General features: G+C 54.8%; 48 protein-coding genes, 1 pseudogene and 1 other annotated feature (2 of these 50 cut by a window edge). Of the genes and pseudogenes, 30 read left to right on the plus strand and 19 right to left on the minus strand.

Annotation, left to right across the window (positions count from 1 at the left end):
* A pseudogene (gene creD, locus DFO56_RS09330) lies at positions 1-342 on the plus strand (cell envelope integrity protein CreD); it begins 1031 nt to the left of the window's first position.
* Positions 343-383: 41 nt separating this feature from the next.
* On the opposite strand, the gene arcA reads toward creD, so the two are convergent.
* Positions 384-1100: a two-component system response regulator ArcA gene (arcA, locus tag DFO56_RS09335; protein WP_003856501.1), complete on the minus strand. Its 717-nt coding sequence runs from the start codon at positions 1098-1100 to the stop codon at positions 384-386.
* Positions 1101-1194: 94 nt separating this feature from the next.
* Here arcA and yjjY point away from each other — a divergent pair, with 94 nt between their 5' ends.
* The 6 genes from yjjY (at position 1195) to thrC (ending at position 7463) form a co-directional block, all read left to right on the plus strand.
* Positions 1195-1335, plus strand: a complete 141-nt coding sequence (gene yjjY, locus DFO56_RS09340) for a protein YjjY (protein ID WP_086870418.1) — start codon at positions 1195-1197, stop codon at positions 1333-1335.
* A gap of 398 nt (positions 1336-1733) precedes the next feature.
* On the plus strand, positions 1734-2420 hold the full coding sequence (locus tag DFO56_RS09345; RefSeq protein WP_045510026.1) for a tRNA/rRNA methyltransferase: 687 nt from the start codon (positions 1734-1736) through the stop codon (positions 2418-2420).
* A gap of 211 nt (positions 2421-2631) precedes the next feature.
* On the plus strand, positions 2632-2700 hold the full coding sequence (gene thrL / locus DFO56_RS09350) for a thr operon leader peptide (protein WP_110093700.1): 69 nt from the start codon (positions 2632-2634) through the stop codon (positions 2698-2700).
* Positions 2639-2756, plus strand: a sequence feature (Thr leader region). Its footprint overlaps the gene before it by 62 nt.
* 23 nt (positions 2757-2779) lie before the next feature.
* Complete coding sequence (gene thrA / locus DFO56_RS09355; RefSeq protein ID WP_045510023.1) at positions 2780-5242, plus strand: bifunctional aspartate kinase/homoserine dehydrogenase I; 2463 nt, start codon at positions 2780-2782, stop codon at positions 5240-5242.
* Position 5243: 1 nt separating this feature from the next.
* Entirely contained in the window at positions 5244-6173 is a 930-nt protein-coding gene (thrB, locus tag DFO56_RS09360) for a homoserine kinase (protein ID WP_045510020.1), read from the plus strand.
* A gap of 3 nt (positions 6174-6176) precedes the next feature.
* On the plus strand, positions 6177-7463 hold the full coding sequence (gene thrC / locus DFO56_RS09365) for a threonine synthase (protein ID WP_020456488.1): 1287 nt from the start codon (positions 6177-6179) through the stop codon (positions 7461-7463).
* A 42-nt stretch (positions 7464-7505) separates the two neighbouring features.
* On the opposite strand, the gene yaaA is transcribed toward thrC, so the two are convergent.
* Together yaaA and DFO56_RS09375 are read right to left on the minus strand one after the other, a co-directional pair.
* Positions 7506-8279, minus strand: coding sequence for a peroxide stress protein YaaA (gene yaaA, locus DFO56_RS09370; RefSeq protein WP_045510017.1), 774 nt, complete (start codon positions 8277-8279; stop codon positions 7506-7508).
* 80 nt (positions 8280-8359) lie between these two features.
* On the minus strand, positions 8360-9790 hold the full coding sequence (locus tag DFO56_RS09375; protein WP_045510013.1) for a sodium:alanine symporter family protein: 1431 nt from the start codon (positions 9788-9790) through the stop codon (positions 8360-8362).
* Positions 9791-10090: 300 nt separating this feature from the next.
* Between DFO56_RS09375 and tal the strand changes: the two genes are divergently transcribed.
* The 3 genes from tal to DFO56_RS09390 all read left to right on the plus strand — a co-directional run bounded on the left by tal (position 10091) and on the right by DFO56_RS09390 (position 13173).
* Positions 10091-11044, plus strand: coding sequence for a transaldolase (tal, locus tag DFO56_RS09380; protein ID WP_017457867.1), 954 nt, complete (start codon positions 10091-10093; stop codon positions 11042-11044).
* A 107-nt stretch (positions 11045-11151) separates the two neighbouring features.
* A complete protein-coding gene (gene mog / locus DFO56_RS09385; protein ID WP_045510010.1) occupies positions 11152-11739 on the plus strand; it encodes a molybdopterin adenylyltransferase in 588 nt (195 codons plus the stop codon).
* Positions 11740-11865: 126 nt separating this feature from the next.
* Positions 11866-13173: an MFS transporter gene (locus DFO56_RS09390; protein WP_045510007.1), complete on the plus strand. Its 1308-nt coding sequence runs from the start codon at positions 11866-11868 to the stop codon at positions 13171-13173.
* A gap of 42 nt (positions 13174-13215) precedes the next feature.
* Here DFO56_RS09390 and satP read toward each other — a convergent pair whose 3' ends face one another.
* Positions 13216-13782 carry an acetate uptake transporter gene (satP, locus tag DFO56_RS09395; RefSeq protein ID WP_020456493.1) on the minus strand — a complete coding sequence of 189 codons (567 nt, stop codon included), beginning with the start codon at positions 13780-13782 and terminating at the stop codon, positions 13216-13218.
* Positions 13783-14077: 295 nt separating this feature from the next.
* Here satP and dnaK point away from each other — a divergent pair, with 295 nt between their 5' ends.
* The 4 genes from dnaK to nhaR all read left to right on the plus strand — a co-directional run bounded on the left by dnaK (position 14078) and on the right by nhaR (position 19472).
* Positions 14078-15991, plus strand: coding sequence for a molecular chaperone DnaK (gene dnaK, locus DFO56_RS09400; protein WP_045510005.1), 1914 nt, complete (start codon positions 14078-14080; stop codon positions 15989-15991).
* 85 nt (positions 15992-16076) lie between these two features.
* A complete protein-coding gene (gene dnaJ / locus DFO56_RS09405; protein ID WP_017457872.1) occupies positions 16077-17222 on the plus strand; it encodes a molecular chaperone DnaJ in 1146 nt (381 codons plus the stop codon).
* Positions 17223-17387: 165 nt separating this feature from the next.
* Positions 17388-18551, plus strand: a complete 1164-nt coding sequence (gene nhaA, locus DFO56_RS09410; RefSeq protein WP_020456495.1) for a Na+/H+ antiporter NhaA — start codon at positions 17388-17390, stop codon at positions 18549-18551.
* A gap of 21 nt (positions 18552-18572) precedes the next feature.
* The gene (gene nhaR / locus DFO56_RS09415; protein ID WP_045510002.1) at positions 18573-19472 is read left to right on the plus strand and encodes a transcriptional activator NhaR; all 900 of its coding nucleotides are present in this window, start codon (positions 18573-18575) and stop codon (positions 19470-19472) included.
* Positions 19473-19519: 47 nt separating this feature from the next.
* Here the strand turns inward: nhaR and rpsT are convergent, their stop codons facing one another.
* Complete coding sequence (rpsT, locus tag DFO56_RS09420; protein WP_003856458.1) at positions 19520-19783, minus strand: 30S ribosomal protein S20; 264 nt, start codon at positions 19781-19783, stop codon at positions 19520-19522.
* A gap of 326 nt (positions 19784-20109) precedes the next feature.
* Here rpsT and ribF point away from each other — a divergent pair, with 326 nt between their 5' ends.
* From ribF to folA, 13 genes are all read left to right on the plus strand, one after another.
* Positions 20110-21051: a bifunctional riboflavin kinase/FAD synthetase gene (ribF, locus tag DFO56_RS09430; protein WP_020456497.1), complete on the plus strand. Its 942-nt coding sequence runs from the start codon at positions 20110-20112 to the stop codon at positions 21049-21051.
* Positions 21052-21096: 45 nt separating this feature from the next.
* Entirely contained in the window at positions 21097-23913 is a 2817-nt protein-coding gene (ileS, locus tag DFO56_RS09435; RefSeq protein ID WP_045509997.1) for an isoleucine--tRNA ligase, read from the plus strand.
* A complete protein-coding gene (lspA, locus tag DFO56_RS09440) occupies positions 23913-24413 on the plus strand; it encodes a signal peptidase II (RefSeq protein ID WP_020456499.1) in 501 nt (166 codons plus the stop codon). Before ileS ends, lspA begins: the two co-directional genes overlap by 1 nt.
* 73 nt (positions 24414-24486) lie before the next feature.
* Positions 24487-24957, plus strand: a complete 471-nt coding sequence (gene fkpB / locus DFO56_RS09445) for an FKBP-type peptidyl-prolyl cis-trans isomerase (protein WP_020456500.1) — start codon at positions 24487-24489, stop codon at positions 24955-24957.
* Positions 24938-25888 (plus strand): 4-hydroxy-3-methylbut-2-enyl diphosphate reductase, encoded by a 951-nt coding sequence (ispH, locus tag DFO56_RS09450; RefSeq protein ID WP_045509993.1) that lies wholly within the window; start codon positions 24938-24940, stop codon positions 25886-25888. Before fkpB ends, ispH begins: the two co-directional genes overlap by 20 nt.
* 73 nt (positions 25889-25961) lie before the next feature.
* Positions 25962-26876: a ribonucleoside hydrolase RihC gene (rihC, locus tag DFO56_RS09455; RefSeq protein ID WP_045510246.1), complete on the plus strand. Its 915-nt coding sequence runs from the start codon at positions 25962-25964 to the stop codon at positions 26874-26876.
* Between the two features lie 136 nt (positions 26877-27012).
* Positions 27013-27834 (plus strand): 4-hydroxy-tetrahydrodipicolinate reductase, encoded by an 822-nt coding sequence (dapB, locus tag DFO56_RS09460; RefSeq protein ID WP_020456503.1) that lies wholly within the window; start codon positions 27013-27015, stop codon positions 27832-27834.
* 454 nt (positions 27835-28288) lie between these two features.
* Complete coding sequence (gene carA, locus DFO56_RS09470) at positions 28289-29437, plus strand: glutamine-hydrolyzing carbamoyl-phosphate synthase small subunit (protein WP_044489559.1); 1149 nt, start codon at positions 28289-28291, stop codon at positions 29435-29437.
* Between the two features lie 16 nt (positions 29438-29453).
* Positions 29454-32678 (plus strand): carbamoyl-phosphate synthase large subunit, encoded by a 3225-nt coding sequence (carB, locus tag DFO56_RS09475; RefSeq protein WP_045509990.1) that lies wholly within the window; start codon positions 29454-29456, stop codon positions 32676-32678.
* Between the two features lie 141 nt (positions 32679-32819).
* Positions 32820-33053: a YgdI/YgdR family lipoprotein gene (locus tag DFO56_RS09480; RefSeq protein ID WP_020456507.1), complete on the plus strand. Its 234-nt coding sequence runs from the start codon at positions 32820-32822 to the stop codon at positions 33051-33053.
* A 132-nt stretch (positions 33054-33185) separates the two neighbouring features.
* Entirely contained in the window at positions 33186-33716 is a 531-nt protein-coding gene (gene kefF / locus DFO56_RS09485) for a glutathione-regulated potassium-efflux system oxidoreductase KefF (protein WP_045509987.1), read from the plus strand.
* Complete coding sequence (kefC, locus tag DFO56_RS09490) at positions 33709-35571, plus strand: glutathione-regulated potassium-efflux system protein KefC (protein WP_045509984.1); 1863 nt, start codon at positions 33709-33711, stop codon at positions 35569-35571. The genes kefF and kefC overlap by 8 nt, the downstream gene beginning before the upstream one ends.
* A gap of 179 nt (positions 35572-35750) precedes the next feature.
* Positions 35751-36230 (plus strand): type 3 dihydrofolate reductase, encoded by a 480-nt coding sequence (folA, locus tag DFO56_RS09500; RefSeq protein WP_020456510.1) that lies wholly within the window; start codon positions 35751-35753, stop codon positions 36228-36230.
* Between the two features lie 78 nt (positions 36231-36308).
* Here folA and apaH read toward each other — a convergent pair whose 3' ends face one another.
* From apaH to lptD, 6 genes are read right to left on the minus strand one after another with little or no spacing between them, the layout of a single operon-like run.
* The gene (gene apaH, locus DFO56_RS09505; protein ID WP_045509981.1) at positions 36309-37157 is read right to left on the minus strand and encodes a bis(5'-nucleosyl)-tetraphosphatase (symmetrical) ApaH; all 849 of its coding nucleotides are present in this window, start codon (positions 37155-37157) and stop codon (positions 36309-36311) included.
* 4 nt (positions 37158-37161) lie between these two features.
* On the minus strand, positions 37162-37539 hold the full coding sequence (gene apaG / locus DFO56_RS09510; protein WP_017457892.1) for a Co2+/Mg2+ efflux protein ApaG: 378 nt from the start codon (positions 37537-37539) through the stop codon (positions 37162-37164).
* A 3-nt stretch (positions 37540-37542) separates the two neighbouring features.
* Positions 37543-38364 (minus strand): 16S rRNA (adenine(1518)-N(6)/adenine(1519)-N(6))-dimethyltransferase RsmA, encoded by an 822-nt coding sequence (gene rsmA, locus DFO56_RS09515; RefSeq protein WP_020456512.1) that lies wholly within the window; start codon positions 38362-38364, stop codon positions 37543-37545.
* Positions 38361-39347 (minus strand): 4-hydroxythreonine-4-phosphate dehydrogenase PdxA, encoded by a 987-nt coding sequence (gene pdxA, locus DFO56_RS09520; protein WP_045509975.1) that lies wholly within the window; start codon positions 39345-39347, stop codon positions 38361-38363. Before pdxA ends, rsmA begins: the two co-directional genes overlap by 4 nt.
* Complete coding sequence (gene surA, locus DFO56_RS09525; RefSeq protein WP_020456514.1) at positions 39347-40633, minus strand: peptidylprolyl isomerase SurA; 1287 nt, start codon at positions 40631-40633, stop codon at positions 39347-39349. Before surA ends, pdxA begins: the two co-directional genes overlap by 1 nt.
* Before the next feature lie 53 nt (positions 40634-40686).
* The gene (lptD, locus tag DFO56_RS09530) at positions 40687-43083 is read right to left on the minus strand and encodes an LPS assembly protein LptD (RefSeq protein WP_045509972.1); all 2397 of its coding nucleotides are present in this window, start codon (positions 43081-43083) and stop codon (positions 40687-40689) included.
* 196 nt (positions 43084-43279) lie between these two features.
* Here lptD and djlA point away from each other — a divergent pair, with 196 nt between their 5' ends.
* Positions 43280-44101 (plus strand): co-chaperone DjlA, encoded by an 822-nt coding sequence (djlA, locus tag DFO56_RS09535; RefSeq protein ID WP_020456517.1) that lies wholly within the window; start codon positions 43280-43282, stop codon positions 44099-44101.
* A gap of 40 nt (positions 44102-44141) precedes the next feature.
* Here the strand turns inward: djlA and rluA are convergent, their stop codons facing one another.
* The 6 genes from rluA to araB form a co-directional block, all read right to left on the minus strand.
* Positions 44142-44801, minus strand: a complete 660-nt coding sequence (gene rluA, locus DFO56_RS09540) for a bifunctional tRNA pseudouridine(32) synthase/23S rRNA pseudouridine(746) synthase RluA (RefSeq protein WP_020456518.1) — start codon at positions 44799-44801, stop codon at positions 44142-44144.
* A 10-nt stretch (positions 44802-44811) separates the two neighbouring features.
* Complete coding sequence (gene rapA / locus DFO56_RS09545; protein ID WP_045509968.1) at positions 44812-47718, minus strand: RNA polymerase-associated protein RapA; 2907 nt, start codon at positions 47716-47718, stop codon at positions 44812-44814.
* A 225-nt stretch (positions 47719-47943) separates the two neighbouring features.
* The gene (gene polB / locus DFO56_RS09550) at positions 47944-50301 is read right to left on the minus strand and encodes a DNA polymerase II (RefSeq protein WP_045509965.1); all 2358 of its coding nucleotides are present in this window, start codon (positions 50299-50301) and stop codon (positions 47944-47946) included.
* A gap of 73 nt (positions 50302-50374) precedes the next feature.
* Positions 50375-51070 carry an L-ribulose-5-phosphate 4-epimerase gene (gene araD / locus DFO56_RS09555; RefSeq protein ID WP_020456521.1) on the minus strand — a complete coding sequence of 232 codons (696 nt, stop codon included), beginning with the start codon at positions 51068-51070 and terminating at the stop codon, positions 50375-50377.
* A gap of 49 nt (positions 51071-51119) precedes the next feature.
* The gene (araA, locus tag DFO56_RS09560; RefSeq protein ID WP_045509960.1) at positions 51120-52622 is read right to left on the minus strand and encodes an L-arabinose isomerase; all 1503 of its coding nucleotides are present in this window, start codon (positions 52620-52622) and stop codon (positions 51120-51122) included.
* A gap of 10 nt (positions 52623-52632) precedes the next feature.
* Positions 52633-54324 (minus strand): ribulokinase, encoded by a 1692-nt coding sequence (gene araB / locus DFO56_RS09565; RefSeq protein WP_045509957.1) that lies wholly within the window; start codon positions 54322-54324, stop codon positions 52633-52635.
* Positions 54325-54661: 337 nt separating this feature from the next.
* Between araB and araC the strand changes: the two genes are divergently transcribed.
* The gene (araC, locus tag DFO56_RS09570) at positions 54662-55507 is read left to right on the plus strand and encodes an arabinose operon transcriptional regulator AraC (protein WP_045509955.1); all 846 of its coding nucleotides are present in this window, start codon (positions 54662-54664) and stop codon (positions 55505-55507) included.
* Positions 55508-55634: 127 nt separating this feature from the next.
* Positions 55635-56405, plus strand: coding sequence for a DedA family protein (locus tag DFO56_RS09575; RefSeq protein WP_045509952.1), 771 nt, complete (start codon positions 55635-55637; stop codon positions 56403-56405).
* Here the strand turns inward: DFO56_RS09575 and thiQ are convergent.
* Both thiQ and thiP read right to left on the minus strand, forming a co-directional pair.
* Positions 56399-57100 (minus strand): thiamine ABC transporter ATP-binding protein ThiQ, encoded by a 702-nt coding sequence (gene thiQ, locus DFO56_RS09580; protein ID WP_045509951.1) that lies wholly within the window; start codon positions 57098-57100, stop codon positions 56399-56401. The genes DFO56_RS09575 and thiQ overlap by 7 nt on opposite strands.
* Positions 57084-57671: the final stretch of a thiamine/thiamine pyrophosphate ABC transporter permease ThiP gene (thiP, locus tag DFO56_RS09585; protein WP_045509949.1), read on the minus strand. 1023 nt of this gene lie beyond the right edge of the window; 588 of the gene's 1611 nt are visible here — the last part of the coding sequence; its start codon lies off the right edge, out of view; its stop codon occupies positions 57084-57086. Before thiP ends, thiQ begins: the two co-directional genes overlap by 17 nt.

Consider the following 57671-nt stretch of genomic DNA (forward strand, 5'->3'; position numbering starts at 1 on the left):
TACCTGGTGCTGCTGGCGCTTTCTGAACATACCGGCTTCAACATTGCCTGGGGGGTTGCCAGCCTGCTCGGTGCACTGCTGAACGGTGTCTATTTACAGGGCGTATTGAAAAGCTGGCGTGCGGGTTTGTCGTTTAGTATCGCGCTGTTAGTGCTTGATGCGGTGATGTGGAGCCTGTTGAACTCCGAAGATAATGCGCTGTTGCTCGGCACCGGTGTTCTGTTTATCGCCTTGAGCGCTGTGATGATGCTGACGCGCAAGATCGACTGGTATGCGCTTTCTGGTTCGGTGAAGAAAATACCGCAATCAGTGCGTGACGAAGAATTACGCATCTGGAAATAAAAAAGCGGCGCTTTGCGCCGCTTTTTTATCATTATTCTGGCTTATTCCTGCAAATCACCGCAGAAGCGGTAACCTTCACCGTGAATGGTGGCGATGATTTCCGGGGTATCCGGTGTCGATTCGAAATGTTTACGAATACGGCGGATAGTCACATCGACCGTACGATCGTGTGGCTTCAGTTCACGGCCGGTCATTTTTTTCAGCAACTCCGCACGAGACTGGATTTTGCCTGGATTTTCGCAGAAGTGCAGCATCGCGCGGAATTCGCTGCGCGGCAGCTTATACTGCTCGCCGTTCGGGCTAATCAGTGAACGGCTATTGATATCCAGTTCCCAGCCGTTGAATTTGTAGCTGTCAACGCTGCGGCGTTCTTCGCTGACCGTGCCCAGATTCATGGTACGGGACAACAGGTTGCGCGCGCGAATAGTCAGTTCGCGTGGGTTAAACGGTTTGGTGATGTAGTCGTCGGCACCAATTTCAAGGCCCAGAATCTTATCGACTTCGTTATCACGGCCCGTCAGGAACATCAGCGCGACATTCGCCTGCTCACGTAATTCACGCGCCAGCAAAAGACCGTTTTTACCCGGCAGATTGATATCCATGATCACCAGGTTGATATCATTTTCAGAAAGGATTTGATGCATTTCAGCGCCATCTGTCGCTTCAAAGACATCGTAGCCTTCTGCTTCGAAAATGCTTTTTAACGTGTTGCGTGTTACCAACTCGTCTTCAACAATAAGAATGTGCGGGGTCTGCATGTTTGCTACCTAAATTGCCAACTAAATCGAAACAGGAAGTACAAAAGTCCCTGACCAGCCTGGTGCATGTCGAAAATTAACATGACGGCGTAACATGACTAAAGTACGTAATTGCGTTCTTGATGCACTTTCCATCAACGTCAACAACATCATTAGCTTGGTCGTGGGCACTTTCCCTCTGAACCCGACAGTGTCAAAAACGGCTGTCATCCTAACCATTTTAACAGCAACATAACAGGCTAAGACGTAAATGACACCCAATAAAACTACGCTTCGTTGACATATATCAAGTTCAATTGTAGCACGTTAACAGTTTGGAGAAATCTTGATAGCCAAATGCTAGCGTTTCTTACAATTTTTCAATAAACCAACTAGTTGCGCATATTAATTGATAAACAGGGCGAATCCAATACAAGTGGGAAATTCTGTATTAAAATGCCATGAATAAACATAGGGATAAGTCCCTTCTGTTAACATCTTAGCAGGTAATATCGCTGATAAATAGTTTAGCTTTTTTTAACCGTAGACAAGGGCTAAATCAGTGATTTGTGTTACATAATTGTAAATTCGCACCGCGTAGTATGATGACAAAGGTCACATTTCCCCGTGGTCTCAGGAAGAAGAGAAAGTAAAATGCAATTGGCTGTTGTTCTTGTGTCCCCCGCGCGAGCGGAAAATGTCGGTGCCGCTGCCCGCGCTATGAAGACCATGGGGTTTAGTGATTTGCGTATCGTTGATAGCGAGGCGCACTTGCAAGAAGGCGCGCGCCGCGTGGCGCACGGCTCGGGCGATATCCTTGATAATATTAAAACTTATGCAACCCTTGCCGATGCGCTGGTGGATATCCCCTTTACCATCGCCACCACGGCGCGCAGCCGGGCGAAATTCCATTACTACGCGACACCAGCGGAACTGGTTCCCTTGTTACAAGAGAAAAGCACATGGTTGAGTAGTGCTGCGCTGGTGTTTGGCCGTGAGGATTCCGGGCTTACCAATGAAGAGCTGGCGTTGGCAGATATTTTAACGGGTGTTCCGATGGTAGCGGATTATCCTTCACTTAATCTCGGCCAGGCGGTGATGGTTTTCTGCTATCAATTAGCATCTTTAATACAACATACTCCGAAAGAGGCAGCCCCGGTTGACGGTAATCAGTTGCAGGCGCTGCGTTTGCGAACTCGCGGATTACTGGAAAAATTAGGCGTGGCGGATGACATTAAAATGGCCGACTGGCTCGATCAGCGTCTTGGTCTGCTGGAACAACGTGACACTGCAATGTTGCATCGTTTGCTGCACGATATCGAAAAAAAACTCGCCGAGTAAATCGCTGACATAACGTTTTTTTATAGTTAAAGTCACTGCGATATATGACGAGAATGATCCTAATAGGTTGAAAGTGACGTCTGTTCCAGCGCAGCCGGGAATAACGGCAAAAGGGCGAAAAATAAAAATAAATTGACTTGAGCAGGCAGATACTTTAACCAATATAGGCATACAGCACAGACAGATAATGATTACAGAGCACACAACATCCATGAAACGCATCAGCACCATTACCACAATTACAACCATCACCATTACCACAGGTAACGGTGCGGGCTGACGCGTACAGGAAACACAGAAAAAAGCCCGCACCTGAACAGTGCGGGCTTTTTTTTCGACCGGAGATTAAGGGGTAAACCATGCGAGTGTTGAAGTTCGGCGGTACATCAGTGGCAAATGCGGAGCGTTTTCTGCGTGTTGCCGATATCCTGGAAAGTAATGCCAGGCAGGGGCAGGTGGCCACCGTGCTTTCTGCCCCGGCGAAAATTACTAACCATCTGGTGGCAATGATCGAAAAAACGATCGGCGGCCAGGATGCGATTCCGAACATTAGCGACGCCGAGCGTATCTTCGCCGACCTGCTGCAAGGGCTGGCAGATGCGCAACCGGGCTTTCCCCTCGCACAATTAAAAGCTTTTGTTGAACAAGAGTTCGCGCAGATCAAACACGTTCTGCATGGTATCAGCCTGCTCGGCCAGTGCCCGGACAGCATTAACGCGGCGTTAATTTGCCGTGGTGAGAAACTCTCCATCGCCATCATGGCGGGGTTACTGGAAGCGCGCGGTCATAAAGTCAGCGTTATCGATCCGGTTGAGAAATTGCTCGCGGTCGGCCATTACCTTGAATCAACGGTCGATATCGCTGAATCTACTCGCCGTATCGCCGCCAGCCGTATTCCTGCGGATCATATGGTGCTGATGGCTGGTTTCACCGCCGGGAATGAAAAGGGTGAACTGGTGGTGCTTGGGCGTAACGGTTCCGACTATTCTGCTGCCGTACTCGCGGCCTGTCTGCGCGCAGATTGTTGTGAGATCTGGACCGATGTCGACGGCGTTTATACTTGCGACCCGCGCCAGGTGCCAGACGCCAGGTTGCTCAAGTCGATGTCGTACCAGGAAGCCATGGAGCTTTCCTACTTCGGCGCCAAAGTTCTTCACCCCCGTACCATCACCCCCATCGCACAGTTTCAAATTCCTTGCCTGATCAAAAACACCGGAAACCCGCAAGCACCGGGTACGCTGATTGGCGCGACCTCTGATGAAGATGGTCTGCCGGTAAAAGGCATTTCGAATCTGAATAACATGGCGATGTTCAGCGTCTCCGGTCCGGGGATGAAGGGCATGGTCGGCATGGCGGCACGTGTGTTTGCCGCGATGTCGCGCAACGGCATTTCCGTTGTGTTGATCACCCAGTCGTCCTCGGAATACAGCATCAGCTTCTGTGTGCCGCAATCCGATTGCGCCCGTGCCCAGCGTGCCATGAGTGAAGAGTTCTATCTCGAATTGAAAGAAGGCCTGCTGGAACCGCTGGCGGTAATGGAACGTCTGGCGATCATCTCTGTTGTCGGCGACGGTATGCGCACATTGCGCGGGATTTCGGCGAAGTTTTTTGCGGCGCTGGCGCGCGCAAATATTAATATTGTGGCGATTGCTCAGGGCTCCTCCGAACGCTCAATCTCCGTAGTCGTTAGCAACGACGATGCCACCACTGGCGTGCGCGTCACGCACCAGATGCTGTTTAACACCGACCAGGTGATCGAGGTGTTTGTGATTGGCGTCGGCGGTGTCGGCGGTGCGCTGCTGGAACAGCTTAAGCGCCAGCAAACATGGCTGAAAAACAAACATATTGATCTGCGTGTTTGTGGTGTGGCGAACTCGAAAGCGCTGCTGACTAATGTTCACGGCCTGAATCTGGATAACTGGCAAGCGGAAATGGCACAAGCCAAAGAGCCGTTTAACCTGGGCCGCCTGATTCGCCTGGTGAAAGAGTATCACCTGTTGAACCCGGTGATTGTTGACTGTACTTCCAGCCAGGCGGTGGCCGATCAGTATGCGGATTTCCTGCGAGAAGGTTTCCACGTTGTGACGCCGAACAAAAAAGCCAACACCTCATCGCTGGATTATTACCACCAGTTGCGTCGCGCGGCGGAAAAATCGCGGCGTAAATTCCTGTACGACACTAACGTTGGTGCGGGCTTGCCGGTGATTGAAAACCTGCAAAACCTGCTGAACGCCGGGGACGAGCTGCAGCATTTCTCCGGTATTCTTTCCGGTTCCTTGTCGTTTATTTTCGGCAAGCTGGATGAAGGAGTGAGCCTGTCGGCGGCTACGAATCTTGCCCGTGAAATGGGCTATACCGAGCCGGATCCGCGGGATGATCTCTCCGGTATGGATGTGGCGCGTAAGCTGCTGATTCTGGCGCGCGAAACCGGTCGTGAACTGGAGTTGTCGGATATCGTCATCGAGCCGGTGTTGCCGGCGAGTTTTGACGATTCAGGCGATGTTGAGAGTTTTATGGCGCGTCTGCCGGAGCTGGATGATGATTTTGCCGCACGAGTCGCAAAAGCGCGCGATGAAGGTAAGGTGCTGCGTTATGTCGGCAACATTGAAGAAGATGGCACTTGCCGGGTGAAAATCGCGGCTGTTGATGGCAACGATCCGCTGTTCAAAGTGAAAAACGGCGAGAACGCGCTGGCGTTCTACAGCCACTATTACCAGCCGTTACCGCTGGTGCTGCGCGGATATGGCGCGGGTAATGATGTGACGGCAGCGGGCGTGTTCGCCGACCTGCTGCGCACCCTGTCCTGGAAGTTAGGAGTCTGAGATGGTGAAGGTGTATGCTCCGGCCTCCAGTGCCAATATGAGCGTGGGTTTTGATGTGCTTGGCGCGGCGGTTACGCCTGTGGATGGCACATTGTTGGGCGATAATGTCAGTGTGGAAGCAGCCGATCATTTCAGCCTGAAGAATGTGGGCCGCTTCGCCAGTAAATTACCGACTGAGCCGAAAGAAAATATCGTTTATCAGTGCTGGGAACTGTTTTGTCAGGAGATCGGCAAGCAGGTTCCCGTCGCGATGACGCTGGAAAAAAACATGCCGATAGGCTCGGGGCTTGGCTCCAGCGCTTGTTCGGTGGTCGCGGCGCTGGTCGCCATGAATGAGTTCTGCGGTAAGCCGCTGAACGAAACACGCATGCTGGCGCTGATGGGCGAGCTGGAAGGGCGTATTTCCGGTAGCGTGCATTACGATAACGTCGCGCCTTGCTACCTCGGCGGCATGCAATTGATGATCGAGGAAAGCGGCATTATCAGCCAGCAGGTGCCAGGCTTTGATGAGTGGCTGTGGGTTTTGGCGTATCCAGGCATTAAAGTCTCGACAGCCGAAGCGCGCGCGATCCTGCCAGCGCAATATCGCCGCCAGGATTGCATTGCTCATGGTCGCCACCTGGCGGGCTTTATCCATGCTTGCTACAGCCGTCAGCCTGCGCTGGCAGCAAAATTAATGAAAGATGTGATTGCCGAACCGTACCGCATGAAATTGCTGCCGGGGTTTGGGGAAGCACGTAAAGCAGTGGCGGATATTGGCGCGCTGGCCTGCGGGATCTCGGGTTCCGGACCAACGCTGTTTGCCTTGTGCGACAAGCCGGATACCGCTCAGCGCGTTGCCGACTGGCTCGGCAAGCACTATCTGCAAAATCAGGAAGGCTTCGTTCATATTTGCCGGCTGGACACGGCGGGCGCTCGCGTAGTGGGATAACCAATGAAACTTTACAACTTAAAAGATCATAACGAACAGGTCAGCTTTGCGCAGGCCGTCACCCAGGGGCTTGGCAAAAATCAGGGGCTGTTCTTCCCGCACGATCTGCCGGAATTTAACCTGACCGAGGTCGATGAGATGCTGGCGCAGGATTTCGTCACCCGCAGTGCGAAAATCCTTGCGGCGTTTATTGGCGATGAAATTCCTGAGGATGCGCTGGAAGCCCGCGTGCGTGCCGCGTTTGCTTTCCCTGCGCCGGTAAAACCGGTGGAGAGCGACGTTGGCTGCCTGGAGCTTTTCCACGGACCTACGCTGGCATTTAAAGATTTCGGCGGGCGTTTTATGGCGCAGATGCTGAGTGCTATTAGCGGCGACAAACCGGTGACCATTCTGACGGCGACGTCTGGCGATACGGGCGCTGCGGTGGCACATGCCTTCTACGGAATGAAGAACGTGCGTGTGGTGATCCTTTATCCGCAGGGCAAAATCAGCCCGCTGCAGGAAAAACTGTTCTGTACATTGGGCGGCAATATCGAAACTGTCGCTATCGATGCGGATTTCGATGCCTGCCAGGCACTGGTTAAACAGGCATTCGATGATGAAGAGCTGAAAACGGCACTGGGCTTGAACTCGGCAAACTCGATCAACATCAGCCGTCTGCTGGCACAGATTTGTTATTACTTTGAAGCGGTTGCACAACTGCCGCAGGAAGCACGCAATCAACTGGTGGTTTCCGTGCCGAGCGGTAACTTCGGTGATCTGACCGCCGGTTTGCTGGCGAAATCTCTGGGGCTGCCGATCAAGCGTTTTATCGCCGCCACCAACGCCAATGACACGGTTCCGCGCTTCCTGAAAGAGGGGCAATGGCAACCTAAAGCGACGCAGGCGACATTGTCGAACGCGATGGACGTGAGCCAGCCGAATAACTGGCCGCGTGTTGAAGAGTTGTTCCGTCGTAAGATCTGGCGCTTAAACGAGCTGGGTTATGCAGCGGTGGATGACGAAACCACGAAAGCCACGATCCGCGAGCTGAAAGGCAAGGGCTACATTTCTGAACCGCATGCTGCCATCGCTTACCGTGCGCTGCGCGATCAACTGCAACCGGGCGAGTACGGCCTGTTCCTCGGTACCGCGCATCCGGCGAAGTTCAAAGAGAGTGTTGAGGAGATTCTGGGAGAAACCCTGCCGCTGCCAAAAGAGCTGGCCGATCGCGCCGACTTACCACTGCTTTCGCATCAGTTGCCTGCGGATTTCTCCGCCCTGCGTCAGTTGATGATGAGCAAAGCGTAATGTCTCTGTTTCCCCTGCCTGCTGGCAGGGGAAACATAACGCTTACTGCTCGTGACGCTTAAACACCATTTCGTCCTGCGCGGACGCTTCTTCATCAAAGAAATACCCTTCGCTATCAAACCCCGCTAACTGCTCCGGTTTCGTCAAACGCTGCTCAATGATGTAGCGGCTCATCAACCCACGCGCTTTTTTGGCGTAGAAGCTGATGACCTTAAACTTGCCATTCTTCTCATCAAGGAACACAGGTTTGATTACCCTGGCTTTCAGTTTCTGGGTTTTGACCGAGCGGAAATATTCGTCAGAGGCCAGGTTGATAACAATATCGTCGCCCTGGGCGGCAATGGCGTCGTTGAGTTTGTGGGTAATGATATCGCCCCAGAATTGATACAGATCCTTACCTTTGGCGTTCTCCAGCCGGATGCCCATCTCCAGCCGGTAAGGTTGCATCAGATCCAGCGGGCGCAGCACGCCGTATAACCCGGAAAGCATGCGCAGATGCTGCTGCGCAAAGTCGAAATCCGCCTCGCTGAAGGTTTTCGCCTGCAGACCGGTGTAGACGTCGCCTTTGAAGGCCAGAATCGCCTGGCGCGCATTTTCCGGGGTGAAATCAGGCTGCCAGTCGTGAAAGCGGGTCGCGTTAAGATCGGCGAGCTTATCGCTGATGCCCATCAGCGCTTTGATTTGCGGCGCAGAAAGTTTTCGCGCGGTCTTAATCAATTGCTGGGCGTGATCCAGCAGTTCCGGCTGGGTGAAGCGCGTGGTCGCCAGCGGGCTTTGGTAATCGAGTGTTTTAGCAGGTGAAATCAAAATCAGCATACTCAGTCCTTGCTGTGCGAGAAATTTCCGCTGACTTTAGCAAAAAAACCAACAGACTTGATCGATAGTTGCGATTAGCGCTACGAACGGGGAATGTCATCCCAGCTCCCCGGCGCCAGCTGGCGTTTGATCTCCGGGTAGCGCTTCGGATCAAAGACCGGCATGACGCCAAGTTTACGCTGGCGCTGGTAATCACGCGCCAGCAGTCTCACTACTGGCGAAAGCAACAGGATCGCGGTCAGGTTGGTAATAGCCATCAACGCCATCATCACGTCGGCGACGTGCCAGATTAGCGGCAGGCTGAAAAACGAGCCCATTAGCACCATCAGCAAAACAGCTGTGCGCAGTAACCAGATATTCCTTGCGCTATTACGGCGCAAAAAGATCAGGTTGTTTTCCGCGTAGGTGTAGTTCGCCACAATCGACGTAAATGCAAACAGCGCCACGATGGCGGCAACGAACCCCGCGCCCCAGCTTCCTGTCAGTGACACCATCGCCTGCTGCATCAATTGTGTTCCGCCGATCGCGCCTGTAGCTGGCGCATTTCCCGCGAGCAGCAGAATAAACGCGCTGGCGGTACAGACCAGAAAGGTATCGGTTACGACGCCAATCATCTGCACAAAACCTTGTGCGACAGGATGTGGAGGCCATGATGCCGCAGTAGCGGCGGCGTTGGGGGACGATCCCATACCCGCTTCATTAGCGAGCATGCTACGTTGAAAACCGCTGGTGATGGCCTGGCTAAGGGTGTAAGCCATGGTTCCGGTTGCCGCTTCCTGCCAGCCAAAAGCGCTTTTGACAATGTTCACAAGAACCGCAGGCAGCAGATTGGCATGCCACAGGCTGACGCCAAAACTCACGACAATCCAGGCCAGCGCCATTACCGGCACCATCCACTGCATCAAGCGCGCAACGTTGTTAAGCCCTTTGAGCATGAACAGAAAAGCACACGCAGCAAGCACGATCCCACTGATAAACCCGGGCACGTTCCACGCATAACGCGCGGCTTGTGCCATCGCCGTGGATTGAATGGTGTTAAACACCAGACCGTAGGTGAGCAGCAAAAAGATGGAGAACAGCACGCCCATCCAGCGCATGCCCAGCCCGCGTTCCATATACCATGCCGGGCCGCCGCGCAGCTGCTGATTGTCATCACGCTCTTTGTACAATTGCGCCAGCGAACATTCGGCAAAGCTAATGACCATGCCAATGATGGCGGAAACCCACATCCAGAAAATCGCTCCTGGGCCGCCGGTGGTCAGTGCAAACGCCACGCCCGCCAGGTTACCGCTGCCGAGCCTTGTCGCAAGGCTCAGGCATAATGCCTGATACGACGAGAGCGCACCAGGCTGTGCAACTCGGCTGCTTTTCAGACTTTGGCCAAAATCGCGAATGAAACGGAAGGGGACAAACCGGCTGCGGAACGCAAACCAGATACCTGCCGCCGCCAGCAGGTAAACCATCAATGAACCCCAAAGGATTTCACTGATGAATGAGAAAAATTCAGGCATTAACATTCCTCTTGTTGATGCCGGGGGGGGGGGGCCTGGGGCGTGGCTACAGGAGTGTATGCATCACTTCGCAGGCAATTAATTAAGTGAGTTTACCATACAATTTTCAGAGCATTGTCTGCGGTTGCGCTGGCAAGGCGTCGTGTTATCATCATGGGCAGACCGGTTACATCCCCCTAACAAGTATACTCGTCATACTTCTCGTTGAGGTGCGCTGGCTGCGTTAATGCGCCAGGCGCAGCAACGCGTCGTCGGTCTTAGCGTGGAGTATTAGGGTATCGTTTAAAGAGAAATATTATCATGACGGATAAATTGACCTCCCTGCGTCAGTACACCACAGTCGTGGCTGATACCGGAGATATCGCGGCAATGAAGCTGTACCAGCCGCAGGATGCAACAACTAACCCTTCTCTGATTCTTGGGGCTGCCCAAATCCCTGAATACCGCAAACTGATTGACGACGCCGTGACCTGGGCGCGTAGCCAGAGCAGCGATCGTGCGCAGCAGGTTGTTGATGCAACAGACCGACTGGCAGTGAATATCGGTCTGGAAATCCTCAAACTGATCCCTGGCCGTATCTCCACCGAAGTGGATGCGCGTCTCTCTTACGACACCGACGCGTCCATCGCGAAAGCAAAACGCCTGATCAAAATGTACAACGATGCGGGTATCAGCAACGATCGTATCCTGATCAAACTGGCGTCCACCTGGCAGGGCATCCGCGCTGCAGAACAGCTGGAAAAAGAGGGTATCAACTGTAACCTGACGCTGCTGTTCTCCTTTGCACAGGCGCGCGCATGTGCTGAAGCGGGCGTGTTCCTGATCTCTCCGTTCGTTGGCCGTATTCTCGACTGGTACAAAGCCAATACCGACAAGAAAGAGTACGCACCGGCAGAAGATCCGGGTGTGGTTTCCGTTACGGAGATCTACCAGTACTACAAACAGCACGGCTATGAAACCGTGGTGATGGGCGCAAGCTTCCGTAACACCGGCGAAATTATTGAACTGGCGGGCTGCGACCGTCTGACCATCGCGCCGGCACTGCTGAAAGAGCTGTCTGAAAGCGCGGGCACCATTGAACGCAAACTCGCTTACACCGGCGAAGTGAAAGCGCGTCCTGAGCGCATCACCGAAGCGGAATTCCTGTGGCAGCACAACCAGGATCCGATGGCGGTTGATAAACTGGCGGACGGTATCCGTAAGTTTGCCGTTGACCAGGAAAAACTGGAAAAAATGATCGGCGATCTGCTGTAATCATCAGGCGTGGCCGGGTTCCCGGTCACGCTTCTTCTCTCTGCTCTGTTTGCCTTTCCCCTCAGCGTGTATCATTTCGTTAAATTGTTTTTTTGCACGGAATGAATATGGACACACTACGCATTGGTTTAGTTTCGGTTTCCGATCGCGCCTCCAGCGGCGTTTATCAGGACAAAGGTTTGCCCGCACTGGAAGCGTGGCTGGCGAGCGCCCTGACAACCCCTTTTCAGATTGAAACTCGTCTGATCCCGGATGAGCAAAGCATTATCGAACAAACCCTGTGCGAGCTGGTGGATGAAATGAGTTGCCATCTGGTGCTGACCACTGGCGGAACCGGGCCTGCGCGCCGCGATGTAACGCCGGATGCGACGCTGGCGGTAGCCGATCGCGAAATGCCCGGGTTTGGCGAACAGATGCGGCAAATCAGCCTCAATTTTGTGCCGACCGCGATCCTTTCCCGCCAGGTCGGTGTGATCCGCAAGCAGGCGCTGATCCTCAATTTGCCCGGTCAGCCGAAATCCATAAAAGAGACGCTGGAAGGGCTTAAAGATGAAGATGGTACAGTGAAAGTGCCAGGTATTTTTGCCAGTGTACCGTATTGTGTACAGTTGCTGGACGGGCCATACGTCGAGACAGATCCGCAAGTTGTAGCATCTTTTAGGCCTAAGAGCGCAACGCGTGAAATATTATCCTAAAAATGATTCTTTTCTGAGATAAGCAGTGCCGTCTATGGAGTGTTAATTTATTTACGGTATAGTAATTTTTAATTTACAGGATCCGTAATAATTAAATTAACACTTCCTCTTTACAAACGGTTCGCTATGTCAACTTATACACGCCCTCTGAACAGACAAGACTATAAAACGCTGACGCTGGCCGCGCTGGGTGGCGCGCTGGAGTTTTATGATTTCATCATTTTCGTCTTCTTTGCCGCCGTTGTCGGTGAGCTCTTTTTCCCTGCTGATATCCCGGAATGGCTGCGCCAGGTGCAGACCTTTGGCATTTTTGCCGCAGGTTACTTGGCTCGTCCGCTCGGCGGCATTGTGATGGCGCACTTTGGCGATTTGGTCGGGCGCAAGAAGATGTTTACGCTCAGTATCCTGCTAATGGCGCTGCCGACGCTGGCGATTGGTTTGCTGCCGACCTATGCCTCGATGGGCATTGTTGCGCCGTTGCTGCTGCTGTTAATGCGTGTGCTGCAAGGCGCGGCGATTGGTGGTGAAGTGCCTGGCGCCTGGGTTTTTGTGGCCGAACATGTTCCGGCTCGCCGCATTGGTATTGCCTGTGGGACGTTAACCGCGGGGCTGACGGTAGGCATTTTGCTCGGCTCTGTAGTCGCCACGCTGGTAAACACCAGCATGACGCAGCAAGCTATTCACGATGGCGGCTGGCGTATTCCGTTCCTGTTGGGCGGGGCGTTTGGTCTGGTGGCTATGTACTTGCGTCGCTGGTTACAGGAAACGCCGATTTTCCTTGAGCTCCAGCAGCGAAAAGCGTTGGCGCAGGAATTGCCGGTCAAATCTGTGGTAATGAAACATAAAAAAGCGGTGGTGGTTTCGATGCTGCTGACCTGGCTGTTGTCCGCTGGGATTGTGGTGGTGATCCTGATGTCGCCGGTTTGGCTACAAAAACAGTATGGTTTCGCGCCAGCGCTGACGTTGCAGGCGAACAGTATCGCCACTGTGATGCTCTGCTTGGGTTGTCTTGCTGCCGGACTGCTGGTGGACAAATTTGGTGCCAGTCGTACTTTTATTGTTGGCAGCATTCTGCTGGCCTGTTCCAGCTGGTTTTTCTATCACCTGGTCGGCAGCCATCCTGAGCAGCTGTTTCTTTTGTATGGCGTGGTGGGGCTGTGCGTTGGCGTGGTGGGCGCGGTGCCCTACGTAATGGTGCGTGCCTTCCCGGCAGAGGTGCGTTTCACCGGTATTTCATTCTCTTATAACGTGTCGTATGCCATTTTCGGTGGACTGACGCCGATTGCCGTTACGATGCTGATGGGCGTTTCGCCGATGGCTCCCGCATGGTATGTGCTGGCGCTGTCGCTGCTTGGCCTGGGGTTGGGGATTTTGCTGCGTCAGGATCTTCATCACCAGGATAACGTGACTGAAGGCGCGATACAGCAATCATAAAAAACGGAGCCAAATGGCTCCGTTTTGTTTTATCCATAGAAATTAGTGCTTCTCGCCAATTGGCAGCACAGTGCGTTCGAACTGTTCGTTCAGCACTTCGCCCATCGCCAGATAGATTGCGCTGGCACCACATACCAGACCGATCCAGCCTGCAACGTGAACAATGCCTTCGTTATCAGCCAGGTGGCCAATTGCCAGCAGCGCGAACAGCACCGTCAGACTCAGGAAGACGAATTGCAGTGCGCGTGCGCCTTTCAGCGTGCCGAAGAACATAAACAGTGTGAATACGCCCCAGATGCCTAAATAAACGCCCAGGAAATGGCCGTTGGTTGCTTCTGCCAGCCCCATTTTCGGGAACAGCAGAATCGCTACCAGCGTCAACCAGAAAGAGCCGTAGGAGGTGAACGCAGTTAAACCGAAGGTGTTGCCTTTTTTATACTCAAGCAGACCGGCAAAAATTTGTGCGATACCACCATAGAAAATGCCCATCGCCAGGATAATGACATCCATCGGGAACAAACCAATATTGTGCAGGTTAAGCAGAATAGTGGTCATGCCGAAGCCCATTAAGCCCAGCGGAGCCGGATTAGCCAACTTAGTGTTGCCCATAATTCCTCAAAATAAATCAATATGAAAAGGGAAAATGAAAGCCCCGCGTCGGTATTGAGGAGGCGGGGCGCGGCATCATAAATAGCGCCATTGAACCTGTCTATGATCTGAACAGGTGTAAATTAAAAAATTTTTTACCGCTCCCCCTTGATGCGCGAGCTTGCGACCCCATCTTGTAGTCAACCGCAGTGTGTGAGCCTGAAAAAAAACAATACAGGGTAGTTGAAACCGCACGTTTCGCCCTTATTACAGGTTCACAACCACATGATGACGAATTTTTAGTGGAGACGTTTAGATGGGTAAAATTATTGGTATCGACCTTGGGACAACCAACTCTTGTGTAGCCATTATGGATGGCGCTCAGGCTCGTGTGCTGGAGAACGCCGAAGGCGATCGCACCACGCCTTCTATTATCGCTTATACACAGGATGGCGAAACTCTGGTAGGTCAGCCGGCTAAACGTCAGGCAGTGACGAACCCGCAAAACACTTTGTTTGCGATCAAACGCCTGATTGGCCGTCGCTTCCAGGACGAGGAAGTCCAGCGTGACGAATCTATCATGCCGTACAAAATCATCGCAGCCGACAACGGCGATGCGTGGATTGATGTAAAAGGCACCAAAATGGCACCGCCGCAGATTTCTGCGGAAGTGCTGAAAAAAATGAAGAAAACCGCTGAAGATTACCTGGGTGAACCGGTAACTGAAGCTGTTATCACCGTTCCGGCTTACTTTAACGATGCGCAGCGTCAGGCAACCAAAGACGCAGGCCGTATCGCAGGTCTGGAAGTTAAACGTATTATCAACGAACCGACAGCGGCAGCGCTGGCGTACGGTCTGGATAAAGAAACCGGCAACCGTACTATCGCGGTATATGACCTGGGTGGCGGTACTTTCGATATCTCTATCATCGAAATCGATGAAGTTGATGGCGAAAAAACCTTCGAAGTTCTGGCAACCAACGGTGATACCCACCTGGGTGGTGAAGACTTCGACAGCCGTCTGATCAACTACCTGGTAGAAGAGTTCAAGAAAGATCAGGGTATCGATCTGCGTAACGATCCGCTGGCGATGCAGCGTCTGAAAGAAGCGGCAGAAAAAGCGAAAATTGAGCTCTCTTCCGCGCAGCAGACTGACGTGAACCTGCCGTATATCACTGCAGATGCGACTGGTCCGAAACACATGAACATCAAAGTGACTCGCGCGAAACTGGAAAGCCTGGTTGAAGACCTGGTTAACCGTTCCATCGAGCCGCTGAAAGTTGCGCTGCAGGATGCGGGTCTGTCCGTATCTGACATCAACGACGTGATCCTGGTCGGTGGCCAGACGCGTATGCCGATGGTGCAGAAAAAAGTGGCCGAGTTCTTCGGTAAAGAGCCGCGTAAAGACGTTAACCCGGACGAAGCCGTTGCTATCGGTGCTGCGGTGCAGGGCGGTGTTCTGACTGGTGAAGTGAAAGACGTTCTGCTGCTGGACGTTACCCCGCTGTCGCTGGGTATCGAAACCATGGGCGGCGTGATGACTGCGCTGATCAACAAAAACACCACTATCCCGACCAAGCACAGCCAGGTGTTCTCTACTGCGGAAGACAACCAGTCTGCGGTAACCATCCATGTGCTGCAGGGTGAGCGTAAACGTGCGTCTGATAACAAATCGCTGGGTCAGTTCAACCTCGATGGTATCAACCCGGCACCGCGCGGTATGCCGCAGATTGAAGTTACCTTCGACATCGACGCCGATGGTATTTTGCACGTGTCTGCAAAAGACAAAAATACCAACCGCGAGCAGAAGATCACCATCAAGGCTTCTTCTGGTCTGAACGAAGATGAAATCCAGAAAATGGTACGCGATGCTGAAGCAAACGCTGAAGCTGACCGTAAATTTGAAGAACTGGTGCAGACCCGTAACCAGGCAGACCATCTGCTGCACAGCACCCGTAAGCAGGTTGAAGAAGCAGGCGATAAACTGCCGGCGGAAGACAAAACTGCTATCGACGCTGCGCTGAGCGAGCTGGAAACGGCGCTGAAAGGCGAAGACAAGGCTGACATCGAAGCGAAAATGCAGACGCTGGCGCAGGCTTCCCAGAAACTGCTGGAAATCGCACAGCAACAGCACGCGCAACAGCAGGCGGGCGCTGATGCTTCTGCGAACAACGCGAAAGACGACGATGTTGTTGACGCCGAGTTTGAAGAAGTAAAAGACAAAAAATAATCGCCCTGATGCAGGGTAGATAACCAGCACGGGCGTCGGGGTTTTCTCCACGCCCGTGCTCGTATGTTAAGGGGCAGATAAACCGATGGCGAAGCAAGACTATTACGAGATTTTAGGCGTTCCGAAAACAGCGGAAGAGCGTGAAATCAAAAAGGCGTACAAACGCCTGGCCATGAAATATCACCCGGACCGCAACCAGGGCGATAAAGAGGCCGAAGCCAAATTCAAAGAAATTAAAGAAGCCTACGAAGTCCTGACCGATGCCCAAAAACGTGCGGCTTACGATCAGTACGGCCATGCGGCGTTTGAACAAGGCGGCATGGGCGGTGGTGGGTTCGGCGGCGGCGGTTTTGGCGGCGGCGCGGACTTCAGCGATATTTTCGGCGACGTGTTTGGCGATATTTTCGGCGGTGGCCGTGGTCGTCAGCGCGCGGCGCGCGGCGCGGATTTGCGCTACAACATGGATTTGACGCTGGAAGAAGCCGTTCGCGGCGTCACGAAAGAGATCCGTATTCCTACACTTGAAGAGTGTGACGTGTGCCACGGCAGCGGCGCGAAAGCGGGTACGCAGCCGCAGACCTGTCCGACCTGTCACGGTTCTGGCCAGGTACAGATGCGCCAGGGCTTTTTTGCCGTGCAGCAGACCTGTCCGCACTGTCAGGGGCGGGGTACGCTGATTAAAGATCCATGCAACAAATGTCACGGTCATGGCCGCGTCGAAAAATCCAAAACCCTGTCCGTTAAAATCCCGGCAGGCGTGGATACCGGTGATCGCATTCGTCTGAGTGGTGAAGGCGAAGCGGGTGAACACGGTGCACCAGCAGGTGATCTGTACGTTCAGGTGCAAGTAAAACAGCACCCAATCTTTGAACGTGAAGGCAACAACTTGTACTGCGAAGTGCCGATCAACTTTGCCATGGCGGCGCTGGGCGGTGAAATCGAAGTGCCGACGCTGGATGGTCGCGTGAAGCTGAAAGTACCGACCGAAACCCAGACGGGCAAACTGTTCCGTATGCGCGGCAAAGGGGTGAAATCCGTTCGCGGCGGCGCACAGGGCGATTTGCTGTGTCGTGTGGTTGTAGAAACGCCGGTCGGCCTTAACGACAAGCAGAAACAGCTGCTGAAAGATCTGCAGGATAGTTTTGGCGGCCCGACAGGCGAAAATAATAGCCCGCGTTCCAAGAGCTTCTTCGACGGCGTGAAGAAATTCTTTGACGATTTAACCCGTTAAGCCTTCTTCATGATGCGTTATCAGGCCCGGCTTCTGCCGGGCTTTTTTTATCCGCTTTTCAATTGCTCGGAAAAAGAGAGTCTATCAGCAACAATAATCTGATTTTGTCGAGGATTAGAGCGGAGTAAGATAGCCGCCACGACGTTACAGGGATCGGAGAACAAGATGAAATTATTGCAACGCTTCTTTAGCAGCGATGCCTCGGGTGGCATTGTGCTGATCATTGCGGCGGCGCTGGCGATGCTCTGCGCCAACCTCGGTGCTACGCAGGATTTATACAGCTCTTTTCTGCAAACACCTGTTGAGCTGAAAGTCGGCTCGCTGGAGATCAAAAAAGATATGCTGCTGTGGATCAACGATGCGTTGATGGCAATCTTTTTCCTGATGGTCGGTCTGGAGGTGAAATATGAACTGGTTCAGGGCACGCTCGCCAGCCGCCAGCAGGCTGTATTCCCGGTAATTGCTGCACTCGGCGGCATGGTGGCTCCGGCGCTGATCTTTTTGCTGTTTAACCACGATAACCCCCTGGCGAGCCATGGTTGGGCCATTCCAACCGCAACCGATATCGCCTTTGCTCTCGGGGTGCTGGCGTTATTAGGCAACCGGGTTCCGCCCGTGCTGAAAGTGTTTTTGATGGCGCTGGCGATCATTGATGATCTGGGCGCGATTATTATTATCGCGTTGTTCTATACCAGCGACCTCTCAACACTGGCGCTGGGCGTTGCCGCTGGCGCGATTGTTGTCCTTGCTATCATGAATGCGTTGAATATCCGACGTATTGGCCTTTACATGCTGGTCGGCGTTGTCTTGTGGACAGCGGTGCTGAAATCCGGTGTGCATGCGACTCTCGCGGGTGTGGTTGTCGGTTTCTTTGTCCCACTGCGTGAAGAAAAAGGTGTCTCTCCGCTCCATCAACTTGTGGACGCGATTAACCCGTGGGTTGGCTGGCTGATCCTGCCGTTGTTCGCGTTTGCGAACGCGGGTGTTTCATTACATGGAATGTCGCTGTCCGGGCTGGGAGATGTGTTGCCGTTGGGCATTATTGCCGGTCTTGTTATTGGCAAACCGCTTGGGATCTCGCTGTTTTGCTGGCTGGCGCTGCGTTTGAAGCTGGCGAGGTTACCGCAAGGCGCAGTGTTCAAACAGATTATGGCGGTCGGCGTGCTGTGCGGTATCGGCTTTACCATGTCGATATTTATCTCCTCGCTGGCCTTTGGCGACGCGCATGCGGAGATGGTTGCCTGGAGCAAGCTTGGGATCCTGACGGGTTCGATTCTCTCTGCGGTAACCGGTTATTGTCTGCTGCGTACACGCATTATTCGTACCTGACGGCGAGCAGGACAAAGGGCGATGTCGTACATAAATTACAATCATCTCTATTACTTCTGGCATGTCTATCGGGAAGGCTCCGTCGTTGGTGCGGCGGAGGCGCTCTTCCTGACGCCACAAACTATCACCGGGCAGATCAAAGCGCTCGAAGATCGCTTACAGGGCAAGCTTTTCAAGCGTAAAGGAAGAGGACTGGAACCCACCGAATTGGGCGCGCTGGTTTTCCGTTACGCCGACAAAATGTTTACCCTGAGCCAGGAGATGCTCGACATCATTAACTACCGCAAAGAGTCGAACCTGCTGTTTGATGTCGGCGTTGCCGATGCGCTCTCGAAAAGGCTGGTAAGCGGTATTCTCGATGCGGTTGTACAGGAGGGGGAACAGATCCACTTACGCTGTTTTGAATCCACCCATGAACTGCTGCTGGAACAGTTGAGCCAGCATCAGCTTGATATGATTATCTCCGACTGTCCTATCGATTCCACGCAGCAGGAAGGGCTGTTTTCAGTAAAAATTGGCGAGTGTAGCGTCAGTTTCTGGTGCAGTGATTCGACGCTCAAAAAACCGTTTCCGGCTTGCCTGGAAGAAAGACGCCTGTTAATACCTGGTCGACGTTCAATGCTTGGTCGTAAGCTGCTGAACTGGTTTAACGCGCAGGGATTGCAGGTAGAAATATTGGGTGAGTTTGATGATGCGGCGCTGATGAAAGCCTTTGGTGCGGCGCATAACGCCATTTTTGTTGCACCGACGTTATATGCGGATGACTTCTATGCTGACGATCGCATGGTAGAAATCGGTCGGGTGGAAAACGTGATGGAGGAGTACCACGCCATTTTTGCAGAACGGATGATTCAGCATCCGGCGGTACAACGCATCTGCAATCGGGATTACGCCGCGCTTTTTACGCCAGGGCAGAAATAAAAAAACCCGCCGAAGCGGGTTTTTTCACAAAGCCAACAACGTAGCGATTAAGCCAGTTTGTTGATCTGCGCGGTCAGGTTAGCCTTATGACGCGCTGCTTTGTTTTTGTGGATCAGACCTTTAGCGGCCTGACGATCCACGATCGGTTGCATTTCGTTAAATGCATTCTGCGCAGCGGCTTTGTCGCCAGCTTCAATTGCTGCGTATACTTTCTTGATGAAAGTACGCATCATTGAACGGCGGCTAGCGTTGTGCTTGCGAGCCTTTTCAGACTGAACGGCGCGCTTCTTAGCTGATTTGATATTAGCCAAGGTCCAACTCCCAAATATGATCTATATGGACAATTCAAAGGCCGGGGAATATGCCCTTTTCGCCTTCTTTTGTCAATGGATTTGTGCAAATAAGCGCCGTTAAAGTACAACGCTCGTTACGTATTGATGGCGCAGGATTCTAACAGCTTGCGTGCCGCGAATACAGCTTTTCCGCCAGAAAAATCGTTATCTAAGGCAGATTTTCATGGCACAGGTAGACAGCCTGATGAAATCCTTCCCCTTTCTGCGTTGTTAAGGCAATCGTCGGTTAACGTCGCCCGCTGTACAAGGTATAATCCGACGATTTTCACTGTTTTGAGCCAGACATGAAGCTGATACGCGGCATACATAATCTCAGCCAGGCACCGCATGGGTGTGTGCTGACTATTGGTAATTTCGATGGTGTGCATCGTGGCCATCAGGCGCTATTACAAGGGCTTGGCGCTGAAGGGCGTGCCCGTGGCCTGCCGGTGGTCGTGATGATTTTTGAGCCGCAGCCGCTGGAATTGTTCGCCGGGGAAAAAGCCCCTGCGCGGCTGACCCGCCTGCGCGAAAAGCTGCGCTTGCTGGCCGATTGCGGTGTGGACTACGTACTCTGCGTGCGCTTCGATCGCCGTTTTGCGGCGCTCACCGCACAAACGTTTGTCAGCGATTTGCTGGTTGAACGCCTTGGAGTGAAATTCCTCGCAGTCGGCGATGATTTCCGTTTTGGCGCTGGTCGCCAGGGGGATTTCTTGTTATTACAGAAGGCCGGTGAAAAGTACGGTTTCAGCGTCACCAGCACGCAAACTTTCTGCCAGGGCGGCGTGCGTGTTAGCAGCACGGCAGTGCGTCAGGCGCTGGCGGAAGATAACCTGGAACTGGCTGCCAATTTACTGGGTCACCCTTTTACCATTTCCGGGCGCGTTGTGCACGGTGATGAACTGGGGCGCACCATTGGTTTCCCGACGGCGAATTTACCGCTGCGCCGTCAGGTCTCCCCGGTCAAAGGGGTGTATGCGGTCGAAGTGGCTGGACTGGGCGATGCTGTCCTTCCCGGCGTTGCCAATATTGGCACTCGCCCAACGGTCGCGGGTGTGCGCCAGCAGCTGGAAGTGCATTTGCTTGACGTTGTAATGGACCTCTACGGGCGCCATATAGATGTAGTACTGCGTAAAAAATTACGCAACGAACAGCGATTTGCCTCGCTTGACGAACTGAAAGCGCAAATCGCCCGAGATGAGGTAGCGGCCCGCGACTTTTTTGGGCTATCTAAACCGGCTTCTTAAGGCCTGGTGGTATTAATCAAACCGAAATACGGAACCGAGAATCTGATGAGTGACTATAAATCTACCCTGAATTTGCCGGAAACAGGGTTCCCGATGCGCGGCGATCTCGCCAAGCGCGAACCGGGAATGCTGGCGCGTTGGACTGATGATGACCTGTACGGCATCATCCGTGCGGCGAAAAAAGGCAAAAAAACCTTCATTCTGCATGATGGCCCTCCATATGCGAATGGCAGCATTCATATTGGTCACTCGGTTAACAAAATTCTCAAAGACATTATTGTGAAGTCCAAAGGACTCGCAGGATTTGACTCGCCTTATGTTCCGGGGTGGGATTGCCACGGTCTGCCGATCGAGCTGAAAGTAGAGCAGGAATATGGCAAACCGGGTGAGAAGTTTACCGCAGCCGAATTCCGCGCTAAATGCCGCGAGTACGCCGCCACGCAGGTTGATGGCCAGCGTAAAGACTTTATCCGCCTTGGCGTATTGGGCGACTGGTCGCACCCTTACCTGACCATGGATTTCAAAACCGAAGCCAATATCATTCGCGCGCTCGGTAAAATCATCGGCAACGGTCATCTGCTGAAAGGTGCCAAACCGGTGCACTGGTGCGTCGACTGCCGTTCCGCACTGGCGGAAGCGGAAGTGGAGTACTACGACAAAACCTCCCCGTCTATTGATGTCGCGTTCCACGCGGTCGACCAGGACGCAGTGAAAGCTAAATTTGGTGCCGCTACCGTTAATGGTCCAATCTCGCTGGTTATCTGGACCACCACGCCATGGACGCTGCCTGCGAACCGCGCAATTTCTCTTTCTCCGGAGTTTGACTATGCGCTGGTGCAGATTGACTGTCAGGCGCTGATCCTGGCGAAAGATCTGGTCGATAGTGTGATGAAACGCATCGGCGTTGCTGATTATTCGGTGCTGGGTACGGTAAAAGGTTCCGAACTGGAACTGATGCGCTTTAAGCACCCGTTCCTCGACTTCGACGTTCCGGCGATCCTTGGCGATCACGTCACGCTGGAAGCCGGTACCGGCGCGGTGCATACCGCAGGTGGTCACGGCCCGGATGACTATACCATTAGCCTGAAATACGGTCTGGAAATCGCCAACCCGGTTGGCCCGGATGGTACATATCTGCCGGGGACTTATCCGACGCTGGATGGCGTTAACGTCTTTAAAGCGAACGATCTCATCGTGGCGCTGCTGACTGAAAAAGGCGCGCTGCTGCACGTTGAAAAAATGCAGCACAGCTACCCGTGCTGCTGGCGTCACAAGTCGCCGATCATCTTCCGCGCGACGCCGCAGTGGTTCGTTAGCATGGATCAGAAAGGGCTGCGCGCGCAGTCGCTGAGTGAAATCAAAAGCGTGCAGTGGATCCCGGACTGGGGCCAGGCGCGTATCGAATCGATGGTTGCTAACCGCCCGGACTGGTGTATTTCTCGCCAGCGCACCTGGGGTGTGCCGATGTCGCTGTTCGTGCATAAAGATACCGAAGAGCTGCACCCGCGCACGCTGGAATTGATTGAAGCAGTCGCCAAACGCGTTGAAGTTGACGGTATTCAGGCATGGTGGGATCTCGACCCGCGCGACATCATGGGTGACGATGCCGACAACTATGTGAAAGTGCCGGATACGCTGGACGTCTGGTTTGACTCCGGCTCAACCCACGCCTCTGTTGTCGATGTGCGCCCGGAATTCGCCGGCCATGCAGCAGATATGTATCTGGAAGGTTCGGATCAGCATCGCGGCTGGTTTATGTCCTCGCTGATGATCTCCACAGCGATGAAAGGCAAAGCGCCGTACAGGCAGGTGTTAACGCACGGCTTCACCGTTGATGGTCAGGGACGCAAAATGTCCAAATCCATCGGCAACACCGTTTCACCACAGGAAGTGATGAACAAACTCGGCGCGGATATTCTGCGTCTGTGGGTGGCCTCTACTGACTATACCGGTGAGATGGCGGTTTCCGATGAGATCCTGAAACGTGCTGCCGACAGCTATCGCCGTATCCGTAACACCGCGCGCTTCCTGCTGGCGAACCTGAACGGTTTCGATCCGGCAAAAGACATGGTGAAACCGGAAGAGATGGTGGTGCTGGATCGCTGGGCCGTTGGCTGCGCGAAAGCGGCACAAGAAGACATCGTTAAAGCCTACGAATCCTATGACTTCCATGAAGTGGTACAGCGCCTGATGCGCTTCTGCTCTATCGAAATGGGTTCGTTCTATCTCGACATCATCAAAGACCGCCAGTACACCGCGAAAGCGGACAGCGTGGCGCGCCGTAGCTGCCAGACCGCGCTGTATCACATCTGTGAAGCACTGGTGCGCTGGATGGCGCCGATCATGTCTTTCACCGCTGATGAGATCTGGGGTTATCTGCCAGGTTCCCGCGAGAAATATGTGTTCACCGGTGAATGGTATGAAGGTTTGTTTGGCCTGGCTGACAGCGAAGCGATGAATGATGCCTTCTGGGATGAGCTGCTGAAAGTGCGTGGCGAAGTGAACAAGGTTATCGAGCAGGCGCGCGCCGACAAGAAAGTTGGTGGGTCGCTGGAAGCGGCGGTGACGCTGTTTGCCGAGCCGGAACTGGCAGCGAAGCTGACGGCGTTGGGCACGGAATTGCGATTTGTCCTGTTGACCTCCGGCGCAAAAGTTGCGGATTATGCCAGCGCTTCTGCGGATGCACAGCAGAGCGAGCTGCTCAAAGGGCTGAAAGTCGCATTGAGCAAAGCCGAAGGTGAGAAATGCCCGCGCTGCTGGCATTACACCACCGATGTCGGTCAGGTGGCGGAACACGCAGATATTTGCGGACGCTGTGTAAGCAACGTCGCCGGTGACGGCGAAAAACGTAAGTTTGCCTGATGAGTAAATCGATCTCTTCAACAGGGCTGCGCTGGCTGTGGCTGGTGGTGGTCGTGCTGATTATCGATCTGGGCAGCAAATACCTGATCCTCCAGAATTTTGCTCTGGGGGATACGGTGTCGCTGTTCCCGTCGCTTAATTTGCACTACGCGCGTAATTATGGCGCGGCATTCAGTTTTCTGGCGGACAGCGGCGGCTGGCAGCGCTGGTTCTTCGCGGGTATCGCTATCGGTATCTGCGTGGTGCTGGCGGTGCTGATGTATCGCGCTAAGGCCTCGCAAAAACTGAACAATATCGCCTATGCGCTGATTATTGGCGGCGCGCTGGGTAATCTGTTTGATCGTCTGTGGCATGGCTTTGTCGTCGATATGATCGATTTTTATATGGGCGACTGGCATTTTGCTACCTTTAACCTTGCCGATACCGCAATTTGTATTGGCGCGGCGCTGATTGTGCTGGAAGGTTTCCTGCCCTCAACGGTCGCGAAGAAACAAGCATAAGCCAACCGCTTTGTAGGCCCGGTAAGCTAAGGCTGCCGGGCAATACAATACGAAAACATAAAGAGCAACCTGCATGTCTAAATCCGTACAGAGCGATAGCGCGGTGCTGGTGCACTTCACGCTTAAGCTCGAAGATGGCTCTCTTGCCGAGTCAACCCGCAACAATGGCAAACCGGCGCTGTTTCGCCTTGGCGACGGTTCACTCTCCGAAGGACTGGAACAACATCTGCTTGGCCTGAAAGCCGGGGAGAAAAAAGTCTTTTCTCTGGAGCCAGACGCCGCATTCGGCACGCCGAGCCCGGATCTGATTCAGTACTTCTCGCGCCGTGAATTTATGGATGCCGGTGAGCCGGAAGTCGGTGCGATTATGCTCTTTACCGCAATGGACGGCAGCGAAATGCCGGGCGTGATCCGTGAAGTCAACGGTGATTCGATTACCGTCGATTTCAACCATCCGCTGGCGGGCAGAACGGTTCATTTTGATATCGACGTGCTGGAAGTTGATCCGGCACTGGAGGAAACAAATGCAGATCCTGTTGGCTAACCCGCGCGGTTTTTGCGCCGGCGTTGACCGCGCTATCAGCATTGTTGAAAACGCGCTGGCTCTCTACGGCGCACCGATTTATGTGCGCCATGAAGTGGTGCATAACCGCTATGTTGTCGATAGCCTGCGTGAACGTGGCGCAATCTTTATTGAGCAAATCAGCGAAGTGCCGGATGGCGCGATCCTGATTTTCTCCGCCCACGGCGTCTCTCAGGCGGTGCGTAACGAAGCGAAAAGCCGCGATTTGACTGTCTTTGACGCTACCTGCCCGCTGGTCACCAAAGTGCATATGGAAGTGGCACGCGCCAGCCGTCGTGGCGAAGAAGCGATTCTGATTGGTCACGCCGGTCACCCGGAAGTAGAAGGCACCATGGGCCAGTACAGCAACCCGAAAGGGGGAATGTACCTGGTTGAATCGCCGGAAGATGTCGACACGCTGGATATCAAAGACGCGGGTAAACTGTCGTTTATGACGCAAACCACGCTCTCCGTGGACGATACGTCAGATGTGATTGACGCGCTGCGCGCGCGCTTCCCGCAGATTGTCGGCCCGCGCAAAGACGATATTTGCTACGCCACTACCAACCGGCAGGAAGCTGTGCGTGCGCTGGCGGAGCAGGCGGAAGTGGTGCTGGTGGTCGGTTCGAAAAACTCCTCTAACTCTAACCGTCTGGCCGAACTGGCACAGCGGATGGGGAAAGCGGCGTATCTCATCGACGACGCCTCTGATATTCAGGAGGCATGGGTAAAAGGCATTAACTGCGTGGGCGTCACCGCCGGGGCTTCCGCGCCGGATATCCTGGTGCAAAATGTTATTGTCCGCTTGCAGGAACTGGGCGGCGGCGAAGCGATCCCGCTGGAAGGGCGCGAAGAGAATATTGTCTTCGAAGTGCCGAAAGAGCTGCGGGTGGATGTTCGCGAAGTCGAATAACGTTTTACGCGAAGGTTTATGCGAAGATGCCAGACTGAGTCTGGCATTTTTTATGGATAATTCTGGAGGCGTGATGCGTTTTCCCATGATTCTCGACACCGATCCCGGTATCGATGATGCCGTTGCCCTTGCCGCCGCGCTGTTCGTGCCGCAGTGCGATCTCAAACTTATCACCACCGTTGCCGGTAATGTTTCGCTGGAAAAAACCACCCGTAACGCGCTGCAACTACTGAATTTCTGGCATGCGGATATCCCGCTGGCGCAGGGCGCGGCAACACCTCTGCTGCGGCCGTTGTACAGCGCCGCCGACGTACACGGCGAATCCGGCATGGATGGCTACGATTTTATTGAGCATCAGCGCCAGCCATTGGCTGTCCCTGCCTTTCAGGCAATCCGCGACGTACTGCTGGCTTCGCCGGAACCGGTAACGCTGGTCACTATCGGCCCGTTAACCAACATTGCGCTGCTGCTAACGCATTACCCGGAGTGTCAGTTCAATATTCGCCGTCTGGTGATGATGGGAGGCTCTGCCGGGCGCGGCAATTTTACGCCCAATGCCGAATTTAATATCGCTATCGATCCCGAGGCCGCTGCGCGCGTGTTCAATAGCGGGCTGGAGATCGTGATGTGCGGGCTGGATGTGACCAACCGCGCAACGTTGACACCGGAATATCTGGCGACGCTGCCGGCGCTGAACAATACCGGCAAAATGTTACATGCGCTGTTTAGCCACTATCGCAGCGGCAGCATGGCGACCGGGCTGCGGATGCACGATCTCTGCGCTATCGCCTGGCTGGCTCGTCCGGAACTGTTTACGCTGAAACCCTGTTTTGTTGCCGTGGAGACTCAGGGGCAATACACCGCAGGAACAACGGTGGTGGATATTGAAGGCAAACTGGGGCGACAACCCAATGCACAGGTGGCGCTGGAAATCGACGTAGAGGGTTTTCGTCATTGGGTAGCCGAGGTGCTGGCGCTGGCACCTTAACGTCATGCCTTTTACTGATATTTCCGGCTGTATATCATTAATTTCTTATTATCGGCGTTTTCGGCTGGTGGCTCCGACACGGGCTGGTTAATCTGGAAACGATTCTTACGCATTTTTTTAACAAAAGAGCACAACTATGCATGATGCACCAATCCGCGTAGCCATCGCGGGCGCTGGCGGGCGTATGGGCCGCCAGCTGATTCAGGCGGCACTGGCAATGGATGGCGTCGAACTTGGCGCGGCGCTGGAGCGCGAAGGTTCTTCTCTGCTGGGAAGCGACGCAGGTGAACTGGCGGGCGCGGCGAAAACCGGTGTGACCGTGCAGAGCAGTCTTGAGGCGGTGAAGGAGGATTTCGATGTCTTCATCGATTTCACCCGCCCGGAAGGCACGCTGACGCACCTGGCTTTCTGTCGGCAACACCGTAAAGGAATGGTAATTGGCACTACCGGTTTTGATGACGCAGGCAAGCAGGCCATTACCGAGGCGGCACAAGATATCGCCATTGTTTTTGCTGCCAACTTTAGCGTTGGCGTCAATGTCATGCTGAAGCTGCTGGAGAAAGCGGCGAAAGTTATGGGTGAGTATACCGATATCGAAATTATCGAAGCGCACCATCGCTACAAAGTCGATGCTCCGTCGGGAACGGCGCTGGCGATGGGCGAGGCGATTGCCGGTGCACTGAATAAAGATTTAAAAACGTGTGCCGTTTATGCGCGTGAAGGGCATACCGGCGAGCGTGTTCCCGGCACGATTGGCTTTGCCACGGTGCGAGCAGGCGACATCGTCGGCGAACATACAGCGATGTTCGCCGATATTGGCGAACGTGTTGAAATCACACATAAAGCCTCCAGTCGCATGACTTTTGCCAATGGCGCGGTTCGTTCTGCTTTGTGGCTGAAAGGAAAGAGTAATGGCCTTTTTGATATGCGAGACGTGCTTGATCTCAACAATTTATAAGATTTATTACCCATCGTGATGTGGTTGTTGCAGTCATAATCAATTGATTGCAAAGGGCAATATTTTATTGCCCTTTTATTTTTCCTTTTTCATCCTTCATTTTATCCAAACCTGCCATAATCTCTCTTTATCTCTCTTTTTTATGTTTCTCAATTGTAAATTTTGACCATCTGGTCTACTTTTTTGATATCCATCGCCATAAAATGCAATTTTCTCTACACGCAAGCGTTTTCCCTGTGAGTTTGTCTGATCTTTTTATCGATTAAATCCAGTAATAAGAGGCAATGGCGTAAAACAATAAGAAAAATACCGGAGAAAAGTTGACTTTTAACCGACATCTCTCCAGAATGCCGCCGTTTGCCAAAAATCCACGGCAAGCAAATTTGCATTGATTCAGGTTCTCAATATGAATTAATATGCAAATAAAGTGAGTGAATATTCTCTGGAGGGTGTTTTGATTAAGTCAGCGCTATTGGTTCTGGAAGACGGAACCCAGTTTCACGGTCGGGCCATAGGGGCAACGGGCACGGCGGTTGGGGAAGTCGTTTTCAATACTTCAATGACCGGTTATCAAGAAATCCTCACTGATCCTTCCTATTCCCGCCAAATCGTTACTCTTACTTATCCTCATATCGGCAATGTCGGCACCAACTCCGCTGACGAAGAGTCCTCTCAGGTACATGCGCAAGGCCTGGTCATTCGCGACCTGCCGCTGATCGCCAGCAACTTCCGCAGTACCGAAGACCTCTCTTCTTATCTGAAGCGCCATAATATTGTGGCGATTGCTGATATTGATACCCGTAAGTTGACTCGTCTGTTGCGTGAAAAGGGCGCGCAGAACGGCTGCATCATTGCTGGTGATAATGTTGATGCCGCGCTGGCGCTGGAAAAAGCGAAAGCCTTCCCGGGCCTGAACGGTATGGACCTGGCGAAAGAAGTCACAACGGCGGAAACCTACAGTTGGACGCAAGGCAGCTGGACACTGGCGGGTGACCTGCCGCCGGCGAAGAGCGAGAGTGAGTTGCCGTACCACGTTGTGGCATACGATTACGGCGCAAAACGCAACATTCTGCGCATGCTGGTAGACAGAGGTTGCAGACTGACGGTGGTTCCGGCGAAAACCCCGGCGGCGGATGTTCTGAAACTCAATCCGGACGGCATTTTCCTGTCTAACGGCCCTGGCGACCCGGCACCGTGCGATTATGCTATCGAGGCGATTAAAACTTTCCTTGAAACGGATATTCCGGTGTTCGGTATCTGCCTGGGCCATCAGCTGCTGGCGCTGGCGAGCGGTGCGAAGACGGTGAAAATGAAGTTTGGCCATCACGGCGGTAACCATCCGGTAAAAGATATTGATAACAATACCGTGATGATCACTGCGCAGAACCACGGTTTCGCGGTTGATGAAGCGTCAATGCCTGCAAATCTGCGCGTAACGCACAAATCCCTGTTCGATGGCACGCTGCAAGGCATTCATCGCACCGATAAACCGGCGTTTAGTTTCCAGGGACACCCGGAAGCAAGTCCTGGCCCGCACGACGCCGCGCCGCTGTTTGACCACTTTATTGAGTTAATCGAGCAGTATCGTAATACCGCCAAATAATCAGGAGAAAAGAGCAATGCCAAAACGTACAGACCTAAAAAGCATCCTGATCCTTGGCGCTGGCCCGATTGTTATCGGCCAGGCATGTGAATTTGACTACTCTGGCGCACAAGCATGTAAAGCGCTGCGTGAAGAGGGTTACCGCGTCATTCTGGTGAACTCCAACCCGGCGACCATTATGACCGACCCGGAGATGGCCGATGCGACCTATATCGAGCCGATCCACTGGGAAGTGGTACGCAAAATTATCGAAAAAGAGCGTCCGGATGCCGTTCTGCCGACCATGGGCGGCCAGACCGCGCTGAACTGCGCGCTGGAACTGGAACGCCAGGGCGTGCTGGAAGAGTTCGGCGTCACCATGATTGGCGCGACTGCCGATGCGATTGATAAAGCGGAAGACCGCCGTCGCTTCGACATTGCGATGAAAAAAATCGGCCTCGACACGGCGCGTTCCGGTATCGCGCATAACATGGATGAAGCGCTGGCGGTGGCGGCTGATGTTGGTTATCCGTGCATTATTCGCCCCTCCTTTACCATGGGCGGCACCGGTGGCGGTATCGCGTATAACCGCGAAGAGTTCGAAGAGATTTGCGCCCGCGGGCTGGATCTCTCGCCGACCAATGAGCTGCTGATTGATGAGTCGCTGATTGGCTGGAAAGAGTACGAGATGGAAGTGGTGCGCGATAAAAACGACAACTGCATCATTGTCTGCTCGATTGAAAACTTCGACGCGATGGGCATTCATACCGGTGACTCCATCACCGTAGCTCCTGCGCAAACGCTGACCGACAAAGAGTACCAAATCATGCGTAACGCCTCGATGGCGGTGCTGCGTGAAATCGGCGTTGAAACCGGCGGTTCGAACGTACAGTTCGCGGTAAACCCGAAAAATGGTCGTCTGATTGTTATCGAAATGAACCCGCGTGTATCGCGTTCTTCGGCGCTGGCGTCGAAAGCGACCGGTTTCCCGATTGCGAAAGTCGCGGCGAAACTGGCGGTGGGCTACACGCTGGATGAACTGATGAACGATATCACCGGCGGGCGTACCCCGGCCTCGTTCGAACCATCTATCGACTATGTTGTGACCAAAATTCCGCGCTTCAACTTCGAGAAATTTGTGGGCGCGAATGACCGTCTGACCACGCAGATGAAATCTGTTGGTGAAGTGATGGCGATTGGTCGTACCCAGCAGGAATCGATGCAGAAAGCGCTGCGCGGCCTGGAAGTGGGCGCGACCGGTTTCGACCCAAAAGTGAGCCTTGAGGACCCGGAAGCCCTGACGAAAATCCGTCGCGAGCTGAAAGACGCGGGCGCTGAGCGTATCTGGTATATCGCCGATGCGTTCCGTGCGGGCTTATCTGTTGATGGCGTGTTCAACCTGACCAACATCGACCGCTGGTTCCTGGTGCAAATCGAAGAGCTGGTGCGCCTGGAAGAGCAGGTGGCAAGCGTGGGGATCAACGGTCTCGACGCTGACTTCCTGCGTACCCTGAAGCGTAAAGGTTTTGCCGATGCGCGCCTGGCAAAACTGGTCGGCGTGCGCGAAGCGGAAATCCGTAAGCTGCGCGATCAGTATAATCTGCACCCGGTCTATAAACGTGTGGATACCTGTGCGGCGGAATTTGCGACCGATACCGCTTACATGTACTCCACGTACGAAGAAGAGTGCGAAGCCAATCCGAACCATGATCGCGAAAAAATCATGGTGCTCGGCGGTGGGCCAAACCGTATCGGCCAGGGCATTGAATTCGACTACTGCTGCGTACATGCGTCGCTGGCGCTGCGCGAAGATGGTTACGAGACCATCATGGTCAACTGTAACCCGGAAACCGTGTCGACCGATTACGACACGTCTGACCGTCTCTACTTCGAACCGGTTACTTTCGAAGACGTGCTGGAAATTGTGCGTATCGAAAAACCGAAAGGCGTTATCGTGCAGTACGGCGGCCAGACACCGCTGAAACTGGCGCGCGCGCTGGAAGCCGCCGGTGTGCCGGTGATTGGCACCAGCCCGGACGCTATCGACCGTGCGGAAGACCGCGAGCGCTTCCAGCACGCCGTTGAACGCCTGAAACTGAAACAGCCAGCTAACGCCACGGTTACCGCGCTGGAGCAGGCGGTTGAAAAAGCGAAAGAGATCACTTACCCGCTGGTGGTGCGTCCTTCTTACGTCCTCGGCGGTCGCGCCATGGAAATCGTCTATGACGAAATCGACCTGCGCCGCTACTTTATGACCGCGGTCAGCGTTTCCAACGACGCGCCGGTGCTGCTGGACAAGTTCCTCGACGACGCGGTAGAAGTGGATGTCGATGCGATTTGCGACGGCGAAAGCGTGCTGATTGGCGGCATCATGGAGCATATCGAACAGGCGGGCGTGCACTCCGGTGACTCCGCATGTTCACTGCCTGCTTACACCCTGAGCCAGGAAATCCAGGATGTGATGCGCCAGCAAGTGCAGAAACTGGCGTTTGAATTGCAGGTTCGCGGTCTGATGAACGTGCAGTTTGCGGTGAAAGATAACGAAGTTTATCTGATTGAGGTCAACCCGCGTGCCGCGCGTACCGTGCCGTTCGTCTCCAAAGCCACCGGCTTGCCGCTGGCAAAAGTGGCGGCGCGCGTGATGACCGGCAAAACGCTGGCTCAGCAAGGCCACACCAAAGAGATTATCCCGCCGTACTACTCGGTAAAAGAAGTGGTGCTGCCGTTTAACAAGTTCCCGGGCGTTGACCCACTGTTAGGGCCGGAAATGCGCTCTACCGGTGAGGTGATGGGTGTGGGACGTACCTTTGCCGAAGCCTTCGCCAAAGCGCAACTGGGCAGTAACTCGACCATGAAAAAACAGGGTCGCGCGCTGCTGTCAGTACGCGAAGGGGATAAAGAGCGCGTGGTGGATCTCGCCGCGAAGCTGCTGAAACAGGGCTTTGAACTGGATGCGACCCACGGCACGGCGATTGTGCTGGGTGAAGCGGGCATTAACCCACGTCTGGTGAATAAGGTGCATGAAGGTCGCCCGCACATTCAGGATCGTATCAAGAATGGCGAATACACCTACATCATCAACACCACGGCGGGGCGTCAGGCGATTGAGGATTCCAAGCTGATTCGCCGTAGCGCACTACAGTATAAAGTGCACTACGACACCACGCTGAACGGCGGCTTTGCTACCGCGATGGCGCTGAATGCCGATGCCACAGAAAAAGTGATTTCCGTGCAGGAAATGCACGCGCAGATTAGCAAATAATCCGCTCCCCCTCTCTCCCTTGTGGAGAGAGGGTTCTCTACTCCCCCTTCAGAGTGTTCTGCATTTTCCCCACCGTTCAGTGAGTTAGCCTAAAATGGCTAAACAGACGAATGAAATTCACTGGAAAGCAGGGAGATAACCATGCGAACTAAACTTCTGATGACCTCGATTTTTACTGCAGCAGCACTGTTTACCGTTGCCGGGTGTTCCTCCAACCAGGCGGTACGCACCACTGATGGCCGCACCATTGTGACCGACGGCAAACCGCAGGTGGATAAAGACACCGGGCTGGTTTCTTATAAAAATGCAGAAACCGGAAAAACCGAGCAGATTAACCGCGATCAGGTGAAAAACATGAGCGAACTGGATAACTAATCCCTTCCTCATTTGCGGTGGCTCCGGCTACCGCATGCCTTTCCCTCATTCCCGCACAGATTGCCGCTTTTAGCCAGACGATTAACTGACTACACTTTCAAGAAAAAGCGTGTAGTGAAAACAGGTTAATCAATGATCCTCATAATTTATGCCCATCCTTATCCGCAGCATTCGCATGCGAATAAGCGCATGATTGAGCAGGCAGGGACGCTGGAAAACGTTGAAATACGTTCTCTGTACGAACTCTATCCTGACTTCAATATTGACGTCGCCGCCGAGCAGGAGGCGATTTCCCGTGCCGATTTAGTTATCTGGCAACATCCGATGCAGTGGTACAGCGTGCCGCCATTATTCAAACTCTGGCTGGATAAAGTGCTGGCGCACGGCTGGGCGTATGGCCACGGTGGCACGGCGCTTCACGGCAAAAGCGTGTTGTGGGCGGTGACGACGGGGGGGGGCGACAACCATTTTGATATCGGCTCGCATCCCGGTTTTGATGTACTTTCCCAGCCGCTGCAGGCGACAGCGCTTTATTGCGGGATGAACTGGCTGCCGCCTTTTGCTGTGCACTGTACGTTTATTTGCGACGATGAAACGCTGCAGGCGCAGGCGCGCCATTACAAACAACGTTTACTGGAATGGCAGGAGGTGCAGTATGGATAGCCATTCGTTAATTCAGGCGCTGATCTATCTCGGGTCGGCGGCGCTGATCGTGCCGATCGCCATGCGCCTGGGGCTGGGATCGGTGCTTGGCTATCTGATTGCCGGGGGCATTATTGGTCCGTGGGGATTGCGGCTGGTAACCGACGCGGAATCTATCCTCCATTTTGCAGAAATCGGCGTCGTACTGATGCTGTTTGTGATTGGCCTTGAACTCGATCCGCAGCGTTTATGGAAACTGCGTGCGTCGGTGTTTGGCGGTGGTGCGCTGCAAATGGCCAGTTGTGGATTGTTACTCGGCGGGTTTTGCGCGCTGCTCGGGCTCCCGTGGCCGGTCGCGGTGTTAATTGGTCTGACGCTGGCGTTGTCATCAACGGCAATTGCCATGCAGGCGATGAATGAACGCAACCTGACGGTATCACAAATGGGGCGCAGCGCCTTTTCCGTGCTGCTGTTCCAGGATATCGCAGCCATCCCGTTGGTGGCGATGATCCCTTTGCTGGCTGCCAGCGGTGGGGCGATGACGCTCAGCGCCTTCGCGCTTTCGGCGCTGAAAGTTGTTGCCGCGCTGACACTGGTGGTGCTGATCGGGCGCTATGTTGCTCGCCCGGCGCTGCGCTTCGTGGCGCGATCCGGTTTGCGGGAAGTGTTCTGCGCCGTGGCGCTGTTCCTGGTCTTCGGTTTCGGCTTATTGCTGGAAGAGGCGGGATTGTCGATGGCGATGGGCGCGTTTCTTGCCGGTGTGTTGCTTGCCAGCTCCGAGTATCGTCATGCGCTGGAAAGCGATATTGAGCCCTTTAAAGGCCTGCTGCTCGGGCTGTTTTTTATCGGTGTGGGAATGTCGATCGACTTCGGCACGCTGGTGACGCATCCGCTGCGCATCTTACTGCTGCTGGTCGGTTTTTTGGTGATCAAAAGCGCGGTGCTGTGGCTGATTGCTCGTCCGTTACGCGTGCCTGGCAAGCAGCGGTTGTGGTTTGCCGCCCTGCTGGGGCAAGGGAGTGAGTTCGCCTTTGTGGTGTTTGGCACCGCGCAAACGGCACAGGTGCTGGATAGCGAATGGGCGAAAGCGCTAACCCTGACGGTCGCGCTGTCGATGGCCGCAACGCCGCTGTTACTGGTGCTGTTGGCCCGTCTTGAAGCATCCGGTAGTCAGCAGGAGCGCGAAGCGGATGAAATCGACGAGGAAGATGCGCGGGTCATTATTGCCGGGTTCGGACGTTTCGGGCAGATCGCCGGGCGTTTGTTGCTCTCCAGCGGCGTGAAGATGGTGGTTCTGGATCACGATCCCGATCATATTGAAACGCTGCGTAAATTCGGCATGAAGGTGTTTTATGGCGATGCGACACGCGTTGATTTGCTGGAATCTGCCGGTGCCGGACGGGCAGAAGTATTAATTAATGCCATCGACGATCCGCAGGCCAGCCTACAATTAACGGAGCTGGCAAAAGAGCATTTCCCGGATCTGCGCATTATTGCCCGCGCCCGCGACGTCGATCACTACATTCGCTTGCGCCAGGCCGGTGTCGAGAAACCGGAGCGTGAAACCTTCGAAGCGGCGCTGAAAACGGGAAGGCTGGCGCTGGAAGGGTTGGGGTTGGGTTCATATGAAGCGCGTGAACGCGCCGATCATTTCCGCCGCTTCAACACCTCAATGGTGGAAGAGATGGCGCAGGTGGAAAACGATACGCAGGCGCGTGCGGCGGTGTTTAAACGCACCAGTGCGATGCTGACGGAAATCATTTCGGAAGACAGAGCGCATCTGTCATTAACCCAGCGCCATGGCTGGCAGGGTACGGAAGAGGGGCGTCATACTGGCGATCCCGCAGACGAACCAGCGGTTAAACCGCAAGCGTAAATTACCGCTTACGGATAACTTGCTGATTCAACACGGCTGGCAAGCTGGCGGTGCAGATTCGGGGTGCGGTGCCGCCAGCAGAATAGAAAATTTTCTTATTCTTTACCTCGCGCCCCGTCGACGAAAGATTGCGCTTTCCGTATAGTGGCGACAATTTTTTGGCTTCCAGGAATGAATAAATGATCAGTCTGATTGCGGCGTTGGCAGTGGATCGCGTCATCGGCATGGAGAATGCGATGCCGTGGAACTTACCTGCCGATCTCGCCTGGTTTAAACGCAATACGTTAAACAAACCGGTAGTGATGGGTCGCCTGACGTGGGAATCCATCGGTCGTCCGCTGCCGGGTCGTAAGAATATCGTGATCAGTAGCCAGCCGGGCACTGACGATCGCGTGCAGTGGGTGAAATCCGTTGATGAAGCGATTGCACAATGCGATGGTGCTGAAGAGATCATGGTGATTGGCGGTGGTCGTGTTTACGAGCAGTTTCTGCCGAAAGCGCAGCGTTTGTACCTGACACACATTGATGCGGAAGTGGAAGGTGATACCCATTTCCCGGATTACGATCCGGACGACTGGGATTCCGTGTTCAGTGAGTTCCACGACGCGGACGCGCAGAATTCTCACAGTTACTGTTTCGAGATCCTCGAGCGCCGTTAATTCACTGCGCTACGGCCGCGGTTGCACGGCAACGTTAGGTTTCTTCTCTTTCCCCGGCCCAGGCCGGGGAAATTATTTTCAGGAGGCAATCGCCTCGCCATCGCCCAAATCCATCTGACGATTCGACGCCTGGGTGAAGTACTGTTTATCTTCCCAGCGCAGGCAGGTCAGCACACCGCCCCAGCAGCAGCCCGTATCCAGCGCGTAGATGCCTTCAGGCGTCCCTGCGCCTTCCAGTGATGCCCAGTGACCAAAGGCAATGCTGTATTCTTGCGCCACCGGTCCCGGAATCGAAAACCACGGTTTTAGCGGCGCGGGGGCGTGCTCGGGAATGTCTTTGCAGTACATATCGAGTTGCCCGTTCGGGAAGCAATAGCGCATGCGCGTAAACGCATTGGTGATAAAGCGCAGGCGGGCAAGACCGCTGAGCTCAGGCGTCCAGTGGTTCGGCAGATCGCCGTACATAGCGTCGAGAAAGAGCGGATAAGAGTCGCTCGCCAGCACCGCTTCAATATCGCGCGCACAGTGGCGGGTGGTTTCCATATCCCACTGCGGGGTGATCCCGGCGTGCGCCATCACCAGTTTTTTCTCTTCGTCGATTTGCAGCAGCGGCTGACGGCGCAGCCAGTTAATCAGCTCATCAGCGTCGTGTGCTTCCAGAAGCGGATTAAGCCGGTCTTTGGGCTTATTGCGGCTGATGCCCGCGTAAACGGCGAGCAGGTGCAAATCGTGGTTACCCAGTACCAGACGAACGTTGTCACCGAGTGATTTGACGAAGCGCAATACCTCAAGCGAGCCAGGGCCGCGCGCGACCAGATCGCCCGTCAGCCATAAAGTGTCCTGCCCAGGTGAAAACTCAACCTGTTTTAACAGCGCGACGAGTTCATCATAGCAACCATGAACGTCACCAATAAGGTATGTAGACATTGTATTAATGGATCAATGTTGGGACGGCGAGTCGGAAGACCGGGATAGCGATGCGGAAGGTTTCTCCCTGCGCATCGATCATTTCGTAATGGCCTTGCATAGTGCCCAGCGGCGTTTCAATTACCGCACCGCTGGTATATTGATATTCGCCGCCAGGCTCAATGTGCGGCTGTACGCCAACCACACCTTCGCCCTGAACTTCCGTTGCGCGGCCATTTCCATTGGTGATAAGCCAGTAGCGCTTGAGCAACTGGACAGGGGTTCGCCCCAGGTTCCGGATGGTAATGGTGTAAGCGAAAACATAGCGTTCATCGTCGGGAGCGGACTGAGACTCGATGTAGATGCTTTGTACCTGAACACAAACTCGGGGCGAATTGATCATACGTTAACTCTCCTTCGGCGGCGCATTCTCTGTCAGGTAGTTCGCTAACTGGCAATATTGCGCTACAGAAATATTTTCCGCGCGCATCGCCGGATCGATACCTAACGACGCCAGCACTTCAACGGTAAAGACGTTGCCGAGGCTGTTGCGAATGGTTTTACGACGCTGGTTAAACGCTTCGGTGGTAATGCGGCTCAGCGTGCGGATCTCTTTCACCGGATGCGGTAATTGAGCGTGCGGCACCAGACGAACCACAGCAGAATCCACTTTTGGCGGCGGCGCAAACGCGGTGGGCGGTACTTCCAGCACCGGAATAACCTGGCAGTAGTACTGCGCCATCACGCTTAATCGACCATACGCCTTACTGTTTGGCCCCGCAACCAGGCGATTCACCACCTCTTTTTGCAGCATAAAGTGCATATCGGCAATGGCATCAGTATAGCTAAACAGATGGAACATCAACGGCGTGGAGATGTTATACGGCAGGTTACCGAAAACACGCAGCGGCTGACCGATCGTTTTTGAGAGCTCGCCAAAATCCATGGTCATTGCATCTTGCTGATAGATAGTCAGTTTAGGTGCAAGGAACGGATGTGTTTGCAGGCGGGCAGCCAGATCGCGGTCAAGCTCGATGACCGTTAATTTATCCAGACGTTCGCCCACCGGTTCGGTGAGCGCGCCAAGGCCTGGGCCGATTTCGACCATAGCCTGACCCTTTTGCGGGTTGATGGCCGAGACAATGCTGTCGATCACGAACTGGTCGTGGAGAAAGTTTTGCCCGAAGCGTTTGCGGGCTAAGTGGCCCTGATGGACGCGAGTATTCATTGAGTATTAACAATCATTTTGATGGCGAGATTAAGCGCCGTAATAAAACTGCCGACATCCGCTGTGCCTTTGCCCGCGAGTTCAAGCGCGGTACCGTGGTCGACGGATGTGCGAATAAAGGGTAAACCGAGGGTAATGTTCACGCCGCGGCCAAAGCCCTGGTATTTTAGCACGGGCAGACCCTGATCGTGGTACATCGCCAGTACGGCGTCGGCATTATCAAGGTATTTGGGCTGAAAAAGCGTGTCGGCCGGCAGCGGACCGCTTAAATTCATACCCTGCGCGCGCATTTCATTGAGCACCGGAATGATGGTATCAATCTCTTCCGTTCCCATATGACCGCCTTCACCGGCATGCGGGTTCAGGCCGCAGACCAGAATATGCGGTTGGGTGATACCGAACTTCTGTTGCAGATCCGTGTGCAGAATGCCGATCACTTCCCGCAGCAAATCAGGCGTAATGGCGTCGGCCACGGCTTTGATAGGCAAGTGTGTGGTCGCCAGCGCCACGCGTAGCTCTTCGGTTGCCAGCATCATCACCACTTTGGCGACGTGAGAGCGTTCCTCGAAAAACTCCGTGTGTCCGGTAAACGGCGTCCCTGAATCGTTAATCACGCCTTTATGCACCGGGCCGGTAATCAGCGCGGCAAATTCGCCACTCAGGCAGCCGTCGCAGGCGCGGGTAAGCGTTTCTACAACGTAAGAGCCGTTAAGCGTATTAAGTACGCCTGCGGTGACGGGCGTATGCAGAGGAACAGGCAACAGCGTTAATGTGCCTGCTTGTTGCGGTACTGCGACGGCCGTTGGATCGTAACCGCGCAGCTGAAGCGGTAGACCGAGCAGCGAGGCCCGGTCGGTCAGCAGCGTTGCGTCTGCACAGATAACCAGTTCAACCGGCCAGTCGCGCTGGGCGAGTTGCACTACCAGATCCGGGCCAATCCCGGCGGGTTCGCCGGGAGTGATAACGACACGCTGTGTTTTCATTAGTTGCTCAGAATCTTGACATAGGCGCTGGCGCGCTGTTCCTGCATCCAGGTTGCCGCTTCTTCAGAGAACTTACGGTTCATCAGCATGCGATAGGCTCTGTCTTTTTGCGCCGCGTCGGTTTTGTCGACGTTACGGCTGTCCAGCATTTCGATCAGGTGCCAGCCAAAGGAGGAGTGAACTGGGCCGCTCATCTGGCCGCGTTTCAGCTTCATCAGCGCATCGCGGAAGGCCGGATCATAAATATCTGCTGACGCCCAGCCGAGATCGCCGCCCTGGTTTGCAGAACCCGGATCCTGAGAGAACTCTTTCGCCGCGTTAGCAAAAGTAGTTTTGCCACTCTTAATATCGGCTGCGATCTGTTCCAGTTTCACACGTGCTTGATCGTCGCTCATGATCGGCGACGGTTTCAGCAGGATATGGCGGGCATGAACTTCTGTGACAGAGATGCTCTGCGTCTGGCCGCGCAGATCGTTCACTTTCAGGATATGGAAACCAACACCCGAACGGATTGGGCCAATCACATCGCCTTTTTTCGCCGTGCTCAGCGCCTGAGCAAAGATGCTCGGCAGCTCCTGAATTCGGCCCCAGCCCATCTGACCGCCTTTCAGTGCTTGCTGATCGGCAGAGTAAGTGATGGCCAATTTGCCAAAATCACCGCCGTTACGAGCTTGTTCCACAATTGAACGCGCCTGACTTTCCGCTTCGTTCACTTGATCGGAGGTCGGATTTTCCGGCAATGGGATCAGAATGTGGCTCAGATTCAGTTCAGTGCTGGCATCATTCTGGTTGCCCACCTGCTGCGCCAGGGCTTCGACTTCCTGTGGCAGCACCGTAACGCGACGGCGCACTTCGCTGTTACGCACTTCGGAGATGATCATCTCTTTGCGGATCTGGTTACGGTAGGTGCTGAAATTCACCCCGTCATAGGCCAGGCGGCTACGCATCTGATCCATCGTCATATTGTTTTGCTTGGCAATATCGGCGATGGCGGCGTCGAGCTGTTCGTCAGTGACTTTGACGCCCATTTTCGTGCCCATCTGCAAAATGATTTGATCCATGATCAGACGTTCAAGGATCTGGTGGCGCAGCGTGGCGTCGTCCGGTAATTGCTGACCCGCCTGGCCTGCGTTGGCCTTCACGGATTGCATCAAACCATCAACATCACTTTCCAGCACCACGCCGTTATTGACCACGGCGGCGACTTTATCAACAACCTGAGGCGCGGCAAAACTGGTATTCGCAACCATAGCGATACCGAGAAGCAGCGTTTTCCAGTTCTTCATACCTTTTCCATTTCAATTAACCGCAATGCGGATTACGTTGCAAATCAAACAGATCACAGTGAGCTACGGTACGGCAGAATGTTCGAACGCAGCATTTGTTGCGTTCCCAGGCCGTAGTTGGAGCTCAAGCCACGCAGCTCAATGTTGAAACCGATGGTCTTGTCATATTTGCTTTGATTATTTTCCCAGCCGTTGATTTTGCGCTCATAGCCAAAGCGAATCGCATAACAGCAGGAGCTATATTGCAAACCCACCATCTGATCGGCAGGTTTACTGGTATTGGTATCGTAATAGTACGCCCCGACGATGGACCAGCGGTCCGCAATCGGCCAGCTTCCGGCGGCACCTACCTGCGAAATACCATCTTTATACTGCGCTGAAGTTGCATAGTTTGGCAGCGTTGCTTGTACGTATTCCGGGCTGGCGTAACGGTAGCTCAATTGCAGCATACGGTCTTCATCGCGGCGATACTCCAGCGACGAGCTGCTGTTAGCGATATTATTCAGACGGGTGTCATACTGCACCCCGCCGCGCAGACCCCAACGATCGGAGATACGCCAGTACGTATCGCCTGCCCACACCAGCGAACCAGTTTTGTTGTCTTTCTCCCAGTTAATGTTGTCATCCCCGGTACGGGACTCGGTGAAATAGTAGATTTGACCAACAGAAACGTTAAAACGTTCAACCGCCGCTTCATCATAAATGCGGGTTGTGACGCCGGTAGTAACCTGGTTCGCGGAGGCGATACGATCCAGACCGCCATAAGTACGGTCGCGGAACAGCCCGCTGTAGTCGGATTGCAGCAGCGAGGAGTCGTAGTTGTTGATGTGGCTCTGATCGCGATACGGCACATACAAGTATTGAGCGCGCGGTTCCAGCGTCTGGGTGTAGCCCTCCGCCCAGTTCATATCGCGTTCAAACACCAGCTTGCCGTCAGTTTTAAATTGCGGCATAACGCGGCTAACGTTGTCTTTCAACTTATTCGCCGCTTCCAGTGCGGTCATGTTGGAACTACTCTGGCTGCTGTTGTACTGCTGCTGCGCGTAGTTGCGATAAGTATCAATATTGTCTTGCTGATAATGGGTACCCAGCAGCTTAACTTCGGTGTTCAAACTGCTCCAGGCGTTTGATACAGGCAGACTGAGCGTGGGTTCTAAATGCAGACGCGTTGCTTCAGGTAGGCTGGAATTGGTATTGGTAAATTTCACTGCCTGGCCGTATACGCGGAAATCAAACGGACCCAGATCGTTGTGATACCAGTTAATATCCACCTGCGGTAACGCAGCGTACGAGTTACTGTTCTGGCGGTTAAATACCTGGAACTGTTTGGTTGTTACTGTTGCATTGAAGTTCTCTACTCCATAACCCGCACTGAAAATCTGCGTGGCATAGCCGTCAGTACTGGAGCCATATTTTGAATTGAAATCATTAAAATAGTGCGGGTCGCTGACTTTGGTGTAGTCAACGTTAAAACGCCACACCTGATCCATTACCCCGGCATGTTGCCAGTAAAACAGCCAGCGGTGACGCTCCCCTTCGCTAGGGTACTCATCCTGAAACACTTTGTCTGACGGCAGGTAATCGAACTCAATAAGGCCAGCACCGGCCTGCGTCAGATAACGGAATTCATTTTCCCACTGTATATTGCCCCGTTTATGGATGTAGTGCGGCGTGATCGTCGCATCCATATTTGGCGCAATGTTCCAGTAGTATGGCAGATAGAACTCGAAATAGTTTGTCGTGCTGTACTTGGCATTAGGGATCAGGAAACCTGAACGGCGTTTGTCGCCGATAGGTAACTGCAGATACGGGCTATAGAACACCGGCACCGGGCCGAGCTTAAAACGCGCATTCCAGATTTCCGCAACCTGCTCCTGGCGATCCTGAATAACTTCGCTGCCGACAACGCTCCAGGTATTCGACCCGGGCAGGCAGGAGGTAAACATCCCATTGTCCAGAATGGTGTAGCGGTTTTGTCCACGCTGTTTCATCAGATCGGCGGTACCGCGACCCTGACGACCCACCATCTGGTAATCACCTTGCCAGACGTTGGTATCTTTGGTGTTCAGGTTTGACCAACCTTTAGGACCTTTCAGGATGACCTGGTTATCGTCATAGTGCACATTACCGAGTGCATCCACTGTGCGAACCGGGTCCGTCTGACCTTCCGGCTGCTGCTGATGAAGCTGCACCTCATCGGCCTGTAAACGGCTATTTCCCTGATTAATATCGACATTGCCGGTAAAAACGGCATCGTCAGGGTAGTTGCCTTTTGCGTGATCGGCATTGATCGTCACCGGCAAATTATTGGTGTCGCCCTGTACCAGGGGGCGGTTGTAGCTGGGAACGCCAAGCATACACTGCGAGGCAAGATCGGCTGCCATCCCCTGCTGGCTGTAAAGGGCAGAGCCAATCATGGTGGCCAGGAGGGTGGGGATACGTTTTTTCATACGTTGTATTTGTTGTTCCGTCATCTGTGGCTTTACGCTGGCAAACGGTCTGAGACTAACTTACTCGCCTTTGCAACGCTAGTTTTAATCCTGCCCGCGTTCGAGCCAGGGGGAGAAGACTGCGCCTGTGCATGGCATAGAATGACGGGTATGATAAAGCAAATTTTAGCCGACGGCATGACGATTTGGGGAGTATATGCAGTATTGGGGGAAAGTGGTTGGGGTTGTCATCGCTCTTTTCATGGGCGGCGGCTTTTGGGGCGCGGTTCTTGGGTTGTTAATCGGGCACTTTTTTGACAAGGCGCGCAGCCGGAAAATGGCGTGGTTTGCCAACCAGCGCGAACGTCAGACGCTCTTTTTTGCCACCACCTTCGAGGTGATGGGGCATCTAACCAAATCGAAAGGCCGGGTAACCGAAGCGGATATCCAGGTCGCCAGCCTGTTTATGGATCGCATGAACCTGCACGGCGAGTCGCGCAGCGCAGCGCAGCAGGCATTTCGCGTCGGCAAAACGGATAATTACCCGTTACGCGACAAGATGCGTCAGTTTCGCAGCGTCTGCTTCGGGCGTTTCGACTTGATTAGGATGTTTCTGGAAATTCAAATCCAGGCAGCCTTCGCCGATGGCTCTTTGCACCCCAGCGAACGCGAAGTGCTGTACGTGATCGCTGAGGAGCTTGGGATTTCGCGTCTGCAATTCGATCAGTTTCTGCGCATGATGCAGGGCGGGGCGCAGTTTGGCGGTGGTTATCAGCACCAGCAGCAAGCGGGCGGTGGCGGCTGGCAGCAGGCGCAACGCGGCCCGACGCTGGAAGATGCCTGTAATGTTCTGGGGGTGAAACCGTCAGACGATGCGACCACCATCAAGCGCGCCTACCGTAAGCTGATGGGCGAACATCATCCGGACAAACTGGTGGCGAAAGGTCTGCCGCCGGAGATGATGGAGATGGCGAAACAAAAAGCGCAGGAAATTCAGAAGGCTTACGAGCTGATTCGCGAGCAGAAGGGTTTTCGCTAACGCCATAAAACTCTCCCGGTCGTCAGACCGGGAGAGTGATTTAAAAATCTACCGGCGCTTTAAACGTCATGCTGTTGCCAAACGCCGGATGGGTGATGGTTAGCGTCTCAGCATGCAGTTGCAAGCGCGGAGCCATTGCCAGCGCTTCTGGCGTGGCGTAAAAACGGTCACCGAGAATCGGATGGCCTAACGCTAACATATGTACACGCAGTTGATGCGAGCGCCCGGTAATCGGCTTCAGACGTACGCGAGCGGTACCATCTTCCTCAAACGCCAGCACTTCATACTCGGTTTGCGCCGCTTTGCCGGTTTCAAAACACACTTTCTGCTTTGGTCGGTTCGGCCAGTCGCAAATCAGCGGTAAATCCACCAGCCCTTCGGCTTTTTCCGGGTGACCCCAAACGCGTGCCAGATACTGCTTTTTCGGCTCACGTTCGCGGAACTGGCGTTTTAACTCACGCTCGGCATCTTTGGTAAGCGCCACCACAATCACACCGCTGGTTGCCATATCCAGGCGATGTACGGATTCCGCCTGCGGGAAATCGCGCTGAATCCGCGTCATCACGCTGTCTTTGTGCTCATCCAGACGCCCTGGCACCGACAACAAGCCGCTGGGCTTGTTGACGACCATAATGTGTTGATCCTGATAAAGAATAACCAGCCAGGGATCCTGCGGTGGATTGTAGGGTTCCATCACCATTGGGGCTCCGTTATTGGTGCGTCACAACAATCAAACGCAGCGCATCAAGCCGCCAGCTCGCCTGCGCCAGGCTTTCCAGCACTTGCTGGCGGTTACTCTCAATGGCGGTCAGTTCGTCGTCGCGGATGTTCGGGTTAACCGCTTTTAACGCTTCCAGGCGCGCCAGTTCCGCCGACAGCTTTTCATCCGCTTCGCTGCGCGCGGCGTCAATCAGCTCGCGTGCGGCGGCTTCCACCTGTGTTTCACCTTTTTGCAGAATGGCGTGAACCTCCTGCTGCACCGCGTTCACCAGCTTGCTGCCGGTATGGCGATTCACCGCGCTGAGCTGGCGGTTGAAGCTCTCGAACTCCACCTGAGCCGCGAGGTTGGTGCCGTTTTTATCCACCAGCAGGCGGATCGGCGTCGATGGCAGGAAGCGATTAAGTTGTAGCTGTTTCGGCGCCTGTGCTTCCACCACGTAGATCAGCTCCAGCAGAAGCGTACCGACCGGCAGCGCTTTGTTTTTCAGCAGCGAAATCGTACTGCTGCCGGTATCGCCAGAAAGGATCAGATCCAGACCGTTACGGATGATCGGATGTTCCCAGGTGACAAACTGCGCGTCTTCGCGCGAAAGTGCGACGTCGCGATCGAAAGTGATGGTGCAGCCATCTTCCGGCAGGCCCGGGAAGTCCGGCACCAGCATGTGATCCGATGGCGTCAGCACGATCATATTTTCACCGCGATCGTCCTGGTTAATACCAATGATATCGAACAGGTTCATGGCGAAGGCAATAAGCGCCGTGTCATCGTCCTGCTCGGCAATGCTTTCCGCCAGCGCCTGCGCCTTTTCACCACCGTTAGAGTGGATCTCCAGCAAGCGGTCGCGGCCTTGTTCCAGCTGTGCTTTCAGCGCGTCGTGCTGCTCACGGCAGGTTTTGATCAACTGATCAAAACCATCAGTATCTTCCGGTGCTGCCAGGTAGTTAATCAGCTCATTGTGAACGCTATCGTAAATAGTGCGCCCGGTCGGGCAGGTGTGCTCGAAGGCGTCCAGCCCTTCGTGATACCAGCGCACCAGCACGGACTGCGCGGTTTTCTCCAGATAAGGCACATGGATCTGAATATCGTGTGCCTGACCAATACGATCCAGACGACCGATGCGCTGCTCCAGCAGATCCGGGTTAAACGGCAGATCGAACATCACTAAATGGCTGGCGAACTGGAAGTTACGCCCTTCAGAGCCAATTTCCGAGCACAACAGAACCTGCGCGCCGCTGTCCTCTTCGCCGAACCACGCCGCTGCGCGATCGCGTTCAATGATCGACATACCTTCATGGAACACCGCCGCACGGATACCTTCGCGTTCGCGCAGTACCTGCTCCAGTTGCAGCGCGGTGGCGGCTTTGGCGCAAATCACCAGCACTTTTTGCGAACGATGGCTGGTGAGGTAGCCCATCAGCCACTCAACGCGCGGGTCGAAGTTCCACCATGTTCCGGTATCGCCTTCAAATTCTTGATAAATCTGCTCCGGGTAGAGCATATCGCGGGCACGCTCTTCCTGGCTTTTACGCGCGCCCATAATGCCGGAGACTTTAATCGCCGTCTGATACTGCGTCGGCAGCGGCAGCTTAACGGTGTGCAGCTCGCGTTTCGGGAAACCCTTTACACCGTTACGGGTGTTGCGGAACAGCACACGGCTGGTGCCGTGTCGATCCATCAGCATGGAAATCAGTTCCTGACGCGCGGCAGCCGCGCCTTCGCGATCGCTGTTGGCGGTTTGCAGCAGCGGTTCGATATCTTGCTCGCCCACCAGATCGCTCAACATATTGAGGTCATCGTTGCTGAGGCGTTCACCCGCCAGCAGCAGGGCCACGGCGTCGGCGACCGGACGGTAGTTTTGCTGCTCTTCAACGAACTGGGCGAAATCATGGAAACGGTTCGGATCCAGCAAGCGCAGGCGGGCAAAGTGGCTCTCCATCCCCAGTTGTTCCGGGGTGGCGGTCAGCAGCAGAATGCCCGGTACGCGCTCGGCCAGTTGCTCAATTGCCTGATATTCACGGCTGGCTTCGTTTTCGCTCCACACCAGGTGATGCGCTTCGTCGACCACCAGCAGATCCCATTCGGCGTCGCACAGGTGCTCCAGGCGTTGCTTGTTGCGGCGCACGAAATCGAGCGAGCAAATCACCAGTTGCTCGGTATCGAACGGGTTGTCGGCATCGTGCTGCGCTTCGGCGTAACGCTCATCGTCAAACAGGGCAAAACGCAGGTTGAAGCGGCGCAGCATTTCAACCAGCCACTGATGTTGCAGGGTTTCCGGCACCACGATCAGCACGCGTTCAGCCGCGCCAGCAAGCAGTTGTTGATGCAGGATCATCCCGGCTTCAATGGTTTTCCCAAGACCCACTTCATCTGCCAGCAACACGCGCGGCGCGTGGCGACGGCCCACATCGTGAGCGATGTGCAGCTGGTGCGGGATCAGGTTGGTGCGCTGGCCACGCAAGCCACTCCACGGCATACGGTACTGCTCACTTTGGTATTTACGTGCGCGAAAACGCAGCGCGAAGCGATCCATACGGTCGATCTGCCCGGCGAATAAGCGGTCTTGCGGTTTGCTGAACACCAGTTTGCTGTCGAGTAACACTTCGCGCAGGGTGACATTGCTTTCCTGCGTATCCAGGCGTGTGCCGGTGTAAGCGAGCAGCCCGTTTTCCTCTTTTACGTCTTCAATTGTGAGCTGCCAGCCATCATGGCTGGTCACCGTATCACCGGGGTTGAACATCACGCGGGTAACCGGAGAGTCGCTGCGAGCGTACAGACGGTTTTCACCCGTGGCCGGAAAAAGGAGGGTGACCGTGCGCGCATCCATTGCGACGACTGTGCCAAGTCCGAGTTCGCTTTCCGTGTCGCTAATCCAGCGTTGACCAAGTGTAAAGGGCATAAATGAACTCTATATCTCAAATTGCAGGCAATAGTTCGTCACCGCCTGAAGGCAGGCGGGCGTATAAAATTTGGGGCCAGAAAAAGGAAGGGCGCTATGGTAAAGGAAGCAATCCCTTTCGTCACTACCTATACCTGCCGTCTTTCGCGCCGCATGGCGGCACAAACCTGAAATAGCCAGGGTATAGCGGTAGTGTTGCAAGCCGGGAAACGCGATAAGTAAATCTCAAAAGAGTCCCAGCTGCCCTGTAAGTAGTGTAGCAAAGTCGTCGTCAATGAAAGGCAGAATTCCCTCGGCAACCGGCTGTAACTGTTTACTCAGGTAGTGATCGTAATCGAGCGGCGAGTGTTGGTAATCCACCGGCTCTGGCCCGCTGGTGGTCCAGACATACTTGATGGTGCCGCGATTCTGGTACTGCGCCGGGCGACCCCGTTTGCGGTTCTCTTCATCCGCCAGCCGTGCAGCGCGCACGTGCGGCGGCACATTACGTTCATATTCGGAAAGCGCTCTGCGCAGGCGCTTGCGATAAATAAGCTGATCGTCGAGTTCGCCCGCCATCAGGCTGGCAATGGTTTCGCGCACATAGTCCTGATAAGGCTCATTGCGAAACACGCGCAGGTAGAGCGTTTGCTGGAACTGCTGCGCCAGCGGTGTCCAGTCGGTACGCACGGTTTCCAGCCCCTTAAACACCATGCGCTGGTTCTCGCCTTCCTGAATCATTCCGGCGTAACGCTTTTTGCTGCCCTGTTCAGTGCCGCGAATGGTGGGCATCAGAAACCGGCAGAAATGGGTTTCAAACTCCAGTTCCAGCGCGCTTTCCAGTTGCTGGCTTTTAAGATGCGCCGACCACCAGCCGTTGACGTGTTCAACCAGCGCGCGGCCAATACGCGCGGCATCCTCTTCGCTGTGGGCTTTCTTTAGCCAGACGAAGGTGGAGTCCGTGTCGCCATAGATAACGTCGTAACCCTGCGCTTCAATCAGCGCTTTGGTCTGGCGCATGATCTCGTGGCCACGCATAGTGATCGACGATGCCAGCCGCGGATCGAAAAAGCGGCAGGCGCTGGTGCCGAGTACGCCGTAAAACGCATTCATAATGATCTTCAGCGCTTGCGAAAGCGGCTTGTTGCCGTGACGTTTGGCCTCATCGCGCCCGTGCCAGATCTGCCCGACAATCCCCGGCAGGCAGTGCTTTTCACGCGAAAACCATGCGCCAAGAAACCCCTCGGTACTGTGCGCGTTATCCGGCTGCGCCATGCCTTCAACCAGGCCGACGGGATCGATCAGGAAAGTGCGGATAATAGAGGGGTAGAGGCTTTTGTAATCCAGTACCAGCACCGAGTCATACAGGCCGGGGCGCGAATCCATTACATAACCGCCAGGGCTGGCCTGCGGCGGCACGCCACCGAGATTTGGCGCGACATAGCCTGCGCGGTGCATACGTGGAAAATAGAGGTGGCTGAAGGCCGCCACCGAGCCGCCGTGGCGATCAACGGGCAAACCGTTTACCGTAGCGCGCTCCAGCAAAAACGGCATGATCTCCGTCTTGTGAAAGATACGCGTCACCAGTTCGCAATCTTTCAGGTTATAGGTGGCGAGCGCGGGTTTATCTTCGGCGAAGCGCCGGTCGATCTCATCCATGCGATCCCACGGGTTATCAATCGCTTTGCCTTCGCCAAGCAGCTCTCTGGAGACGGCTTCCAGCGAGAACGAGGAGAAGTTCCAGAACGCCGATTTCAGCGCTTCAATCCCGTCAATAATCAGCCTGCCGGTGGCCTGTGCGAAGAAGACGCCATTCTTAAAACCGTGTTCGCGCCACTCCAGCTCGCCGCCGTTACGCCCGAGCGTCAGCGGTACGCGGTAGCGCTCGGCGCTTTTTTGCAGCACGCGCAAATCGAATTGCACGACGTTCCAGCCAATGATCACATCCGGATCGTGCGCGGCAAACCAGGCGTTGAGTTTTTCCAGCAGTTGTGGGCGGCTGGCAACATACTCCAGCTCAAAATCCAGCCCCTGCGCGCTGCCGTTTTCCGGGCCGAGCATATAGACCGTGCGCTGCCCGCAGCCCTCAAGGCCGATACAGTAAAGCTCGCCATGGCGGCTGGTTTCGATATCCAGCGACACCCATTTCAGCGGCGGGCGATAGTGCGGGCTGGGTTTTAGCCGCGCGTCAACCAGCGCGGCACCTTGTGGCGTGCCGTCAACCCACACCGGCGCGGTAATAAAGCGCTCCATCAGAAAGCGTTCCGGCGGGCGGATATCGGCTTCGTAAACGGTGATACCGTCATCGCGCAGCATTTTTTCAATGCGCATCAGTTGGCGATGTGCGCGGCAATAAAGGCCATATACCGGCTGGCGGTGAAAGTCGCTCAGGTTCAGCGGCGTTAAGCGCCACTGCTTTTCGGTTCGCAGCAGCAACTTAACCTTTTCCACCTGCGCGGCGGGAATAAAGGCGACCGATTCTTGCGGTGGCAGCACGACGCGCAGCGGGCCATTATCCGTCGCCAGCCAGAACTCGACCTCGGTTCCGCCGGGGGTATCCCGCCAGTGTCGGGTTAAAATAAAACCTTCTTGCGCCTGCGCCACAGCCGTCTCTCATAAAACAAAACCAGGCGAGATTATAGCCTGGTTTGTTGTTGGGTGCTGTGGTTTTATACAGTCATTGGCCGTAGTAAGCCTTCGCGCCGTGCTTACGTAAATAGTGTTTATCCAGCAGCGTTTGTTGCATGGCGGGTAACTCAGGCGCGAGCTGACGGCAGAAAATACCCATATAGGCCACTTCTTCGAGCACGATGGCGTTATGTACCGCGTCATCTGCGCTTTTGCCCCACGCGAACGGGCCATGAGAATGCACCAGCACGCCGGGCATTTGCGCCGGATCGATGCCTTTTTTCTCAAAAGTCTCGACGATCACATTGCCGGTTTCCCACTCGTATTCGCCGTTGATCTCCTCGTCGGTCATCTTACGGGTACAGGGGATCTCGCCATAAAAATAGTCGGCATGGGTAGTGCCCGTTGCCGGGATCGGCTGACCAGCCTGCGACCAGATGGTGGCATGGCGAGAGTGGGTATGCACAATGCCGCCGATGGTCGGAAACGCCTGGTACAGCAGTCGGTGAGTCGGCGTATCGGAAGAGGGTTTTTTCGTGCCTTCAACTACTTCGCCGGTGGTGATGTTGACGACCACCATATCGTTAGCGGTCATGACGCTGTAATCGACGCCAGAAGGTTTAATCACCATCAGGCCGCTTGTACGATCAACGGCACTGACGTTGCCCCATGTCAGCGTGACCAGGTGATGTTTCGGCAGCGCCAGGTTGGCTTCCAGCACCTGCTGTTTCAATGCTTCTAACATGCGTTCCTCCAGGAAAGATGGCCTGCCGCAGCAGGCCGGGTGTTCCCTGTTAACGTTTTGAACCGTAATACACTTCGTTCCAGCGCAGCGCGTCTTTAAACGCAGGCAGGCGGGTGTCGTTGTCGATAACCGTCAGCTCAAGATCGTGCAGCTCGCTGAACTGGCGCATATCGTCGAGCGTCAGCGCCTGGCTGAAGACGGTGTGGTGCGCGCCACCGGCGAGGATCCACGCTTCAGAGGCGGTTGGCAGATCCGGCTGCGCTTTCCACAGGGCGTTGGCGACCGGCAGTTTCGGCAGATCGTGCGGGGTTTTCACCGCCTCAACGCAGTTCACCAACAGACGGAAACGATCGCCTAAGTCGATCAGGCTGGCGTTAATCGCCGGGCCGGTTTTGGTGGAGAAAATCAGACGTGCCGGATCGGCTTTGCCGCCAATACCGAGGTACTGCACATCCAGCGTCGGTTTTTCGTCGATGGCGATAGAAGGACAGACTTCCAGCATGTGCGAGCCGAGCACCAGATCGTTGCCGTGCTCAAAGTGATAGGTGTAATCCTCCATAAAGGAGGTGCCGCCGTTCAGCCCGCCGGACATCACTTTCATGATGCGCAGCAGCGCGGCGGTCTTCCAGTCGCCTTCGCCGGCGAAGCCGTAGCCTTGCTGCATCAAACGCTGTACTGCCAGGCCCGGTAACTGTTTCAGGCCGTGCAGATCTTCAAAGGTGGTGGTGAAGGCATGGAAACCGCCCTCTTCGAGGAAGCGTTTCAGGCCCAGTTCGATGCGCGCGGCGTCAAGCACGTTCTGGCGTTTATCGCCATGAACCTGCGCGGCAGCCGTCAGGCGATAGCTGCTTTCATACTCATCCACCAGCGCGTTGACATCGCCATCGCTCACGGCGTTCACTACTTGCACCAGATCGCCCACGCCCCAGGTATTGACCGAGAAACCGAACTTGATTTGTGCTGCGACTTTATCGCCGTCCGTCACCGCCACTTCGCGCATGTTGTCGCCGAAACGTACCACTTTCAGCTGGCGGGTATCCTGTTTAGACACTGCCTGGCGCATCCACGCGCCGATGCGTTGATGGGCGTGTTGATCCTGCCAGTGGCCTGTCACCACGCTATGTTGCTGGCGCATACGCGCGCCAATAAAGCCGAACTCGCGGCCGCCGTGCGCGGTCTGGTTGAGGTTCATAAAGTCCATATCAATGCTGTCCCACGGCAGGGACGCATTGAACTGGGTGTGGAACTGCAGCAGCGGCTTATTGAGGATAGCGAGGCCGTTAATCCACATTTTCGCCGGTGAGAAGGTGTGCAGCCACACCACCATCCCGGCGCATTTGTCATCGTAGTTGGCATCGCGGCAGATGTGGGTAATCTCATCCGGCGTGGTGCCCAGTGGTTTCAGCACCAGTTTGCAAGGCAGTTTCGCTTCCGCATTGAGGGCGTTGACCACCTGCTCGGCGTGCTTCGTCACTTGTTTCAGGGCTTCCGGCCCGTACAGGTGCTGGCTGCCAATGACGAACCACACTTCATAATTGTCGAAAATAGTCATGATCTTGTCCTTAATGAGTTAACGCGGCCTGCGAGACTGTCGCGGCTGAAGGGAGATAGTGTTGCTCGGCGCTCTTCGCCCACTGCTGATAGCGGCGATAGAGGCGTTCAAACTGTTGCGCCTGCGCGGTCGGTTGCAGGGTTTTTTCGATGGCGCTGGCCATTTTCAGCTGCGCCGCCGGGATATCGGCATGCACTTGCGCGGCGACGGCGGCGAAAATCGCCGCACCCAGTGCACAGCACTGTTCAGATTCGACCACCTGTAATGGGCGGTTCAGCACATCGCAGCAGGCCTGCATCACGCCGAGGTTTTTACGTGCGATACCGCCGAGCGCCATTACGTTGTCGACGGCAATACCCTGTTCGGTGAAGCACTCCATAATGGCGCGCGCGCCGAACGCGGTTGCGGCAATCAACCCGCCAAACAGCGCCGGGGCGTCGGTGCCGAGATTCAAATCGGTGATCACCCCTTTCAGACGCTGGTTGGCATTTGGCGTACGGCGACCGTTAAACCAGTCCAGCACCACCGGCAGGTGATCGAGCGATGGATTTTTTACCCACGCATCGGTCAGCGCAGGTAAGAGTTGTTTCTGGCTGGCTTTGATCTGCGCTTTCAGCTCTGGATGTTGCTGCGCGAGCTGTTCCAGCGGCCAGCCAAGCACGCGGCCAAACCAGGCATAGATATCGCCAAAGGCGGACTGCCCGGCTTCGAGGCCGATAAAGTCCGGCACTACGCTGCCATCAACCTGGCCACAAATGCCTTTTACCGCCCGGTCGCCAACGCTCTGTTTGTCGGCAATCAGAATGTCGCAGGTAGATGTACCGATGACTTTCACCAGCGTATTCGGTTGTGCGCCTGCGCCAACTGCGCCCATATGGCAGTCGAAGGCACCGCCGGAAATCACTACGGATTCAGGCAAACCAAGGCGCTGCGCCCACTCGGACGTCAACGTGCCGACGGGAATATCGGCGGTATACGTGTCGGTAAACAGCGGCCAGTTCAGGTGTTTATTAATGATGGGATCGAGTTCATCAAAGAACGCGGCAGGCGGCAGGCCACCCCAGCTTTCATGCCACAGGGATTTATGCCCGGCGCTGCAACGCCCGCGACGAATCGCTTCCGGACGCGTGGTGCCGGAGAGCAGGGCGGGGATCCAGTCACACAGTTCGATCCAGGAGGCGGCAGCCTGCGCGACGGCGCTATCCGCGCGGGTAACGTGCAGGATTTTTGCCCAGAACCATTCGCTGGAGTAAATGCCGCCGATGTAGCGCGAGTAGTCAGTTTTGCCGGGGGTGTGGCACAAGCGGGTAATGGCTTCCGCCTCTTCGACGGCGGTGTGATCTTTCCACAACACAAACATCGCGTTCGGGTTGTCGGCAAACTCCGGGCGCAGCGCCAGCACGCGGCCTTCGGCATCAATCGGCGCCGGTGTTGAACCGGTGCTGTCGACGCCAATGCCTTTGATCCCGGCGCGTTGCTCGTCGGTCAGCTCCGCCAGCACACTTTTCAGTGCCGCTTCCATCGACTCGATGTAATCGCGCGGGTGGTGGCGAAATTGGTTATGCGGCGCATCGCAATAACGCCCCTCCTGCCAGCGTGGATACCACTCGACACTGGTGGCGATCTCCGCCCCGGATGTGCAGTCTACCGCCAGCGCACGTACTGAATCGCTGCCGAAATCGAGGCCAATTGTGATTGCCATGTATCTTGCTCCATGAAGAATAACCGTTAGAAAAACGATAGTGAGCGGCGGCAAAAACCGTCAGGCAGGATCCGCTAATCTTATGGATTAAAATGCTATGGGATCGCAAAGTGTGACGCCGTGCAAAAATTCGATGTGGACATTTCTGCCGCCTTTATAGACACTTCCGTTATCCCTTTTTGCCCTGTTCAGCGGCGTTAAAAAGGCGTAATCGCTTTTGTCTGGCGGGATTAGACAATTGGCGTGTTTACGCCCTTTGCCTGCGGGCGGCTGAGGAATGACGGGATTCTCAATATGGACAATTGGTTTCTTTACCAGGCACGGGAGTATTGCGTTTATGGCTGAATCACAGAACGATCCACTGCTGCCAGGGTACTCGTTTAATGCGCATCTGGTGGCGGGGCTGACCCCCATTGAAGCCGACGGTTATCTCGATTTTTTTATCGACAGACCGCTGGGCATGAAGGGCTATATCCTGAATCTCACCGTGCGCGGCGAGGGTGTGGTGATGAACCACGGCAAGCAGTTTGTTTGCCGCCCTGGCGATATCCTGCTTTTCCCGCCGGGAGAAATTCACCACTATGGCCGCCACCCCGACGCCAGCGAGTGGTATCACCAGTGGGTTTACTTCCGTCCACGCGCCTACTGGCACGAGTGGCTGAACTGGCCGACACTGTTCGCGCAAACCGGTTTTTACCGTCCTGATGATGCGCATATGGCGCGTTTTCGTGAACTTTTCGCGCAAATTATCGACGCCGGGCAAAGTGTCGGGCGCTATGCGGAACATCTGGCGATAAATCTGCTGGAGCAACTGCTACTGCGGCGTATGGAAGCGATTAACGAATCGCTGCACCCGCCGCTGGATAACCGCGTGCGCGACGCCTGCCAGTACATTAGCGATCACCTGGCGGATAACCATTTTGATATCGCAAGCGTTGCTCAGCATGTTTGCTTGTCGCCTTCACGCCTGTCACACCTTTTTCGTCAGCAACTGGGCGTGAGTGTGCTGAGCTGGCGCGAGGATCAGCGTATCAGCCAGGCAAAATTACTGCTTAGCACCACGCGAATGCCGATTGCCAGCGTCGGGCGCAATGTTGGCTTTGACGATCAGCTCTATTTCTCGCGGGTTTTTAAAAAATGCACCGGTGCCAGCCCCAGTGAATTCCGCGCGGGATGTGAATAAAAAGTAAAGAATGGCAATGAAAGGTTCTGCAATGTGACATAACCGGTAAAATTTTCAGATAATTGAAAGCTTGACGCTCGCGGATGACCTCCGGAGAATCCAGCGTTCATTCTGAACAGGACACCTTATGGAAGCGCTGCTGGAACACTTTGTTACCCAATCCGCCATGTATTCGCTGGCGGCGATTATGCTGGTGGCGTTTTTTGAGTCGCTGGCGTTAGTCGGGCTGATTTTACCCGGCACGGTAATGATGGCGGCGCTCGGCGCGCTGATCGGCAGCGGCGAAGTGAACTTCTGGCATGCGTGGCTGGCGGGGATTGTTGGCTGCCTGCTCGGCGACTGGATCTCCTTTTGGTTGGGCTGGCGTTTTAAGGGGCCGCTGCACCGCTGGTCGTTTATGAAAAAGAACAAAGCGCTGCTCGATAAAACCGAACACGCGCTGCATCAGCACAGCGTATTTACCATTCTGGTTGGCCGTTTTGTCGGGCCGACGCGCCCGCTGATCCCGATGGTTGCCGGCATGCTGGATCTGCCCATCCGCAAGTTTTTGCCGCCGAATATTGTTGGCTGCCTGCTATGGCCGCCGTTCTACTTCCTGCCCGGTATTCTGGCCGGTGCGGCAATTGATATTCCCGCCGATATGCAAAGCGGCAACTTCAAATGGCTGTTGTTGCTGACCGCGCTGCTGCTGTGGCTGGCCTGCTGGTTGTGCTGGCGGTTATGGCGCGCGGGGAAATCCGGTGTTGACCGTTTGACAAACTACCTGCCACGTCGCCGCCTGTTATGGCTGGCGCCGGGCACGCTGGTGGTTGCTGTCGCTGCGGCGATCGCGCTGGCGCAGCACCCGCTGATGCCGATTTACCTCAACATTTTAGGCAACGTTGTTCGCGGTCACTGACCGCGAATTCCCAGCAAACCAGACGCGGATGATTTGCCGCTGAGCAACTCGTCCGTGTTGCCATCCCACGCAATGCGCCCGTCAGCAATCACCAGCGAACGTTCGGCAATCCGCGCTGCATCCTCCACACTGTGCGACACCATCAGCAGCGTTAACCGCTGTCGCTGACATACTGACTGTACCAGCGCGAGCATCTCCTGGCGCAGCGCCGGGTCGAGTGCGGAAAAGGGTTCATCAAGCAATAACACCGGCTGCTCACGCACCAGGCAGCGCGCCAGCGCCACGCGCTGACGCTGACCACCGGAAAGCTGCTCCGGCAGGCGTGCCAGCAGTGATTCCAGCCCCATGGTTTCGGCGATCTGCTCAAGTTTATGCTGCTGGTCGCTATTTAGCTTCAGACCTGGGTTTAACCCCAGTCCGATGTTTTGCCGCACAGTAAGATGAGTAAAGAGGTTATTTTCCTGAAACAGCATCGATACCGGGCGCTGCGAGGGCGTGGTATGCGTATGATCTTCGCCTGCGATGGTTATCGTGCCGCTGGCGGGAGTAAGAAACCCGGCTACCAGGTTCAGCAGCGTGCTTTTTCCCGCGCCGCTTGGGCCGAGAACGGCAATCTGCTCGCCCCGGGTAACAGAGAGGGAAAAGCGCATTGGCAGATGGTGATAAAGCCAGGTGACATCAGTCAGTCTTAACATGGCGGCCCGGAAGTTTTTCAATCACGGTGAATAAGAAAAAGCACAGCAGCAACAGGATGAGTGCGGTCACTGCGCCGTCCTGGCTACGGTACGATCCAATCTGCTGATAGAGATAAAACGGCAGCGTGCGAAAGTCGTCATTACCAAATAACGCCACCACGCCGAAATCGCCAATCGACAGCACGCAGGCAAATGCCAGCGCCTGGGCCAGCGGGCGTTTCAGCGCGCGTAATTCGACCACGCGCAGACGCTGAAAACCCTGCATTCCCAGCGACTGGCACAACATGCTGTAGCGGGAAGTCACATCGCGCATCGGGTTTTCCAGCACTTTCAGCGCATAAGGAATGGCCATCAGCGCATTGGTAAAAATGACGATGCCGTCGGCGGAAGCGGGCAGGCCAACGCTGTTATTGAGCAGCAGAAAGAAGCCCGTCGCCAGCACGATCCCAGGCATCGCGAGGATCAACATACCGCTGATTTCCAGCGCTTGGCCGGCCATAATTTGCTGGCGCGCGCGTAACTCCCGGCTGCTCCACAACAACATCATGGTCAACACGACGCACAACAGCCC

Origin of the sequence: Kosakonia sp. AG348 (assembly GCF_003337365.1) — a bacterium.
Lineage (GTDB): Bacteria > Pseudomonadota > Gammaproteobacteria > Enterobacterales > Enterobacteriaceae > Kosakonia.

Excerpts from the sequence above, each read along its gene's own strand:
- arcA (WP_003856501.1), bottom strand. The coding sequence starts at position 1,100 with ATGCAGACCCCGCACATTCTTATTGTTGAAGACGAGTTGGTAACACGC.
- yjjY (WP_086870418.1), top strand. The coding sequence starts at position 1,195 with ATGACTAAAGTACGTAATTGCGTTCTTGATGCACTTTCCATCAACGTC.
- DFO56_RS09345 (WP_045510026.1), top strand. The coding sequence starts at position 1,734 with ATGCAATTGGCTGTTGTTCTTGTGTCCCCCGCGCGAGCGGAAAATGTC.
- thrA (WP_045510023.1), top strand. The coding sequence starts at position 2,780 with ATGCGAGTGTTGAAGTTCGGCGGTACATCAGTGGCAAATGCGGAGCGT.
- thrB (WP_045510020.1), top strand. The coding sequence starts at position 5,244 with ATGGTGAAGGTGTATGCTCCGGCCTCCAGTGCCAATATGAGCGTGGGT.
- thrC (WP_020456488.1), top strand. The coding sequence starts at position 6,177 with ATGAAACTTTACAACTTAAAAGATCATAACGAACAGGTCAGCTTTGCG.
- yaaA (WP_045510017.1), bottom strand. The coding sequence starts at position 8,279 with ATGCTGATTTTGATTTCACCTGCTAAAACACTCGATTACCAAAGCCCG.
- DFO56_RS09375 (WP_045510013.1), bottom strand. The coding sequence starts at position 9,790 with ATGCCTGAATTTTTCTCATTCATCAGTGAAATCCTTTGGGGTTCATTG.
- tal (WP_017457867.1), top strand. The coding sequence starts at position 10,091 with ATGACGGATAAATTGACCTCCCTGCGTCAGTACACCACAGTCGTGGCT.
- mog (WP_045510010.1), top strand. The coding sequence starts at position 11,152 with ATGGACACACTACGCATTGGTTTAGTTTCGGTTTCCGATCGCGCCTCC.
- DFO56_RS09390 (WP_045510007.1), top strand. The coding sequence starts at position 11,866 with ATGTCAACTTATACACGCCCTCTGAACAGACAAGACTATAAAACGCTG.
- satP (WP_020456493.1), bottom strand. The coding sequence starts at position 13,782 with ATGGGCAACACTAAGTTGGCTAATCCGGCTCCGCTGGGCTTAATGGGC.
- dnaK (WP_045510005.1), top strand. The coding sequence starts at position 14,078 with ATGGGTAAAATTATTGGTATCGACCTTGGGACAACCAACTCTTGTGTA.
- dnaJ (WP_017457872.1), top strand. The coding sequence starts at position 16,077 with ATGGCGAAGCAAGACTATTACGAGATTTTAGGCGTTCCGAAAACAGCG.
- nhaA (WP_020456495.1), top strand. The coding sequence starts at position 17,388 with ATGAAATTATTGCAACGCTTCTTTAGCAGCGATGCCTCGGGTGGCATT.
- nhaR (WP_045510002.1), top strand. The coding sequence starts at position 18,573 with ATGTCGTACATAAATTACAATCATCTCTATTACTTCTGGCATGTCTAT.
- ribF (WP_020456497.1), top strand. The coding sequence starts at position 20,110 with ATGAAGCTGATACGCGGCATACATAATCTCAGCCAGGCACCGCATGGG.
- ileS (WP_045509997.1), top strand. The coding sequence starts at position 21,097 with ATGAGTGACTATAAATCTACCCTGAATTTGCCGGAAACAGGGTTCCCG.
- lspA (WP_020456499.1), top strand. The coding sequence starts at position 23,913 with ATGAGTAAATCGATCTCTTCAACAGGGCTGCGCTGGCTGTGGCTGGTG.
- fkpB (WP_020456500.1), top strand. The coding sequence starts at position 24,487 with ATGTCTAAATCCGTACAGAGCGATAGCGCGGTGCTGGTGCACTTCACG.
- ispH (WP_045509993.1), top strand. The coding sequence starts at position 24,938 with ATGCAGATCCTGTTGGCTAACCCGCGCGGTTTTTGCGCCGGCGTTGAC.
- rihC (WP_045510246.1), top strand. The coding sequence starts at position 25,962 with ATGCGTTTTCCCATGATTCTCGACACCGATCCCGGTATCGATGATGCC.
- dapB (WP_020456503.1), top strand. The coding sequence starts at position 27,013 with ATGCATGATGCACCAATCCGCGTAGCCATCGCGGGCGCTGGCGGGCGT.
- carB (WP_045509990.1), top strand. The coding sequence starts at position 29,454 with ATGCCAAAACGTACAGACCTAAAAAGCATCCTGATCCTTGGCGCTGGC.
- DFO56_RS09480 (WP_020456507.1), top strand. The coding sequence starts at position 32,820 with ATGCGAACTAAACTTCTGATGACCTCGATTTTTACTGCAGCAGCACTG.
- kefF (WP_045509987.1), top strand. The coding sequence starts at position 33,186 with ATGATCCTCATAATTTATGCCCATCCTTATCCGCAGCATTCGCATGCG.
- kefC (WP_045509984.1), top strand. The coding sequence starts at position 33,709 with ATGGATAGCCATTCGTTAATTCAGGCGCTGATCTATCTCGGGTCGGCG.
- folA (WP_020456510.1), top strand. The coding sequence starts at position 35,751 with ATGATCAGTCTGATTGCGGCGTTGGCAGTGGATCGCGTCATCGGCATG.
- apaH (WP_045509981.1), bottom strand. The coding sequence starts at position 37,157 with ATGTCTACATACCTTATTGGTGACGTTCATGGTTGCTATGATGAACTC.
- apaG (WP_017457892.1), bottom strand. The coding sequence starts at position 37,539 with ATGATCAATTCGCCCCGAGTTTGTGTTCAGGTACAAAGCATCTACATC.
- rsmA (WP_020456512.1), bottom strand. The coding sequence starts at position 38,364 with ATGAATACTCGCGTCCATCAGGGCCACTTAGCCCGCAAACGCTTCGGG.
- pdxA (WP_045509975.1), bottom strand. The coding sequence starts at position 39,347 with ATGAAAACACAGCGTGTCGTTATCACTCCCGGCGAACCCGCCGGGATT.
- surA (WP_020456514.1), bottom strand. The coding sequence starts at position 40,633 with ATGAAGAACTGGAAAACGCTGCTTCTCGGTATCGCTATGGTTGCGAAT.
- lptD (WP_045509972.1), bottom strand. The coding sequence starts at position 43,083 with ATGAAAAAACGTATCCCCACCCTCCTGGCCACCATGATTGGCTCTGCC.
- djlA (WP_020456517.1), top strand. The coding sequence starts at position 43,280 with ATGCAGTATTGGGGGAAAGTGGTTGGGGTTGTCATCGCTCTTTTCATG.
- rluA (WP_020456518.1), bottom strand. The coding sequence starts at position 44,801 with ATGGTGATGGAACCCTACAATCCACCGCAGGATCCCTGGCTGGTTATT.
- rapA (WP_045509968.1), bottom strand. The coding sequence starts at position 47,718 with ATGCCCTTTACACTTGGTCAACGCTGGATTAGCGACACGGAAAGCGAA.
- araD (WP_020456521.1), bottom strand. The coding sequence starts at position 51,070 with ATGTTAGAAGCATTGAAACAGCAGGTGCTGGAAGCCAACCTGGCGCTG.
- araA (WP_045509960.1), bottom strand. The coding sequence starts at position 52,622 with ATGACTATTTTCGACAATTATGAAGTGTGGTTCGTCATTGGCAGCCAG.
- araB (WP_045509957.1), bottom strand. The coding sequence starts at position 54,324 with ATGGCAATCACAATTGGCCTCGATTTCGGCAGCGATTCAGTACGTGCG.
- araC (WP_045509955.1), top strand. The coding sequence starts at position 54,662 with ATGGCTGAATCACAGAACGATCCACTGCTGCCAGGGTACTCGTTTAAT.
- DFO56_RS09575 (WP_045509952.1), top strand. The coding sequence starts at position 55,635 with ATGGAAGCGCTGCTGGAACACTTTGTTACCCAATCCGCCATGTATTCG.
- thiQ (WP_045509951.1), bottom strand. The coding sequence starts at position 57,100 with ATGTTAAGACTGACTGATGTCACCTGGCTTTATCACCATCTGCCAATG.